Raw genomic sequence first — 57,215 nt, 5'->3', positions numbered from 1 at the left:
TTCGTGTTCCCGTTCGCCGGGCGCCTCGCCAACGAGGGGCTCGCTGCGCTCGTATCACTGCGCTGGGGACGCCTCGCGCCCAATACCTTCGGTTATGCCGCGAACGACTACGGCTTCGTGCTCAAGCCCTCCAACACGGTTTCGCCTGAGCCCGGACTCCTCCATGCGCTGATGTCGCCCGAGCGGCTGTTCGAGGACCTGCGCGAAAGCCTCAATCTCGGCGAACTCGCGCGGCGGCAGTTCCGCGAGATAGCGCGTATCGCGGGCCTGCTTCCGCCGACCGTGCCCGGCCGCCCACAGAAGAGCATGCGGCAGCTGCAGGCCTCCAGCGGGCTCCTGTACGACGTGCTGCAGCGCTACGACCCGGACCACATGTTGCTGGAGCTCGCCGAGCGTGAGGTTTTCGCGGGTCAGCTCGAGGTGCAGCGTCTGCAGCGCGTCCTCGACGACTGCGCGCGCCGCGAGGTGATGCTGCTGCGTCCTCGCGGGCTTACTCCGCTGTCGTTTCCGCTGTGGGCGGAGGGCCTGCGGGGGCAGCTCAGCACCGAGGACTGGAAGACGCGCGTACAGCGCGCCGCCTCGCAACTGGAGAAGCGCCATGGCCGCTGACGACCACGGCCACTGGGTGGAGGCCACGATCGCCGGTGAGGCGATGCACCTCCTCGCCGCGCGCGCGCTGTACTGGCCGCGCATGCGCAGGCTGTTCCTGTCGGACCTTCACCTCGGCAAGGCCGACGTCTTCCGCCGCGCGGGCATCGGCCTGCCGCGCGGCGGCACCCACGGGGATCTGCAACGCCTGGCCGACGCCGTGGCGATAAGTGGTGCGACCTCGGTCTGGATCCTCGGCGACGTCGTTCACGGCGCCGTCAACGACAGCGCGTGGCGACACGACTGGGCCGAGTGGCGTGACGCGCACCCTCATGTGGACGCGGCGGCGCTGTCGGGCAATCACGACCGGGCACTGGCCGGCGCTGGTCTGGATGTTGAACTGCTGGGCGAGGCCTTCGACGTCGGTCCGTTCGCATTGCGCCACGAGCCCTGCGTCGTCGAAGGCCTGCATGTGCTCAGCGGCCACCTGCATCCCTGCGTCGGCGTACCGGGCCTGGGGCCGCGGCGCTGGCCCGTGTTCTGGCTGCAGCCGCGCACGACGGTGCTGCCGGCGTTCTCCGAATTCACCGGCGGTTGCCAGGTCGAGGCCTCGCGCTCGGACGGGCTGGTGGTCTGCGCGGCCGGCACCGCCGCGTGGATCCGTCGGCCGCCGGCATCCACGCGCGATGAACCCGCGCCCAGCCGCCGCCGACGCGGCGCTTGAGTACGGGGGATTGCCCCCTATACTGGCTGCGTCAGCGATACATGCTGTCCCCGGGGGTGCACTGGCTTCGACGGGGGTTGCGAAATCGCCTGGCGCATGCCGAGGGGGTAGCTTTCCTCGTAAATCCAGCTGCAAACACTTAGTTGCCAACGACGACAACTACGCTCTCGCCGCTTAAGGCGTAAGCCCCGAAACAGCTTGTGTCCGTGCTCGCTGCGTAGGGTCATTATCACGGAATCGCCGGAGGGGGCCGCCTGCCCGCCGCCGGCTAAGAGTTCGCAGGCTGGTCTCCTGATGCGCTTTGCGCGCCGTGCTGTCAGGGGACGAGATCCAACGGCGAGCTAAGCATGTAGTGCCGGGGATGGAGTGCCTTCGGACGGCGGTTCGACTCCGCCCACCTCCACCAATACGAAAGCCCAGCCTCGAGGCTGGGCTTTTTCTTTGGGCGGCTTTGCGCCTGCTGCCGGTATGCTGTCGGCATGGATCGCGCGGACAAGCCGTCGTCGCCTTCGCTGTGGCCGCGCCTGGTGCCGCGCGGCGGCCACCTGCTCGCCTTCGCGGTACTGCTCGCCTCGCTGCTGCTGGTCTGGATGGCCTGGTCGAGTGCGCGGACGCGGGAGATGCGCGCCGCCGAGCAGCAGTTCGCGAGCTTCTCCGACGAGGTTACCGAGGTCGTGCTGCAGCGGCTCGTGCAGTACGAACTACTGACGCGGGGCGGCGTCTCGCTGTTCGCCTCGGTCGCGCGCCCGACGCCGCGGCAGTGGCAGTCGTACGTCGAAGCCATGGGCGTCCCCGAACGTTATCCGTCCGTGCTCGGGCTGGGCTTCGCCGGGTACGTGCCCAACGCGCGTCTGCCGGCGCTGCAACTGGAATGGCGCGATTCGGGCTACGGCCTGCTGAGCGTGCGTCCGCGCGGCGTCAGGCCCGCCTACGGCCCGGTGCTCTACCTCGAACCGCGCCGGCCCGAGAACGTGGCCTCTATCGGCTACGACATGTACAGCGAGCCGCGCCGCCACGCCGCGATGGAGTCGGCGCTGCTCACGGGTCGCGCGCGGCTGACTGCGCCCGTGCAGCTCGTCCAGGACGGCCCGATCCCGCGCACCAGCCTGCTGCTCTATCTGCCGATCTACCGCGCCGGCGACCAACCGCGCACGCCGGAGGCGCGCCGCGAGTCCATGCAGGGGTGGATCTACGCGCCGTTCCATGCGGCCGAAATGATCGACATGCTGATCGCCCCGCGGCTCGCGTCCAGGCACGCCCGGCTGCGCATCGTCGATGTCACCGACGGCGGCGAGCAGCTGCTCTACGACGGCGGCGAGCATGACGGTACGCCCGCGTTCAAGCGCAGCTTCACGCGCGCGGTCTACGGGCGCACCTGGCGCTTCGACTTCGCGTCCGCACCCGTCGACCAGGCCGTGCCGGGCCTGCACGCACTCACCGGCATCCTCGGGCTGGGCCTGGTGGCCGCGCTGCTGCTCTACGGCGTGGCGTTCGCGCTCGCGCGCACGGGCGACCGTGCCCGGGCCATCGCCGGTCGTCTCACCGAGGAGTACCGCCGCAGCGAACTGCGCTTCCGCGCGGCGATGCAGTACTCGGCGATCGGCAAGGCGCTGCTCGACAGCCGCGAGTGCATCGTCGACGTGAACCCGGCGTTCGCCGCGATGTTCGGACGTTCGCCCGACGCGCTGATCGGCCTTCCGTTCGAATCCCTGTTCGAGCTGCGCGAGGGCGAATCGCTTCTGCGCGACGACGGGGAGGGTGTCTGGCGCGCGATGCGCCGCTTCCAGCGCCCCGACGGCGGCGTGCGCCACGTGCACCTGACCTATTCGCCGGTACCGGGCACGGTGGGCCAGGACGTCGCCGGCCTGCTGCAACTGGAGGACGTCACCGAGCGCCTGCTCGCCGAGGCACGCGTGCACGCGCTCAACCGCACGCTGGAGGCACGCGTGGCACTGCGCACGCGCGAGCTCATGCGCGCCAACCAGGAACTCGAGTCGTTCGCCTACAGCGTGTCGCACGACCTGCGCGCGCCGCTCCGGGCGATCGACGGCTTCAGCCGCATCCTCGCCGAGCGCTACGCCGATCGGCTGGACGAGGCGGGGCAGGGCTATCTCACGCGCGTGCGTCGCGCGGCCGCGCGCATGGGCGAGCTGATCGACGCGATGCTGCAACTGTCGCGGTTGTCGCGGTCGGCACTGAAGGTGGAGACCGTCGACCTCAGCCGGACCGTCGCCGAAGTGATCGAGGACCTGCAGGTCGCCGAGCCCGTGCGGCGCGTCGAGGCCGTCATCGAGCCTGGCCTCGAGGTGGCTGGCGACGCCACGCTGCTGCGCAACCTGCTGCAGAACCTGATCGCGAATGCCTGGAAGTTCACCCGCGACCGCGATCCCGCGCGCATCGAATTCGGGCTGACGGCCGCCGGCGAGTATTTCGTGCGCGACAACGGCGCCGGCTTCCCGCAGGAATACGTCGACAAGCTGTTCCGCCCGTTCCAGCGCCTGCATACCGAGGAGCACTTCGCCGGGCACGGCATCGGCCTGGCGACGGTGAGGCGCATCGTGGAGCGTCACGGAGGCACGATCCGCGCCGAGGGCGCGGTGGGCGAGGGCGCGACCTTCTACTTCACGCTGCCCGGCCCGACCGAGCTCTAGGCGTTCTTGTTATGCGCGCGCATGGCGCGCTGCTTCTCGCGCTGCCAGTCGCGCTCGCGGCTGACGTCGCGCTTGTCGTGTTCCTTCTTGCCCTTGGCGAGCGCGACTTCGGCCTTGACCTTGTTGCCCTTCCAGTACAGCGCCGTCGGCACGACGGTGTAGCCCTCGCGCTGCATGCGCCCGATCAGCCCGTCGATCTCGTTGCGATGCATTAGGAGCTTGCGGGTGCGACGCTCCTCCGGGACGACATGCGTCGACGCGGAGATCAGCGGGGTGATCTGCGCGTTGAACAGGTACATCTCGCCGTTGCGGATCACCGCATACGCCTCGCCGATGTTCGCGCGGCCAGCGCGGATCGCCTTCAGTTCCCAGCCCTGCAGCGCGAGGCCCGCCTCGATGCGGTGCTCGAGGTGGTACTCGAAACGCGCACGCTTGTTCAGCGCGATCGTGCCGCCGGCGGCCTTTGACTTATCCTTGCCGGCCTTAGCCTTCGAATGCTTGCTCATCGGCCCATTGTCCCTGATCGCGGGGCGAACCGGCGAGAAGGACACCCATGACCACCATCCGACGCACGGCTCTCGTCGAGCACTCCGCCGCCCGCATGTTCGGCCTCGTCAACGACGTGCGTGCCTATCCGGCCCGTTTCGACTGGTGCGATAACGCCACGGTGCTGGAGGAAACGCCCGAGCTGATGCGCGCGCGCCTCGACCTGCGCATGGGCGCGCTCAAGACCTGGTTCCTCACCGAGAACCGGCTGGCGCCGCCGCATCACATCGACATGCAGCTGCTGGACGGACCGTTCAAGCGCCTGCGCGGGCGCTGGGAATTCCACGCCATCGACGAATCGGCGTGCCGAGTGACGCTGACGCTGGAGTTCGAGCCCGCGGTGCGCCTGCTCTCGGGCGCGTTTGCGATCGGCTTCCAGGGGCTGGCGGACCGCATGGTCGACGACTTCGTGCGCGCGGCGGACCGCGGCGACGCATGATCCGCGTCGAGCTCATCCGCGCCTGGCCGCGGCATCACGATTCGCTGTGGCTGGACCTGCCGGATGGCGCGACGCTCGCCGACGCCTTCGCGGCCAGCGGTTGGGAGGCGGCGCCGGCCGCGGTGTTCGGGGACCGGGCGCGGCCCGACCGGCCGCTGGAGAACGGCGATCGCGTGGAGGTGCTGCGTCCGCTGATCGCGGATCCAAAGGAAGCGCGTCGTCGGCGCGCGCGAGGCGCCCCGGGCTGAGCTCAGCCGCCGCTGCGGCGCTTCTTCTTGTCCTTGTCCTTCGCGAGGTTCGGACCGAACTGGCGGATCGAGTTGCGCGCCAGTTCCTCGTCCTGCTCGGGGAAGTAATCGCCTTCCCAACGGGCGAGGGTGTTGCCCTCGAAATACAGGGTGAGGTTCTTGGTTTCCGTGCGACCGGCGCGGCCCACGCGCTGCGTGGCCGTGTAGTCCCAGCGATCCTGGTGGTAAGGATCGGCGATCGACGGGGTACCGAGCAGCAGCACGACCTGCTGCCTGTCCATGCCCGCCTGCAGCTGGTCGACCGCGGACTTCTCGAGGAGATTCCCCTGGTAGACAGGCTGGTGATAGACGATGCCGCAGCCGGCGGTGAGCAACGCGGCGACGAGGACGGGGAGCAGCTTTCGCATGGATTGGCAGGCTTCGGCACGACCGGGTCGTGGAGCGCCGGATGATACACTGCCGCCCGCCTGCTGCAGCCCGCGCGGACGTGCGCGTCAGCTGCGGTTGATCGACCCGCAGGCCCTTTTCATGCCAGGCCCGCGCGATCGCGCCGCCGCCCCGGAGCTCCCATGGAATCGCAAGACCTGCGCAACGCCGGCCTGAAGGTCACGCATCCCCGTCTGCGCATCCTCGACGTGCTGGAGAAGACCCAGAGCCGCCACATGACGGCCGAGGACATCTACCGCCGCCTGCTCGAGGACGGCGAGGACATCGGCCTCGCGACGGTCTACCGCGTGCTCACCCAGTTCGAGGCCGCCGGCCTCGTGCTCAAGCACCATTTCGAATCCGGGCAGTCGGTCTACGAGCTGGATCGCGGCGAACACCACGACCACATGGTCGACGTCGACACCGGTAGGATCATCGAGTTCGAGAGCGGCGAGATCGAGGCACTGCAGCACCGCATCGCGGCCGAGCACGGCTACGAGATCGAGGCTCACTCGCTGGTTCTCTACGTACGAAAGGCCAAGCGCTGAGCCAGGTTGGCCGGCGATGCGCCGGCCCCACAGTCACACGACGTCCTGCAGCAGCCTTTTCGCGGCGGCGCGCGCCTCGCGGGTGAGCTCCACGCCGCCGAGCATCCGCGCGAGTTCTTCCTCACGCTCGGCCGGCGCGAGCGCGCGCACTTCGCTCTGCGTGACGCCCTCGCTCTTGGACTTCATCACGCGGTAGTGCGAGTGCCCCTGCGCGGCGACCTGCGGCAAATGGGTGACGCACAGCACCTGGCGATGCACGCCGAGAGCGCGAAGTTTCTGGCCCACGATATGGGCGACCGCGCCGCCGATGCCGGTATCGACCTCGTCGAAGATCATCGTGGGCACGGCATCGAGGCCCAGCGAGGCGACTTCGATCGCCAGCGAGATACGTGCAAGCTCGCCGCCCGACGCGACCTTGCGCAGCGGCCGCGGCGGCTGGCCCGGGTTGGCGCTGACCATGAACTCGACGCGCTCGCCGCCCTGCGGATCGGGGCGGTCCCCGGCATTCGGCTCGAACGCGACGTCGAACGTGCCGCCGCCCATGCCGAGTTCGCCGATCAGTTCCGTGGTCGACGACGCGAGCGACCCGGCGGCGCGCCGGCGCGCCGTGCCCAGAACGTCGGCGGCCTCGCGCCACGCGGCTTGCGCGCGCGCGATCTCGTCGTCCAGCCGTTCCAGACGCTCGCCCGCGCCGCGCAGCTCGTCGAGCTCGACGCGGATCGCGTCGCGACGCGTTGACAGGTGATCGGGCGGCAGGCGGTGCTTGCGCGCGAGCTCGTGCACGCGCGCGAGGCGGCGTTCGAGGCGCTCGAACGTGTCGGGGTCGATGTCGAGATCGCTGCGCACGCGGTCGAGCGCGGCTAGCGCCTCGTCGACCTGGATGGTGGCGAGGTCGAGCATGCCGTCGACCTCGCCCAGGCGCGGCTCGTGCTCGCTCGCGCGCGCGAGTTCGGTGCGGACCTGGCCGAGCACGCGGGAAATGGACGGGCCGTCGTCACCGCCGAGCCGGGCGAAGGCATTGTCGCAGGCCGCGATCAGCGCGGTGGCATGGCCGAAGCGTCGATGGTCGACCTGCAGCGCCTCCAGGCTCTCGGGCTCAAGGTCCTCTCGATCGAGTTCCTCGAGCTGGTGCTGCAGCCAGTCGATGCGGTCGGAGACGTCGCCCTGCGCGGACAGGCGCTCGCGCTCGCGCAGCAGTTCCGACCAGGCCGACGCCGCACGCGCCACGGCCGCGCGCTCGGCGTCGGTACGGCCGAACGCGTCCAGCAGGGCGAGCTGGCTGGTGCGGGAGAGCAGGGCCTGATGCTCGTGCTGGCCGTGGATCTCGACCAGCCGGCCCGCGAGTTCGGTGAGCTGCGCGATGGTCGCCGGTCGCCCGTTGATCCACGCCTTGGAGCCGCCGTCGGCGCGGATCACGCGACGGATGCGGCAGGTTCCGGCCTCGTCCTCGTCGTCGAGCTCGGCCTCGCGCAGCCAGTCGCGTGCGGAGGCGGCGTCGGCGAGGTCGAAGTCGGCCGCGAGCTCGGCGCGCTCGGCGCCATGGCGAACGACGCCGCTGTCGGCGCGCAGGCCGGACAGCAGCCCGAGCGCGTCGACCAGCAACGACTTGCCGGCGCCGGTCTCGCCGGAGATCACCGTCAGGCCGGGGCCGAACTCGAGGTCGGCGCCGGTGACGACCGCGAACTGCTTCAGCGAGAGATGGGTCAGCATGCGCGAATTGTGCCCGGGCCCGCGTCGCACTCATAGCGACGAGGCATTGCCTCGGCGGACGCGGCTTGCACGCCGGGGACGCGCACCGTATAGGTCCGCCATGAGCCGACGCCCCGCCGACCCCAGCCAGGACCCCCGCGCGCGCCAGCTGCTGCGCACGCTGATCGCGCGCTACATCCGCAGCGGCGAGCCGGTGGGCTCGCAGACCCTCGCGCGGCACGCCGGCTTGGACGTGAGCCCGGCCACGATCCGCAACATCCTGTCCGACCTCGAGGACGCCGGCCTGCTCAGCGCACCTCATACCTCGGCCGGGCGCGTGCCGACGGCGCAGGGCTATCGCCTGTTCGTGGACTCGCTGCTGCAGGTGAAGCCGCTGGCCGACGGCGACATGGCGCGGCTGCGCGGCGAATTGCCGCCCGGTACGGGCACCCAGGCATTGCTGGGCAGCGCGTCGGAGCTGCTGAGCGCGATGACGCATTTCGTCGGCGTGGTGAGCGTGCCGCGCCGCGAGCAGTTCGCATTCCGCCGCATCGACTTCGTCCAGATCGACGAGCAACGCGTGCTGGCGATCCTCGTGTTCGGGGATGGCGACGTGCAGAACCGCATCATCCAGGCGCGGCGACCGTTCGACGCTGGCGAGCTGGAACGCGCAGCGAACTATCTCAACCAGCACTTCGCAGGACGCACGCTGGCCGACATCCGCACCGTGCTGCTGCACGAGATGCGCAGCGCGCAGGACGAGTTGCACCGGCTGATGGGCCGCTCCATCGAGCTGGCAGAGCAGGTGCTCGCGCCGGGCGACGACGACATGCTGGTCGCGGGGCAGACCCGCCTGATGACGGTGCAGGAGCTGGCCGACATCGAGCGCCTGCGCGAGCTGTTCGAGGCCTTCTCGCGCAAGCGCGAGATCCTGCAGCTGCTTGAGCGTACCGCGCGCGCGCCGGGCGTCCGCATCTTCATCGGCGAGGAAACCGGGCTGGCGCCCTTCGACGGCGTCTCGCTGGTGACCGCGCCGTATGTGGCCGGCGGCCAGGTACTGGGCGTGCTGGGCGTCATCGGCCCGACGCGCATGGATTACGACCGCGTGATTCCCGTGGTGCAGGCGGCCGCGGACATCCTGGGCGACGCGCTGCAGACCGATCGCAGTGGCTGAGACTTGAAAGCCTTCCCGACGGCCCCATAGCTGGCCCCGGCGCGCGCAAGGCGCGAAGGAGAAGGCCTGCAATGACGATCGAACAGACCCCGCCACCGGCCGGGACGGCTCCCGCCGCGGACGAGACGCAGAAGGACTGCTGCGCCACGCTGCAGGCCGAGCTGGACACCGCCAATGCCGAGCTGGCGAAGCTCCGCGAGGACATGCTGCGCGAGCGAGCGGACCTCGAGAACCAACGCCGCCGCGTGGCGCGCGACATCGACGTCGCCCGCAAGTTCGCCAACGAGCGCGTGCTGGGCGACCTGCTGCCGGTGATCGACAGCCTCGAGGCGGGTCTCGCGCAGGCGGGCGACGATGCCGGCCCGCTGCGCGAGGGCATGGAACTGACGCTGCGTCAGTTGCTCAAGGTCGCCGCCGATCATGGGCTGGCGGTGGTCGATCCCAAGGGCCAGCCGTTCAACCCCGAGCACCACCAGGCGATGAGCATGGTTCCGGGCGGCGAGACGCCCGACAACCACGTCGTGCAGGTCTACCAGAAGGGCTGGCTGCTGAACGAGCGGCTGCTGCGTCCGGCGCTGGTGGTCGTCGCGCAGTCCTCCTGACCGCGGGGGCGCCTTGAACCGGCGCCGGCGGTCCATAGATACGGCTTATCGGCGCACGGCGCCCCACGATTCCAGAGATAGCAGGAGCACCCCATGGGCAAGATCATCGGTATCGACCTCGGCACGACCAACTCGTGCGTCGCGGTCATGGAAGGCGGCAAGGCGAAGGTCATCGAGAACGCGGAGGGCGACCGCACCACGCCATCGATCGTCGCGTACACGAAGGACGGCGAAGTCCTGGTCGGCGCCCCGGCCAAGCGCCAGGCGGTCACGAACCCCAAGAACACGTTCTACGCGGTGAAGCGCCTGATCGGCCGCAAGTTCACCGACGCGGAAGTCCAGAAGGACATCGGCCTGGTTCCCTACAAGATCACGCAGCACGAAAACGGCGATGCGTGGGTCGAGACTGCGGACGGCAAGAAGATGGCGCCGCAGCAGATCTCGGCCGAAGTGCTGGCCAAGATGAAGAAGACGGCCGAGGCATACCTCGGCGAGACCGTCACCGAAGCGGTGATCACGGTGCCGGCCTACTTCAACGACTCGCAGCGCCAGGCGACCAAGGACGCCGGTCGCATCGCGGGCCTGGAGGTCAAGCGCATCATCAACGAGCCGACCGCGGCCGCGCTGGCCTACGGCCTCGACAAGTCGGGCGCCGACCGCAAGATCGCCGTGTACGACCTCGGCGGCGGCACGTTCGACGTGTCGATCATCGAGATCGCGGAAGTCGACGGCGAGAAGCAGTTCGAAGTGCTCGCCACCAACGGCGACACGTTCCTCGGCGGCGAGGATTTCGACAAGCGCGTCATCGACTACCTCGTCGACGAGTTCAACAAGGACCAGGGCATCGACCTGCGCAAGGATCCGCTCGCGCTGCAGCGCCTGAAGGACGCCGCCGAGCGCGCGAAGATCGAGCTGTCGTCCGCGCAGCAGACCGAAGTGAACCTGCCGTACGTGACGGCGGATGCGTCGGGCCCGAAGCACCTCAACATCAAGCTGACGCGCGCCAAGCTCGAAGCGCTCGTCGACGACCTCGTCAAGAAGACGATCGAACCCTGCCGCGTCGCGCTGAACGATGCCGGCCTGCGCGCTTCCGACATCACCGAGGTCATCCTCGTCGGCGGCCAGACCCGCATGCCGAAGGTGCAGCAGGCTGTTGCCGAGTTCTTCGGCAAGGAGCCGCGCAAGGACGTCAACCCGGACGAAGCTGTCGCCATCGGCGCGGCGGTGCAGGGCGGCGTGCTCAAGGGCGACGTCAAGGACGTGCTGCTGCTCGACGTGACCCCGCTGAGCCTCGGCATCGAGACGCTGGGCGGCGTGTTCACCAAGATCATCGAGAAGAACACCACGATCCCCACCAAGGCGTCGCAGACGTTCTCGACCGCCGAGGACAACCAGTCCGCCGTCACCGTGCACGTGCTGCAGGGCGAGCGCGAGCAGGCCCGCTACAACAAGTCGCTGGCGCGCTTCGACCTGACCGGCATCGAGCCGGCGCCGCGCGGCATGCCGCAGGTCGAGGTGTCGTTCGACATCGACGCGAACGGCATCGTGCACGTCACCGCGAAGGACAAGAAGACCGGCAAGGAGCAGAAGGTCGAGATCAAGGCCGGCTCGGGCCTGTCCGAGGACGAGATCAAGCGGATGGTCGAGGACGCGGAGGCGAACCGCGAGGAGGACAAGAAGTTCCATGAGCTGGTCGCCGCCCGCAACCACGCCGACGGCCTGATCCACATGACCCGCGGCGCGATCAAGGAGCACGGCGAGAAGGTGCCGGGCGATGCCATCGGTCGCGCCGAAACCGCGATTGCGGACCTCGAAACGGCCATGAAGGGCGACGACAAGGGCCAGATCGAAGCGAAGAGCCGTGCGCTGGAAGAAGCCGCGCAGTCGCTGCTGGCGGTGGCTTCCGCCGGTGCGCAGGACGGCAGCGACCCCGGCCAGGGCGGTGCGAATCCGGGCGCTGCGTCGCGCAACGACGATGTCGTGGATGCCGAATTCACCGAAGTGAAGGGCGACGAGTCGAAGTAAGCTGTACCCGGACGGGAGCCTTTGGGCTCCCGTCCTTCATCGGGGATACGACGGGCCGCGTGGACATCGATCCGCGGCACCGGACTGGAGCAGGACGAGCAGGGCATGAGCAAGCGCGATTACTACGAAATCCTCGGCGTCGCACGCGATGCGAGCGAGGACGACCTCAAGAAGGCCTATCGCCGCTGTGCCATGAAATTCCACCCGGACCGCAATCCGGGCGACAAGGCCGCCGAAGAGGCCTTCAAGGAGTGCAAGGAGGCCTACGAGACGCTGTCCGATGCCTCCAAGCGCCGCATGTACGACGCGCACGGCCACGCCGCCTTCGAGCACGGCATGGGCGGCGGCGGTGGCGCCGGCTATGCCGACATGGGCGACATCTTCGGCGACATCTTCGGGAACATCTTCGGTGGCGGCGGCGGCGCGCGTGGTCCGCGTCGCGGCGCCGACATCGGCTACGTGATGGAACTCGATCTCGAGGAAGCCGTGCGCGGCATCGAGAAGACCATCGAAATCCCCACGCTCGACGAATGCGAGACCTGCGACGGCAGCGGCTCGAAGGACGGCAAGCTCGACACCTGCGCGACCTGCCAGGGCCGCGGCCAGGTGCGTTTCCAGCGCGGCATCTTCTCGATGCAGCAGGGCTGCCCGCACTGTGGCGGGCGTGGCCGCATCGTGGCCAATCCGTGCGACGACTGCGCCGGCCAGGGCCGAGTGGAGCGCACCAAGACCCTGCAGGTGAAGATTCCGGCCGGCGTCGACAACGGCGATCGGATCCGTCTCGCGGGCGAGGGCGAAGCCGGTCCACCGGGCACAGCGCCGGGCGACCTCTACGTCGATATCCGCGTGCGCGAGCACGAGATCTTCCAGCGCGACGGGGACGACCTGCACTGCGAGGTGCCGATCCGCATCTCGCAGGCGGCGCTCGGCGATTCGGTGCGTGTACCGACGCTGGAAGGCGACGTCGAGCTGCGCATTCCGGCGGAAACTCAGACCGGCAAGATGTTCCGCCTGCGCGGCAAGGGCGTGCGCTCGGTGCGCAGCCGCAGCGAGGGCGATCTCTACTGCCGGGTCGTCGTCGAGACGCCGGTCAACCTGACCAACGAGCAGCGCGAACTGCTCGAGCAATTCGAGGCGACGTTCGTGGGGGAGGGCGCGCGCCGGCATTCGCCGCGGGCCTCGACGTTCCTGGACGGCGTCAGAGGTTTCTGGGAACGAATGACGGGGTGAGCCGCAGCGCCGAGGATGCATCGCGTCCTGCTGCGGCGAACGCCATCGCGACTAGCGATGGCCGGGGTGCCGCTTGCGGGGCGAACCTTCCGAAGCCAGTCCGCGGCACGGTCACGCTCGATGCGCGGCCGTTTCGTTTTGCGGCGCTCAGTCGCGATGCGACGCGTGGCGATCGCGACCCGCGCCGAAGCGGCGGTCCAATGCACCCAGCAGCCGCTTCAGGCCGCGAGAGAAGCGTCCGCGGCGCGTCTTGCGCCGCTTCTCGTCCTCGCTCGTCAGCCACGCGACCTGTATGACGCGTCGCTCGCCCTCGAACGGAAGGTGACCGTGGAAGGAGTTGTCGGCGCGCCGGAACGCCGCGAGCGTTCCGTAGACCGGCCGCACCTCGGGCGCGACCAGCGCATCGACGTCGTCGATGCGGGCGAGAAAGCGCAGGCAGCCTTCGCTCGTGTCCGGCCAGTCCTCGTTGAGGTAGAGCAGAGCGGTGACGATCTTGGAACGGCTGTCGGTATGGATGGTGCCGTGCCGACGGTTGAGCAGCCGGCAGAGCGTGGCTAGCGTGGGCTTCGAGCCGAGGTCGTCGACGCCCAGATGGCGGCCGACGGCATCGCCGAATTCGCGCGAGGTCATCTGCTCGACGATGAGGCGTACCGACGGGCCGCAGTCCTCCTCCGCGTAGGGAAAGAAGCCCGCGTTCGGATACCGCGGGAAGTCCGCGGCGAGCGAGGCCTTTGCGTGCGCCGGCAGCAGCCCTTCGAGCACGAACAACGGAAACGGCGTTTCGGCGCGATCGGGAATCGGCGCCTCGAGGCGCTGCAGGTCGAGCAATGCATCCATCGCGGCTCCCTCCATGTCGGTCGATTCTAGCCAGCGCCGCGCTTGTCGCGTGCCGGCCGCGTCGCTAGCCTCGCGCGATGACCGAACCGACTCGACTCCTCATACACGGCGCCAGCGGGCGCATGGGCCAGGCGTTGCTGCGCCTCGCCGCCGATCGCGACGATCTCCGGGTGGTCGCGGCCGCTTCGCGGCACCGCCTCGACGCCCTGCCCGAAGGCGCCCGCTGGATCGCGGCGGATTCGTTGAGCGACGCACCGGAATTCGATGTCGCGATCGATTTCAGCCTGCCCGAGGCATTCGATGCCCCACTCGCGCTCTGCGTCGAACGCCGCGTCCCGTTGGTGACGGGCACCACCGGCCTGTCGGACGCGCAGCGGCATGCGCTCGAACGCGCTGCCACGTCCATACCGACGGTGTGGGCGGCCAATTTCAGCCTCGGCGTGGCGGTGCTGGGCGACCTCGTCGAGCGCGCGGCGCGCGCGCTCGCCGGCTGGGACTGCGACATCGTCGAGTCGCATCACGTGCACAAGAAGGACGCACCCTCGGGCACCGCACTGGCGCTCGGCGCGCGGGCCGAAGCAGGCGGCGCCGGGCCTCGCTATGCATCGCTGCGCGCCGGCGACATCGTCGGCGAGCACCTGGTGCAGTTCGCGACGGCCGGCGAGCGCATCGAGCTCGTCCATCGCGCCACCAGCCGCGACATCTTCGCCAGCGGCGCGCTGCATGTCGCACGACGCCTGCACGGCCGCCCGGCGGGCGCCTACCGCGTCGCCGATCTGCTGGACTGAGCAGCCATTCACGAGCGGCCGTAGCCACGGCGCTGGCACGCGGGGCGTCATGGGTCTAGAATTCCCGCTCGCCTGAAGCCCTATCGTCGGACCGGTCACGCACCGCGTCCGCGATTTTCTGCAGCCGCGATCCGGCGCATGCAGGGCTCGGCGTCCCGTGGCAGCACAGGCGATCCCCCGTGACCCAACCCGCAATCCTCGCGCTCGAAGACGGCACCATCTTCGAGGGCGTTTCGGTCGGCGCGCCCGGCCTGTCGGTCGGCGAAGTCGTGTTCAACACCGCGATGACCGGCTACCAGGAAGTGGTGACCGATCCGTCGTACGCGCGGCAGATCGTCACACTGACGTATCCGCACATCGGCAACACCGGCACCACGCCGAAGGACGACGAGGCCAAGCAGGTATGGCCGGCCGGCCTGATCGTGCGCCACGTGCCCAAGCGCCCCAGCAACTGGCGCTCGCAGCTCTCGCTGCCGGGCTGGCTGGCGGAGAAGGGCGTGGTCGCGATCTCCGACATCGACACGCGCAAGCTCACGCGCCTGCTGCGCGACCGCGGCGCGCAGAACGGCGCGCTCATGGCGGGCGACATCGACGTCGACGCCGCGATCGAGGCCGCGCGCAAGTTCCCGGGCCTCAAAGGCATGGACCTCGCGAAGGAGGTCTGCACCCGCGAGACCTACACCTGGACCGAAACCGAGCTCGACCTCGACAGCGACGCGTTCCAGCAGGCCGACGGCCGCTTCCACGTCGTCTGCTACGACTTCGGCGTCAAGCTCAACATCCTGCGCATGCTGGCCTCGCGCGGCTGCCGCGTGACGGTGGTGCCCGCGCAAACGCCGGCGGCCGACGTGCTCGCGCTGAATGCCGACGGCGTGGTGCTTTCCAACGGCCCCGGCGATCCGGAGCCCTGCACCTACGCCATCGACGCCACGCGCGAGTTCATCGCGCGCAGGCTGCCTGTCTACGGCATCTGCCTCGGCCACCAGCTGCTTGCGCTCGCCGCCGGCGCGCGCACGCTGAAGATGAAGTTCGGCCATCACGGCGCGAACCATCCGGTGCAGGACGTCGACAGCGGCCGCGTGCTGATCACCAGCCAGAACCACGGCTTCGCGGTCGACGAGTCGACGCTGCCGGCGAACGTGCGGGTCACGCACCGCTCGCTGTTCGACGGTTCGAACCAGGGCATCGCCCTGACCGACGCGCCGGCCTTTAGCTTCCAGGGCCATCCGGAAGCGAGCCCGGGCCCGCACGACGTGGCACCGCTGTTCGACCGGTTCATCGCAGCCATGGAGGCCGCGCGTTGAACAGCGCCGGCGGCGCCGACGGCCGCTCGCGTCGCGGTCGCTGGCGTCGCGGAGTGGTGATGGCGCTGCTGGCCGGCGCCTATCCGGCCTTCGTGCTGGGCGCCACCTACGTGCAGTTCTTCCGCGCGGAGCTGCCGGGCGGTCGCAACGGCCCCGCGGATGCCTACCGGCACTCGCTGGCCAGCGCGATCGTCGCCTACACGCTGTCGCCGCGCTTCGTGGACTGGGTCACCGACGTCATGGAACGCGGCGGCAACGGCAACGCGGCACGCGCCATGGATGCGCACAACAACCTGATCGGCGCGCGCATCGGCGCGGCGGCCCGCAGCTGGGCCGGCATGCAGGAGGCCGTGCGCGAAGCCGTGCGCAACGGCGACATCGATGCCACCGATCCGGACCGAATCACCTGGCTGCCGCCCGAGCGGTGGCAGAACCGACTGTACTGAGGACACGATGCCCAAGCGCACCGACATCAAGACCGTGCTGATCATCGGCGCGGGCCCGATCGTGATCGGCCAGGCCTGCGAGTTCGACTACTCCGGCGCACAGGCCTGCAAGGCATTGCGCGACGAGGGCTACCGCGTGGTGCTGGTCAACAGCAATCCCGCGACGATCATGACCGACCCGAACATGGCGGACGCGGTCTACATCGAGCCGATCAACTGGCAGACGGTCGAGAAGATCATCGCCAAGGAAAAGCCCGACGCGCTGCTGCCGACCATGGGCGGCCAGACCGCGCTCAACTGCGCGCTCGACCTCGCGGACAACGGTGTGCTCGAGAAGTACGGCGTCGAACTGATCGGCGCCTCGCGCGATGCCATCCGCATGGCCGAGGACCGCGAACTCTTCCGCGTCGCGATGGCCGAGATCGGGCTCGAGTGCCCGAAGGCCGCGGTGGCACGCAGCTTCGAGGAAGCGGTGCAGATCCAGGCGACCGTCGGCTTCCCGACCATCATCCGCCCGAGTTTCACGCTCGGTGGCACCGGCGGCGGCATCGCCTATAACAAGGAGGAGTTCGAGGAGATCGCCAAGCGCGGCCTCGAGCTCTCGCCGGTGCACGAGATCCTCGTCGAGGAGTCGGTGCTGGGCTGGAAGGAGTTCGAGATGGAGGTGGTCCGCGACAAGGCGGACAACTGCATCATCGTGTGCTCCATCGAGAACTTCGACGCGATGGGCGTGCACACCGGCGACAGCATCACCGTCGCACCGGCGCAGACGCTGACCGACAAGGAATACCAGCGCCTGCGCGATGCGTCGATCGCCGTGCTGCGCAAGATCGGCGTCGACACCGGCGGCTCGAACGTGCAGTTCGGCGTGAATGCGCAGAACGGGCGTGTCGTCGTGATCGAAATGAACCCGCGCGTGTCGCGCTCGTCGGCGCTGGCGTCGAAGGCGACCGGCTTCCCGATCGCGAAGGTCGCGGCGAAGCTCGCGGTGGGCTACACGCTGGACGAGCTGCGCAACGAGATCACCGGCGGTCAGACGCCGGCGTCGTTCGAGCCGTCGATCGACTACGTCGTCACCAAGATCCCGCGTTTCGCATTCGAGAAGTTCCCGCAGGCCGATGCGCGCCTGACCACGCAGATGAAGTCGGTGGGCGAGGTGATGGCCATGGGCCGCACCTTCCAGGAATCGCTGCAGAAGGCGCTGCGTGGGCTCGAGACGGGCAAGGTCGGCCTCGACCCCACGGGGCTGGACCTCTCGAACGACGAGGACCTCGCCACCCTGCGCCGTGAGCTAAGGGAGCCGGGCCCGGAGCGCATGTTCCACATCGGCGACGCGTTCCGCGCCGGCATGAGCGTCGAGGACGTGCACGCGCTGTCGTCCGTCGACCGCTGGTTCCTCGACCAGATCGAGGAGATCGTCGAAGCAGAGACGACGCTCGCCGAGGCCGGCCTCGCCTCGCTCGACGCGCGCCGCATGCGCGAGCTCAAGCGCCTCGGTTTCTCCGACGCGCGCATCGCGCAGGTCACCGGCACCGACGAGGCCGCCGTGCGCGTGCTGCGCCGTGCGCTCGGCGTGCGCCCCGTCTACAAGCGCATCGACTCCTGTGCGGGCGAATTCGCCACCGAGACGGCCTACATGTACTCGACCTACGAGGACGAGTGCGAGGCGAATCCGAGCGACCGCCGGAAGATCATGGTGCTCGGCGGCGGCCCCAACCGCATCGGCCAGGGCATCGAGTTCGATTACTGCTGCGTGCACGCGGCGCTCGCGCTGCGCGAGGACGGGTTCGAGACCATCATGGTCAACTGCAACCCGGAAACCGTTTCGACCGACTACGACACCTCCGACCGCCTGTACTTCGAGCCGCTCACGCTCGAGGACGTGCTGGAGATCGTCGAGCTCGAGAAGCCCTTCGGCGTGATCGTGCAGTACGGCGGCCAGACGCCGCTCAAGCTCGCGCGCGCGCTGGAAGCCAACGGCGTGCCGGTGATCGGAACTTCGCCCGACAGCATCGACCTGGCCGAAGATCGCGAGCGCTTCCAGAAGCTGGTCGATGAACTCGGCCTCAAGCAGCCGCCGAACCGCACCGCGCGCAGCGCCGAGGAAGCGCTGACGCTCGCACGCGAGATCGGTTACCCGCTGGTGGTGCGCCCGAGCTACGTGCTCGGCGGCCGCGCGATGGAAGTCGTGCACGCCGATTCCGACCTCGCGCGCTACATGCGCGACGCGGTGAAGGTGTCGAACGATTCGCCGGTGCTGCTCGACCGCTTCCTCGACCACGCGGTGGAAGTCGACGTCGACATCATCGCGGACCGCGAAGGCAACGTGCTCATCGGCGGCGTCATGGAGCACATCGAGGAAGCCGGCGTGCACTCGGGCGATTCGTCCTGCTCGCTGCCGCCGTACTCGTTGTCGAAGGCTACGCAGGATCGACTGCGCGAGCAGGTGGTCGCGCTGGCGCGTGCGCTGAAGGTCGTCGGCCTGATGAACACGCAGTTCGCGATCCAGCAAGAGGCCGACGGCAGCGACACTATCTTCCTGCTGGAAGTGAACCCGCGTGCTTCGCGCACCGTGCCGTTCGTGTCGAAGGCGATCGGCATGCCGCTGGCGAAGATCGCCGCGCGCTGCATGGCCGGCATGACGCTGGCGGAGCAGGGCGCGACGAAGGAGATCGTGCCGGACTACTTCTCGGTGAAGGAGGCGATCTTCCCGTTCGCCAAATTCCAGGGCGTGGACCCGATCCTCGGGCCGGAGATGCGCTCGACGGGCGAGGTGATGGGCGTGGGCCGCAACTTCGGCGCCGCGATCGCGCGTGCGCACGAGGCGGCGGGCATCAAGGTGCTGCCGCCCGCGGGCAAGGTGTTCGTCTCGGTGCGCGACCCCGACAAGACGCGCGTGCTGCCGGTGGCGCAGCAGCTCGTCGCGCTCGGCTACTCGGTCGTGGCGACCCAGGGCACCGGCGCCTTCCTGCGCGAGAACGGCGTGGCCTGCGATATCGTCAACAAGGTGATCGAGGGCCGCCCGCACGTTGTCGACCTGATCAAGAACGGCGAAATCGTCTACATCGTCAACACCACGGAAGGCCGCCAGGCGATCGCCGACTCGTTCTCGATCCGCCGCGAGGCGCTGCAGCACCGCCTGACGTACTCGACGACGGTGTCGGGCGCGCGCGCGCTGCTGCAGTCGCTCGAATACCGTGGCACCGGCCCGGTGTGGTCGCTGCAGGAACTGCACGCCAGCATCGGCTGACCGTCACGGAAACCGCCGCCGGCCGCCGCGCGCGGCCGGTCGCGTTTCCGGGCTGCGCATCCGGCGCGGGACACGGCACAATCGACCCATCACGACGCGCCGGCACCGCTGCCGGCCGCCACGAGGAACATCATGAGAGCTCCCATCACCGCGAAGGGTGCGCAGCGTCTGCGCGCCGAACTCGACCACCTCAAGTCCGTCGAGCGCCCCGCCGTCATCAACGCGATTTCCGAGGCGCGCGCACACGGCGACCTCAAGGAGAACGCGGAATACCACGCCGCGCGCGAGCAGCAGGGCTTCATCGAAGGCCGCATCAAGCAGCTGGAAAGTGAGCTGTCGCATGCCGAGGTCATCGACGTGACCAAGCTCAGCGTGGGCACGCGCATCGTATTCGGCGCGACGGTCGAGCTGGCCGACGTCGACACCGACGAGCAGAAGACCTACCAGATCGTCGGGGACCTCGAAGCCGACATCAAGCAGGGCCTGATCGCGATCTCGTCGCCGGTGGCACGCGCGCTGATCGGCAAGAACGAGGGCGATTCGATCTCCATCGATGCGCCGGGCGGCACGCGCGAGTACGAGGTCGTGAGCGTCCGCTACGTCGGCTGACGCGATGAGCCGCGCCTGCCTCGTGCTGCCGCCGCGAAGCCGGTTCGCCGGCGAGTCGCTGCCTGTCGTCGTGGCCCGCGCGCTCGGCCGCGCCGACGCATCGCAGGGCCAGGCCGGCGTCGAAAGCCTGTTCGACGTGCTGCCGCGCGGCTGGCCGGCCGCCGCCGTCACGCGCCAGGTGGATGCGGGCGACGCGGCGAACGCGCTGTGGCTCCGCGCCGACCCGGCCTACGTGCGCCCCGACATCAACGGCGCGCGACTGCTGGCCGTCGGCGAGATGCTTGCGCTCGACGCGGCGGAGGCCGACGCGCTGCTTCGCCCGCTGCGCCCGTTGTTCGGCGATTCGGGCATGCCGATCGACGCGGGGCGGCCGTCCGCTTGGTATCTCCGGCTGCCTATCGGCGCGCCGGTACCGACACTCGCGTCGCCCGACGAGGCGCTCGGCGCCGATCTGTTCGATCTCCTGCCGTCAGGCGCGGAGGGCCGTCGCTGGCGAGCGCTGCTGTCGGAGGCGCAGGTACTGCTTCACCAGAATCCGCTGAACGCGGAGCGGCAGGCGCGCGGACTGGCGCCGATCAATTCCGTCTGGTTCTGGGGCGCCGGCACCTTGCCTGACCGCATCGGGAGCGAGTGGCGCGTGGTCCTCTCGCCCGATGAAACGGTGCACGCGTTCGCGAAGGCCGCCGGCGCGAATGCGCTCGCACTCGACGCGTGGAACACGCCGACCGACGCGGCCGCCTACGACCTGCGGCACGAGCGGCGCCTCGATCGCCTCGGCCAGCGCTGGCTCGAACCCGCGCTCGCGGACCTGGCGGCGGGGAAGATCGCCGCGCTGCGGCTCGTATGGGGCGATGGCCACATCCACGAACTGCGCAAGTCGCAGTCGCTGAGATTCTGGAGGCGCCCACTGCGCGCCCTGGCCGAGCGCGACGACGGATGAGCCGTTACAAAGCCCGACTCGTGCGCCGCCCGTTCGCCGCTCCCGGCGACTGGGCGCGCGGCCTGCACCCGGTGCTCGCACGGGTGTACGCGATGCGCGGCGCGCAGTCGCTCGAGCACGCGCGACCGAAACTCGCGAACCTTCATCCGCCGGAAACGATGGGCGGCCTCGACGCCGCGACCCGCCTGCTCGCCGATGCGATCGCCGCCGACGCGCACATCGTGGTGGTCGGCGATTTCGACTGCGATGGCGCCACCGCCTGCGCCGTCGGCGTGCGCGGCCTGCGCATGCTGGGCGGTCGTCGCGTGTCCTACGCCGTCCCGAACCGCATGGTGCACGGCTACGGCCTGACGCCCGCGATGGTCGACGAGATCGCGCCGATGGCACCGGACCTCGTCGTCACGGTGGACCACGGCATCGCCTGTCACGCCGGTGTCAGCGCCGCGAAAGGACGCGGCTGGAAGGTGCTGGTCACCGACCACCATCTTCCGGGCGAGGCATTGCCGCCGGCTGACGCCATCGTCGACCCGAACGTGCGCGGCGACGGTTTCGCCAGCAAGGCCCTGGCCGGCGTGGGCGTGATCTTCTACGTGCTGATGGCGCTGCGCCGCCGACTGCGGGAGCAGGGCGCCTTCGCGTCGGAGGAGCCCGATCTGTCGCAACTGCTCGATCTCGTCGCCGTAGGCACCGTCGCCGACCTCGTGCCGCTCGACGCCAACAACCGTGCGCTGGTCGCGGCCGGCCTGCGCCGCATGCGTTCCGGGCAGGTCTGCGCGGGCCTGCGTGCGCTGGCCGAGGTATCGCAGCGCGATCTCGCGCGCCTGAGCACGGCCGACATCGGCTACGCCATCGGCCCCCGCATCAATGCCGCCGGGCGGCTCGAAGACATGTCGCTCGGCATCGAATGCCTGCTGAGCGACGATCTCTCCCGCGCACGCGAGATCGCGAACGCGCTCAACGAGATCAACGGCGAGCGCCGCGCGGTGCAGCAGCAGATGGTCGACGAGGCGGAGCGCGCGCTAGCGCGCGTCGAGCTTCCCGACGGCGACCTGCCGTCGACGATCTGCCTGTTCGATCCCGAATGGCATCCGGGCGTGGTCGGCCTGGTTGCCTCGAAGATCAAGGAGCGCCTGCACCGGCCCGTGGTCGCGTTCGCGCCCGCCGGCCCGGGTTCGGCGATGCTGCGCGGATCCGCAAGGTCGATTCCGGGCTTCCACATCCGCGACGCGCTGGCGACGGTGGCCTCGCGCCGCCCAGCGCTGGTGGAACGCTTCGGCGGCCACGCGATGGCCGCCGGGCTCAGCCTGCGCGAGGACGCTTTCGCCGAGTTCTCGCAGACGCTGCAGGACGTCGCCGGCGGTGCGCTCACGCCCGACGTGCTGCAGGCCGAAATCTTGAGCGACGGTGAGCTCGACGTCGCCGAGTTGAGCCGCGGTTGCGCCGAAGCGATCCGGGACGGCGGCCCGTGGGGGCAGGCGTTCCCGGAGCCGCATTTCGACGGCGTGTTCGACGTGCTGTCCACACGCATCGTCGGCCAGCGCCACCTGCGCATGGAACTCGGGCTCGGCGGCGCACGCCTGAACGCGATCGAGTTCGGCGGTGCGAACGAGGCGCCGCCGCCGCGCGTGCGCGTCGCCTACCGATTGGAGCCCGACGACTACCGTGGCGGCGACGCGTTCCAGCTGGTCGTCGTTCATCGCGAGCCTGCGTGACGCAGGGCCCTGGCCCGCGCGGCTGCTAGAATGCAGCCTCTTTTTTCGATGCGACGACGGACATGATCGAGCTGAATCCCGTCCGCCAGCGAATCGCCGACCTCCGCGGTCGGCTGGATTCGCTCAGGGGGTATCTTTGACTTCGACCAGAAGGTCGAACGTCTCGAGGAAGTAAACCGGGAGCTCGAGAGCCCCGACGTCTGGAACGACCCGGAGCGCGCACAGGCGCTCGGCCGCGAGCGCGCCTCGCTGGACAAGGTCGTCAACGGCATCCGCAGCCTCACCGAGAGCCTCACCGGCGCGCTCGAGCTGCTGGAACTCGCGGAAATGGAAGACGACGAAGACACCGCCAACGCGGTGGTCGGGGACGTCGAGCGCTCGGCGAAGGAAGTCGAGGCGCTGGAATTCCGTCGCATGTTCTCCGGCAAGATGGACAGCGCGAACGCGTTCGTCGACATCCAGGCCGGCGCGGGCGGCACCGAGGCGCAGGACTGGGCCGAAATCCTCTTGCGCATGTACCTGCGCTGGTGCGAATCACGCGGCTGGAAGACCGAGCTGATGGAAGTCAGTGGCGGCGACGTGGCGGGCGTGAAATCCGCGACGCTGCGCGTCGAGGGCGAGTTCGCCTACGGCTGGCTCAAGACCGAGACGGGCGTGCATCGTCTGGTGCGCAAGTCGCCGTTCGACTCCGACAACCGCCGGCACACCAGCTTCACCTCGGTGTTCGTGTCGCCGGAAGTCGACGACAACATCGACATCGAGATCAATCCGGCCGACCTCAAGACCGACGTGTACCGGTCGTCGGGCGCGGGTGGCCAGCACGTCAACAAGACCGAATCGGCGGTGCGCATCACGCACGTGCCGACCGGCATCGTCGTGGCCTGCCAGACCGGCCGCAGCCAGCACCAGAACCGCGACAACGCGATGAAGATGCTGGCCGCGAAGCTGTACGAGCTCGAGATCCAGAAGCGCAACGCCGAGCGCGATGCGGTGGAAGCCACCAAGTCCGACATCGGCTGGGGCAGCCAGATCCGCAACTACGTGCTCGACCAGAGCCGCATCAAGGACCTGCGCACCGGCATCGAGCGCAGCGACACGCAGAAGGTGCTCGACGGCGACCTCGACGAATTCGTCGAGGCGAGCCTGAAGGCCGGCCTCGAGGCCGGCTCGAAACGCGTCGACGCAGCCTGATCGGGCGGCCCCTGCACGAGCGGGGGCCGCGCCGCATTTCCCGACATTCCCGCGCCGCCGCACGGCGCATCTCCCAGCGATCCCCATGAACGACACCGCCGCCACGCCGCCCACCGACGAGAACTTCCTGATCGCCGAGCGCCGCGGGAAACTCGCGCAGTTGCGCGAAGGCGGCATCGCGTTCCCGAACGACTTCAAGCGCACGCACTTCGCCGGTGACCTGCAGGCCGAGTTCGCCGACGCCGAGCGTTGGAATGCCGAGGCGCTGGAAGGCGAGGGCCGCCGTGTCGCGGTCGCCGGCCGCATCCTGCTCAAGCGCGTGATGGGCAAGGCCAGCTTCGTGCAGATCCAGGACGAATCCGGCCGCCTGCAGCTGTTCCTGCAGGCCAACGTGCTGGGCGAGGTCTACGACGCGTTCAAGGGCTGGGACGTCGGCGATATCGTCGGCGCCGAGGGCGTGCTGACGCGCACCAAGACCGGCGAGCTGTCGGTGCGCGCCGACGTGCTGCGGCTGCTGACCAAGTCGCTGCGCCCGCTGCCGGACAAGTTCCACGGCCTCGCCGACATCGAGCAGCGTTACCGCCAGCGCTACGTCGACCTGATCGTGACGCCGGAATCGCGCGACGTGTTCGTCAAGCGCAGCAAGATCATCCGCGCGATGCGCGCGTGGCTCGATGCGAGGCGCTTCCTCGAAGTCGAGACGCCGATGATGCATTACATCCCCGGCGGCGCGACGGCCAAGCCTTTCGTCACGCACCATAACGCGCTGGACCTCGAGCTGTACCTGCGCGTCGCGCCGGAGCTCTACCTCAAGCGGCTGGTCGTCGGTGGCCTTGAGCGCGTGTACGAGATCAACCGCAACTTCCGCAACGAGGGCGTGTCCACGCGGCACAACCCCGAGTTCACGATGCTCGAGCTGTACGAGGCCTATGTCACGTACACGGAGATCATGGACCTGACCGAAGAGGTGATCCGCCATGCCGCGGAGCAGGTGCTGGGCACCACACAGCTGCAGTGGGAAGGGCAGGCGATCGATGTCGGCCCGCGTTTCCGCCGCTGGTCGATGACCGACGCCGTGCTAGAGCACAACCCGGAGATCGCGCGCGAGGACCTGCGCGACGTCGAGAAGATGCGTGCCCATTGCGCGCGCCTGCGCATTCCGCTGAAGGCGTCCTACGGCTGGGGCAAGCTGCTGCTCGAGATCTTCGAGAAGACCGTCGAACACACGCTGATCCAGCCGACCTTCATCACGGACCACCCGGTCGAGGTCAGCCCGCTCGCGCGTGCAAACGACGCCGACCCCGAGCTCACCGACCGTTTCGAGCTGTTCGTCGGTGGCAAGGAACTGGCCAATGGCTTTTCCGAACTCAACGACCCCGAGGACCAGGCCGCGCGCTTCCAGGCCCAGGTCGAGGCCAAGGCCGGCGGCGACGACGAAGCCATGCATTTCGACGCGGACTACATCCGCGCGCTCGAAGTGGGCATGCCGCCCACCGGTGGCCTCGGCATCGGCATCGACCGCCTCGTGATGCTTCTCACGGATCGCGCATCGATCCGCGACGTGCTGCTCTTCCCGTATATGCGGCCTGAACAGACCGGCTGACCATGCGCTCAAGTACGGGATGGAAGCGGCCGATAGAGGGTAGGGAAGCCCAGTGCCGCGATCCTGCGGGCACGCTATCCTCGGCCTACAGCCGCCGTACAGGTGATTGCCAACGGATGGTCCAATGAACGTCGTCATCGTCGATGACCAGACCAGCGCACGTACGATGCTGCGCCACATCATCGAGGACATCGGTGCCGAGCTGAGCGTCCACGACTTCGGCGAGCCCCAGGCTGCGCTGGACTGGTGCGCCGCCCACGACCCGGACCTGCTGCTGCTGGACTACCGCATGCCGGGCATCGACGGGCTTGAATTCGCGCGGCGCTTCCGGCGCCTGCCGCAACACCGCGACATTCCGATCATCCTCGTTACGGTCGTCGGCGACGAGCCGATCCGTCAGGCCGCACTCGACGCCGGCGTCATCGACTTCCTGGTCAAGCCCGTCCGACCGCGCGAGCTGCGTGCGCGCTGTCGCAACCTGCTCCAGCTGCGCCAGCAGTCGGAGACGGTGAAGCAGCGGGCGCTCTCGCTCGAGCACCGCCTGCAGACCACGCTGCACCAGATCGCCGATCGCGAGCGCCAGATGCTGACCCGCCTGGCGCGCGCGATCGAATATCGCGACGGCGCCACGCACCCGAACCTGCAGCGTATGGCCGCGGTGGTCGGCCTGATCGCGCGCGGCGTCGGCATGTTCGAGGACGAGGCCGCGCTGCTCGAGCAGGCGACGCCGCTGCATGACATCGGCAAGATCGCGCTGCCCGACACCGTGCTGCACAAGCCGGGCCCGCTATCCGATGAGGAACGTGCGCTGGTCCGGCGGCATCCCGAGATCGGGCACGAGCTGCTTTCCGGGAGCGGCACGCAGTTCCTCGAGCTGGCCGCACGCGTCGCTCTGGGGCACCACGAGCGTTGGGACGGCAGCGGCTATCCGAACGGGCTGGCGGGCGAGGAGATTCCGCTGGAGGCGCGCATCGTCGCGGTGGCGGACGTATTCGACGCGCTCATCTCCGAGCAGCCCTACAAGCACGCCTGGGAGATCGACGCCGCACTCGCGCATCTCTATGCGCAGCGCGGCCGTCTGTTCGATCCGCAGTGCGTGCAGGCGCTGGTATCGGCGCGCCGGCAGCTCGAGGCGCTCTGCGAGAACTTCCGCGAGGTCGGGAGCCGACGCGCGTGAGCGCGCTGCTGCGACGCGTCCGCGGGCGCTTCGCGGCACGCGGTGACACCGAACACGGGCAGGCACTGGTACGCATAGGCGTGCTTGGCGTGGTGCTCGTCTACCTGCTGTCCGGTCCATCCGGGATGGGCCGGGATGGTTATGCGAACGCCGTGCCCATGGTGCTCGCCGGGTTGCTTTCCGGCGCGCTGATCCTCGGCTGGCTGTTCGTGGCCCCCGCGCGCAGCGACGTCCGACGCGCGGCCGGCATGGTGGCCGACTACGGCCTCATGGCCGCGGTAATGATCCGTGCGGGCGAGCCGCTGGCGTGGGTCTACGTACTCGTAATGTGGGTGACGATCGGTAACGGGCTGCGATTCGGCCGCCGGTACCTCGCTGCCGCGATCGCGGCGGCGCTCGTGTCGTTCGGCCTGGTGCTCGCGCTCTCGCCGTACTGGCGCGCCAATCTTCCGCTGGGACTCGGACTTCTCGCAGCACTCGCGGCCATCCCGCTGTACCTGATGGGCCTGGCGGAAGAACTCAGGCGGACCAGCATCGAGACGCATCGCGAGAGCGAGGCGAAGAGCCGCCTTCTCGCAGGCATCGCGCAAGAGTTCGGCGCACCGCTCAAGCGGCTGGCTGGCAGTGTCGAGGACCTGTGCAAGACTTCGATGGACGCCGCCCAGCGAGAGCGGCTTGACGCGATCCGGGGCACCACGCGTGCGCTTCAGGCCCTCGTCAACGAGGTGGGCGATATCGCCACGCCAGTCGCCGACTCGACAGGTGCGTCACGCGCCAAGGCGCGTGACAGCGAGAGTGTTCCGGGGTCGCTGGGCGAGCAGGGCGGATGCGATTCGCGCGGCGCTTCGTCGGGGAACGCGCGCGACCCTGCGCCGCTGATCGGGACCGGCGCCGCGGCGCCCCGGTCGGGAGTGCTCGGCGCCAACGTCATCGCGTTCGGCAATCCCTTCCTGCGCCACCGTTCGCGCGTACGCAGCCTGCACGTGCTCATTGCGGATCGGGACACCGCGCACAGGGCGACAATCCAGCGATTGCTGGAGAAGGCCGGGCATCGTGCCGCGTGCGTGGCCGAGGATGACGACATCGCCGCGACACTCGCTCGCACGCCTTTCGACCTGGTGATTGCGGACGTCACCACCGCGGCTGCGTTCGATCGGGAATGTGACGCTGCAGGCGTGCGCACGCCGTTGCTGGTTTTCGCGGACGTCCCGGAGTCGGAGGCGTTTCCCCCGGGCGAGGCCGCGGCTGTCTGGCGCGTACTCGCCAAACCCGCGTCCACGACACGCCTGCTGGACGCGCTGGCCGAGATCGGCAGTGGCGGGCGGCACGGCAGCGCACCACACTCGAATATGCCGGGACGCGTCGACGACATCGAGTTCGATCCGGCCGTCCTCGACGAGCTGGCGTCGATCGGAATGGGCGAGGCGTTCGAGCGCGAATTCATTGCCGAGTGCCTCGCGGATGCCAGCCGCAGCCTGGGTCTGCTGGCTGAATCCGCCTCGCGCAGCGACTGGACGCAGGTCCGAGAGCACGCGAACGCCATCGGCGGCGTCGCCGGCAACGTCGGCCTCACGAAGCTTTCGCGGCTGGCCGGCGAGGTCGTGCGCGCGCCGGACTGGCAACTCGCGGGCGAATGGCGCCACCACATCGCGACGCTTCGCGATCGGCTCGAGGACGGACGCCGCGCGCTCGATGCGCGCCTCGATCGATACGGCGTTGGCGATCCGGCCTCGCGCTCGGATTGAATCAAACGGCGGGCACCGCTGCCGGTGGTGCGCAAGTCGGGCCTCACCGCGACAGTGGCGATTGCGCGGCTTCCCCGCACCGTACGCAGGAACGGATGCCGACGGTCGCGACCGACTGATCGAGCTGCTTCGTATGCGCCTGCACAGGGTCCGTGCGCGTTCGGCCTACGGACGAGCGTCCTACGCATTCCGTCGCAGTCCTGGAGGACGATTTGCCAAGCACGACCGAGCCGAAGGCACGCCTCGTATCGGCAACAGGCAGCCGCAGGCGCGACGAAAAAGGGCCCGCCGAAGCGGGCCCTTTTCATTTGGGTGCGACGATGTTCAGGCGGTCGCGCTCTCGCGCAGCTCGCGACGAAGGATCTTGCCGACGTTGGTCTTCGGCAGTTCCTTGCGGAACTCCACGTAATGCGGGCGCTTGTACCCGGTGAGGTTCGCGCGCGCGTGCGCGATCACCTGCTCGGCGGTCAGCGACGGATCCTTCGGCACGATCACGACCTTCACCGCCTCGCCCGACTTCTCGTCCGGAACGCCGACGGCGGCCACTTCGAGCACCTGCGGCATCATCGCGATGACGTCCTCGATCTCGTTGGGATACACGTTGAACCCCGACACGAGGATCATGTCCTTCTTGCGATCGACGATGTAGAAGAAACCGCGCTCGTCCATGCGCGCCATGTCGCCGGTATGCAACCAGCCGTCCGCATCCATCACCGCGGCGGTTTCGTCGGGACGGTTCCAGTAACCGCGCATCACCTGCGGGCCGCGGATGCACAGCTCGCCGATCTCGCCGACGGGCAGTACGTTGCCGTCCTCGTCCTTCACGCAGGCGTCCGTGGACGGGATCGGCAGGCCGATCGAGCCGTTGTAGTCCTTGAGATCCATCGGGTTGATGCAGGCCGCGGGCGACGTCTCCGTCAGCCCATAGGCCTCCACCAGCGTGCAACCGGTCACCTGCTTCCAGCGCTCGGCGACGGCGCGCTGCACCGCCATGCCGCCCCCCAACGTGAGGCGGAGCTTCGAGAAATCGACGCGGTCGAAGCCGGGCGTATTGAGCAAGCCGTTGAACAGCGTGTTGACGCCGGTGATCGCGGTGAACCGGGTCTTCTGCAGTTCCTTCACGAAGCCCTTCATGTCGCGCGGGTTCGTGATCATGTAGTTGAGTCCACCCATCTTCATGAAGACGAGCCCGTTCGCCGTCAACGCGAAGATGTGATACAGCGGCAGCGCGGTGATGATCGTTTCCTCGCCGGCGCGCACGTTGTCGCCGAGCCAGGCCGACGCCTGCTGCATGTTGGCGACGAGGTTGCGGTGCGTGAGCATCGCGCCCTTGGCGATGCCGGTGGTGCCGCCGGTGTACTGCAGGAACGCGATGTCCCCGGACTCGATCTGCACGTCGGCATCGGAGAACGGCAGCTTCGCGCCGGCAGCCATGACGTCGTTGAAGCGAACCGCATGCGGAATGTCGTAGTCCGGCACCATCTTCTTGATGTTGCGCACCACGAAGTTGACGATCGCACGCTTCGGGAAATCGAGGCGGTCGCCGAGCGCAGTGGTGATGACGTGCTTCACCGGCGTCTCGTGCAGTACTTCCTGCACGGTGTGCGCGAAGTTGTCCATCACCAGGATGACGGTCGCGCCCGCGTCGTCGAGCTGGTGGCGCAGCTCGCGCGCGGTGTACATCGGGTTGACGTTGACGACCGTCAGGCCCGCACGCAGGACGCCGAACAGCGCGATCGGGTACTGCAGGCAGTTCGGCATCATGATCGCGACGCGGTCGCCGCGCTTGAGCTTGAGCTCGCCGAGCAGGTAGGCCGCGAAGCTGGCGCTCAGCCTGTCGACCTCGGCGTAGGTGATCGTCTTGCCGAGGCTGGAAAAGGCCGGTCGATCGCGGTACTTGGCGAGCGCGGCCTGCAGGACGGACACGATCGACGGGTACTCATCCACGTCGACTTCGGCCGGTACACCGGCGGGATAGCTCGCCAGCCAGGGCCGGTCATGCGTCATGCGATTTCCCCTTGTTTTTAGCGGCTTTTCGACGCGCCGCGAGGTGCGGCAGCGTACGGTCGCTGGATTGGAGCATGGCCATGCGGGTGTCGCAAGGCGCACTGCAACGTAAATGGCACCGCGGATCGGGGACGTCCGTGAGCCCGCCGGCATAGCGACGCGCGGGCATCGGAACGCACCGGCGGCTCAGCCTGACGGCCACGGCAGTGATTGCTTCGCCGCGTTATGCGGCCTCGCGCGCGGCGATTCGCCGCGTCGCGTCGTGCGGAACACTCCCCACGCGGATCTTCTCCGCGCGGGGAATGGCCATGCCCGCCGTCACCGGCGGGCGTCGCCTCAGGCCGCCTTCTTGGCGGCGAGCTGGCGCAGCACGTAGTGCAGGATGCCACCGTGGCGGAAGTACTCCACTTCCTTCGGCGTCAGCAGCAGCACGCGCACTTCGAAGCGCTTCTCGAAGCCATCGGCGCGCTTGGCAACGACGGTGGCGGTCTTGCTCGCACCGTCCTGCAGGCCTTCGATCGCGATGGTCTCGGAGCCGTCGAGGCCCAGCACCTTCGCGTTCTCGCCCGGCATGAACTGCAGCGGCAGCACGCCCATGCCGACCAGGTTCGAGCGATGGATGCGTTCGAAGCTCTCGGCGACGACCGCCTTGATGCCCAGCAGGTTGGTGCCCTTGGCCGCCCAGTCGCGCGACGAACCGGTGCCGTATTCCTTGCCCGCGAACACGACCAGCGGCACGCCGTCGGCCTTGTACTTCATGGCCGCGTCGTAGATCGCCAGCTTCTCCGGCTGCGTCGAGCCGTCGTTCGAGAAGTACAGCGTGTTGCCGCCTTCCTCGCCGCCGAGCATCAGGTTCTTGATGCGGATGTTGGCGAAGGTGCCGCGCACCATCACGTCGTCATTGCCGCGACGGCTGCCGTAGCTGTTGAAGTCGGCCGGCTGCACGCCGCGCTCCATCAGGTAGCGGCCGGCTGGCGAGTCCTTCTTGATGTTGCCGGCCGGCGAGATGTGGTCGGTGGTGATCGAGTCGCCGAACAGGCCGAGCACGCGGGCGCCGGCGATGTCGTCGATCGAGCCGACCTGCATGGACATGCCGTCGAAGTAGGGCGGGTTCTTGATGTAGGTCGACCCCGCGTCCCAGGCAAACGACTCGCCTTCCGGCGAGGCGATCTGGTTCCAGCGCGCATCGCCCTTGAAGACGTCGGCGTAGTTCTGCTTGAACAGCTCCGGCCCGATGGTCGCCGCGATCGTGTCGCCGATCTCCTTGTTCGACGGCCAGATGTCGCGCAGGTACACCGCCTTCCCGTCGTCGGTGTGCCCGATCGGATCGTTCGTCAGGTCGATCTCGACCGTGCCGGCCAGCGCGTAGGCGACCACCAGCGGCGGCGAGGCGAGGTAGTTCATCTTCACTTCGGGGTGCACGCGGCCCTCGAAGTTGCGGTTGCCCGAGAGCACCGACGTCACCACGAGGTCGTTCTCGGCGATGCCGCGCGAGACTTCCTCGGGCAGCGGGCCGGAGTTGCCGATGCAGGTGGTGCAGCCGTAGCCGACTACGTCGAAGCCGAGCTTCGCGAGATCGTCGAGCACGCCGGCCTTGCGCAGGTAATCGGTCACGACCAGCGAGCCCGGGCCGAGCGATGTCTTCACCCACGGCTTGCTCTTCAGGCCGAGGCGAGCCGCGTTACGGGCGAGCAGGCCGGCGCCGAGCATCACTGCCGGGTTGGACGTGTTGGTGCACGAGGTGATCGCGGCGATGACGACCGCGCCGTCGACGAGCTCGACGTCCTGGTCCTTCATGCGGATCTTCGAGCGCGGCGACGCGGCGAGCGTGTCGGCCTGCGGCTGGTCGCCGCCTTCTGCGTCGAAACGCTTGAGCTCGGACTTCTTCGCCTCGCGGTTGGCGGTCAGGCCGCCGAGGTTGGCGTGGAAGTTGTCCTTGACCTTTTCCAGCAGCACGCGGTCCTGCGGACGCTTCGGGCCGGCGAGCGACGGCTTGACGTCGCCCAGGTCCAGCTCGAGCACGGCCGAGTACTGCGCCTCCGGCGTGGAGGCGTCGTGCCACAGGCCCTGCGCCTTGGCGTAGGTCTCGACCAGCGCGATCTGCTCGTCGCTGCGGCCCGACAGACGCAGGTAATTGATGGCCTCGGCATCGATCGGGAAGATGCCGCAGGTGGCGCCGTACTCCGGCGCCATGTTCGCGATCGTCGCGCGGTCGGCCAGCGGAAGGTGCTGCAGGCCCGGGCCGAAGAACTCGACGAACTTGCCGACCACGCCAAGCGCACGGAGCATCTGGGTGACGGTCAGCACCAGGTCGGTGGCAGTGGTGCCTTCGGGCAGCGCGCCGGTGAGCTTGAAGCCGACGACCTGCGGGATCAGCATCGACGACGGCTGGCCGAGCATCGCGGCCTCGGCCTCGATACCGCCCACGCCCCAGCCCAGCACGCCGATGCCGTTGATCATCGTGGTGTGCGAGTCGGTGCCGAACACGGTGTCCGGGAACGCCTGCAGCTCGCCCTCGACCTCGCGCTCCACGACCACGCGGGCGAGGTTCTCGAGGTTCACCTGGTGCACGATGCCGGTGTTCGGCGGCACGACCTTGAAGTTGTCGAAAGCCTTCTGGCCCCAGCGCAGGAAGCCGTAGCGCTCGGCGTTGCGCTGGAACTCGATCTGGCCGTTGATGTCGACCGCGTCCGGGCGGCCATAGACGTCCACCTGCACCGAGTGGTCGATGACGAGCTCGGACGGGATCAGCGGATTGATCTGCTTCGGCGACCCGCCCAGCTTGGTGACGGCGTCGCGCATCGCGGCGAGGTCCACCACGCAGGGCACGCCGGTGAAGTCCTGCAGCACCACGCGCGCCGGCATGAAGGCGATCTCGGTCTCGGACTCCGTCTTCGGATCCCAGCTCGCCACGGCCTCGATGTGCTCTGGCAGCACGGTCACGCCGTCCTCGTGCCGGAGCAGGTTCTCCAGCAGGATCTTCATCGAGTAGGGCAGGTGCGCGAGGTTGAAGCGCTGGCCCAGCGTCGGAAGGCTGAAGTAGGAATACGACTTGCCGTTGACGGCAAGCTGCGCGCGGGTGGCGAAGGAGTCGGCCATGAGGGCTCCGTGGAGGCTGCGGCGGCAGGGGACGCGGCGGTCTGCATCGGCGGCATGCGCCAGCCGGAACGAATCGCTGCGGGAAAACCGGCTAATTATGCCGCAAACGGGGTCGTACGGACATCACCGGCCGAGGTGCGCGTCCACCGCCGAGAGCATCGCGCGACGCTGGAACGCAAAGTCCCACAGGCTGCCACCGCGCTGCCGCCAGAGCACGGCCGAGCGCACGGCCGCCAGCAGCACCGCGCGCACCTCGGCGACGACTCGGGCTTGGCCGAGGTAGTGCGGATTGCCCTGCACCAGCACGCGCGGGCGCAGCGTGCTCAGCGTCTGCGAATACAGCTGCCCGATCGGCGCGATCAGGTCAGGGTGGGTCGGCCCGTAGAGGTCGGTCCGGTGCGCGATCTGCTCGAGCCCCTGCCGCACGCGCGACACCATGCCGCTGTCGCGCACGAAGCGGCGCTCCAGCTGCAGTACCGACATCGCCAGCCGCGGCAGTACCGCGTCGTCCAGCCCACCCGCCAGGTACGAGCGCAGCAGTTCCAGGCCGGGGCGAACCTTGTCCAGCCCGCCGTAGACGTCTGCAGTGGTGCGCGCGTCGAAGCGGAACAGCGTTTCGATGCTGGTGGCGAGGATCTCTTCGTTGGCCTCGCCGGTGTCGGCGATGCGACGCACCTGCGCGAGCGCCTGCAGCAGGCCCGCGAGCGCGAGCACGCGGTCATAGATCGGTTCGACGCCGGCCAGGGAGGCGGCGATTTCGGACGTGGTGCGCGTCATGCTGCGTCCATCCGTGCAGTTTCGAGGGGGGCGTCGGTGGATTCGATCACGGCGCCGCCGAGGCATTCGTCGCCCGCGTACAGCACCAGCGACTGGCCGGGCGTCACCGCCCGCTGAGGGCGCTGGAAGACGACGTCGAGGCGTCCGTCGCCGCCGACGCGGACCGTGCAGGCCTCGTCATTCTGACGGTAACGGGTCTGCGCCGTGCATCCGAAGGCGGCGGCGGGCGGCGCGCCGGCGATCCAGTGCGCGGCCTCGCTGCGCAACCGGGTCGACATCAGCCACGGGTTGTCGATGCCCTGCTCGACGTAGAGCACGTTGCGGGCGACATCCTTGCCGACCACATACCAGGGCGCGGCGTCGCGGCCGCGCACGCCGCCGATCGCGAGGCCCTCGCGCTGGCCGAGGGTGTAGAAGAAGACGCCCTGATGTCGGCCCAGCGACAGGCCGTCCGGCGTGCGGATCTCGCCTTCGCGGGCGGGGAGGTAGCGGCCGAGGAACTCGCGGAAGTCGCGCTCGCCGATGAAGCAGATGCCGGTCGAATCCTTCTTCGCGGCCGTGGGCAGCCCGGCGTCGGCGGCCATGCGGCGCACCTCGGTCTTCGGCAGGTCGCCGAGCGGGAACACCGTGGCCGCGAGCTGCAGCTGGCCCAGCTGGTGCAGGAAGTAGGTCTGGTCCTTCGACCGGTCCAGCGCGCGCAGCAGCCGCCAGCGGCCGTCGAGACGGTCGACGCGTGCGTAATGCCCGGTCGCGATCCGCTCGGCGCCGAGTTCGCGCGCGGCGTCCAGGAAGTGCTTGAACTTGACCTCGCGGTTGCACAGAACGTCGGGATTCGGCGTGCGGCCGGCGGCGTACTCGGCGATGAAGTGCTCGAACACGCCCGCCCAGTATTCGCGCGAGAAATCGCGGAAGTGGATCGGCAGCCCGAGCCGGCCGCAGACCGCGACCGCATCGCGGCGGTCGTCCTCGGCGCGGCAGTCGCCCGAGCCGTCGTCGGCCCAGTTCGACATGAAGAGCCCGGCCACCGGCTCGCCGGCGTCGCGCAGGCGCAGCGCGGCCACCGACGAATCGACGCCGCCGGACATGCCGATGATGGTGCGCGCGCCGGTCATCCGCCCAGCGACTGCACGACGTCGAGCGGGAAGCGCCGGCCCGCGAGCGCGTCGGCCGCCACGCGCCAGACCAGCGGGCTGCGGTGGCGCGGGTACTCCGCCTGGAGTTCGGCGGGCGTCATCCAGACGGCGCGCACGATGCCGTGATCGAGCGGACGTCGCGGGTCGTGTTGCAGCGGCTCGGCGAGGAAGGCAAAGCGGACATAGGTGCGCTCCTCGCCGCCGAGGCTCACCGACGGCGCCGTCCAGCGATAGGCGCCGACGAACGCCCTCGGCCGGACGTCCCAGCCGGTTTCCTCGAGCGTTTCGCGGATCGCCGCGTCGACGATGCTTTCGCCCGGCTCGAGGTGGCCGGCCGGCTGATTGATCACCACGCGCCCGGCGACGTCCTCCTCGACCATCAGCAGGCGGCCGCCGTCGATGACGATCGTGGCGACGGTGACGTCGGGCTGGAACACGCGTTCGCCTCCGGTCACCGGCGCGACCCGGCGAAGCGGACGGTCGCATCGCGCGCGACGCGCGGGATGCACAGTGCCGTGCCCGGAACGGTGCGGATCGGCGAGGGCAGCATGATCATTCCCATGAATCCAAAGCGGCATTCTGCCGGCGCCGCGCCGCGGACGTCCACGTCACGCGACTTATACTGGACGCATGCCGAATCACTCCCCGCACGAACAGGATCATCACGGCCAGCACGGGCTCGCCGTGGAAACCGGCCGGCCGGAAGTCGCGCCACCGCCGATGTATTCGGTGCTTTTGCTGAACGACGATTACACGCCGATGGATTTCGTCGTGGACGTTCTGATGCGGTTTTTCGCCTTGAATATCGAAAACGCCACCCAGGTGATGCTCCACGTGCACACCCGCGGCCGTGGCGTTTGCGGGGTTTTCACGCGCGAGATTGCCGAATCGAAAGTGTCGCAGGTGAACGAATACGCAAGGCTCAACCAGCATCCCTTGTTGTGCACGATGGAAAAGGCCTAAAAGCGGTTTAAACCGCGGTGCCGGACCCCATCTTGCATCGCAGACGCTTCGGAGGCTTCCAAATGTTTAGCAAGGATCTCGAGTACAGCATCGGGCAGTGCTACAAGCGCGCCCGCGAGGCTCGCCACGAATTCATGACGGTCGAGCACCTGCTGCTGGCGCTGCTCGACAATCCCTCGGCCGAGGGCGTGCTGCGGGCCTGCGAGGCCGACATGCCGCGCCTGCGCCGCGAGCTTGACGAGGCCATCTCCACTTCGGTGGCCGTGCTGCCGGAAGAGAGCGACCGCGACACGCAGCCGACGCTGGGCTTCCAGCGCGTGCTGCAGCGCGCGGTCTACCACGTGCAGTCGTCCGGCAAGAAGGAGGTCACCGGCGCCAATGTGCTGGTGGCGATCTTCGGCGAAAAGGACTCGCACGCGGTGTATTTCCTGAACCAACAGGACATCGCGCGGCTCGACGTCGTCAACTACCTCTCGCATGGCATCAGCAAGCAGGGCGGCGAGGAGTCGGGGCGCGAGGAGAATCAGGGCGGCGGCGAGGGCGGCGAGAGCGAGGGCAAGTCGGACGCGCTCACCGAGTTCGCGACCAACCTCAACCAGCAGGCCCGCGACGGCAAGATCGATCCGCTGGTGGGTCGTGCGGACGAGGTCGAGCGCACCATCCAGGTGCTCTGCCGGCGCCGCAAGAACAATCCGCTCTACGTCGGCGAGGCCGGCGTGGGCAAGACGGCGATCGCCGAAGGCCTGGCCAAGCGCATCGTCGATGGCGACGTGCCCGAGGTGCTGCAGGACGCCACGATCTTCTCGCTCGACCTGGGCGCGCTGGTCGCAGGCACCAAGTACCGCGGCGATTTCGAGAAGCGCCTTAAGTCGGTGCTGCAGCAGTTGCGCAAGATCCCCGGCGCGGTGCTCTTCATCGACGAGATCCACACCATCATCGGCGCCGGCTCGGCGTCGGGCGGCACGATGGACGCGTCCAACCTCATCAAGCCGGCGCTGTCGTCGGGCGAGCTGCGCTGCATCGGCTCGACCACGTTCCAGGAATACCGCGGCATCTTCGAGAAGGACCGCGCGCTGGCACGTCGCTTCCAGAAGATCGACATCGTCGAGCCGACCGTGAGCGAGGCCGTGGAGATCCTCAAGGGCCTCAAGCCCAAGTACGAGGCGCATCACGGCGTGTCCTACGCGGACGATGCCATCCAGGCCGCAGTCGATCTGTCGGTCAAGCACATCGGCGACCGCCTGCTGCCCGACAAGGCCATCGACGTCATCGACGAGGCCGGCGCCCGCCAGCGCCTGCTGCCCGAGGACCAGCGCAAGCAGGTCATCGACGTCGAGGAAGTCGAGACCATCATCGCGAAGATGGCGCGCATCCCGGCCAAGCAGGTCACGGCGACCGACAAGGACGTGCTCCGCAACCTCGAGCGCAACCTCAAGATGGTGATCTTCGGCCAGGACCAGGCCGTGGACTCGCTGACCTCGGCGATCAAGCTGGCGCGCTCGGGCCTGGGCAATCCGGACAAGCCGATCGCGAACTTCCTGTTCGCCGGTCCCACCGGCGTCGGCAAGACGGAGGTGACCAAGCAGATCGCGATGCAGCTAGGCATCGAGCTGGTGCGCTTCGACATGTCCGAATATATGGAAGCGCATTCGGTGAGCCGCCTGATCGGCGCGCCGCCGGGCTATGTCGGGTTCGACCAGGGCGGCCTGCTGACGGAAAAGATCGTCAAGACGCCGCACTGCGTGCTTCTGCTCGACGAGATCGAGAAGGCGCATCCGGACATCTTCAACATCTTGTTGCAGGTGATGGACCGCGGCATGCTGACCGATACCAACGGTCGCGAGGCGAACTTCCGCAACGTGATCCTGGTGATGACGACCAACGCCGGTGCCGCCCAGGCGTCCCGCCGTTCGATCGGCTTCACGCGACAGGACCATGCCTCGGATGCGATGGAGGTGATCCGCCGCAGCTTCTCGCCGGAGTTCCGCAATCGCCTGGATGCGATCGTGCAGTTCCAGCCGCTGGGCATGGATCACATCCTCCGCGTGGTCGACAAGTTCCTTATCGAGCTGGAGGCCCAGCTGCACGAGAAGAACGTCACGCTCAACGCCACGCCGGAGGCCCGCGACTGGCTCGCCAAGCACGGCTTCGATCCGCAGATGGGTGCGCGCCCGATGGCCCGCATCATCCAGGAGAACATCAAGCGCCCGCTCGCGGACGAACTGCTGTTCGGCAAGCTGGTGAACGGTGGCCGCGTGTCGGTGGACGTGCAGGACGACAAGCTCGTCGTGGACGCCAAGGCCGAGCCGGAGAAGCTGCTGCCGGCGACCGTCGAGAACTGACGGCGTCGCCAGCCTGAAACGCAAAAAGGCGGCCGAGAGGCCGCCTTTTTCGTGTCCGCACCGCAGCGCTTACTTCATACGGTAGGTAATGCGGCCCTTGGTGAGATCGTAGGGCGTCATCTCGACCTTGACCCGGTCGCCGGTGAGGATGCGGATGTAGTTCTTGCGCATGCGACCGGAGATATGGGCGATGATCTCGTGGCCGTTTTCGAGGCGAACGCGGAACATCGTGTTCGGAAGCGTTTCCGACACGGTGCCTTCGAATTCGATCACGTCGTCTTTTGCCATTGGTGTCCTGGATGGTCGCGGAAAGCGGCTCGGGAAGCCGTGGATTGTGCCACGGGGCCGGCGGGCGGCGCAAAACGGCCGTTCAGGCAGGTGGACGGGCGAGGGCGGAGGCCGGCAGGGAGCCGAAGGCCGAGGTCCAGGAACCCTCGAGTCCCGGCTGGTCGACGAGGCGGGACACCGCAGCCAGAAACTCGCCGCGGGGCCATGCTTCCGCGCCCAGCGAGAGCAGGTGGGGGTTGCCGACCTGGGCGTCGATCAGCGGCCAACCCCAGTCGTGCAGACGTGTAGCCAGGCCCGCCAGGGCGACCTTCGAGCCGTCGGGCACCAGGCTGAACATGCTTTCGCCGAAGAAGGCGCGGCCGATCGCGACGCCGTAGATGCCACCAACGAGCCGCTCGCCGTCCCAGGCCTCGACCGAGTGCGCATGGCCGAGGCGGTGCAGGCGTACGTAGGCGTCCTGCATCTCCCCGGTGATCCAGGTGCCGTGCTGGCCCCGGCGGCGCACCGCGGCGCAGTGCGCGATCACCGTTTCGAAAGCGGTGTCGGCCCGGACCGTCCACATGGAGGTTCGCAGGCTGCGGCGGAAGCGTCTCGAGGTGGCGACCCGGTCCGTGCGGAAGACCACACGGGGGTCCGGCGACCACCACAGCGGCGGCTCGCCGTCGGAGAACCAGGGGAAGATGCCGGCGCGGTAGGCCGCGAGCAGGCGCAGGGGCTGGAGGTCGCCCCCGGCCGCGAGCAGGCCGTCGGGTTCGCGCAGCGCGGTCGACGGGTCCGGAAATGGCGCATCCGGTCGATCGTCGAGCCACGGCAGCCGCAGCGGACTCACGCCGGGGTTTCGCGGAACGGCGTGCTGTTGCGAAGACCCGCTGCGTAGCCGGCGATCGCCTCGCGCTCCTCTGCGCACCAGTCCCCTAGCGCCTCGCGGAAGGCAGCCTCGGCGATCCAGTGCCGGCTTCGGACGAGAGTCGGCAGGAAGCCGCGCGCGAGCTTGTGCTCGCCCTGCGCGCCCGGCTCGAAGCGGCGCAGGCCTTCGCGGAGGCAGTAATCGATGCCCTGGTAGTAGCAGGTCTCGAAATGCAGGCCGCGGTGCTGTTCGGTGCTGCCCCAATAGCGCCCGTAGAGCGTGTCGCCGCCGCGAAGGCAGAGCGCGCCCGCGATGGGCGCGCCGTCGCGCTCGGCCAGCACGATCACCAGCGAGCGCGGCATCGTCGTGGCGAGGTGGCGCAGGAATTCGACCGTCAGCGCGGGCCGGTTGCCGTACTCGGCGAACGTCTGCAGGTAGAAGCCATGCATCGCGCGCAGGTCGTCGTCGCTGGCCTCGTCGCCGTGGACGATGCGGCAGGCGATGCCGGCGCGCGCGACCTTCGCGCGCTCCTGGCGGATGTTCTTGCGGTGCTTGTGGTCCATCGCGCCGAGGAAGGCGTCGAAATCGGTCCAGCCGGCGTCGTTGCGCCAGTGGTACTGGACGTCGACACGCGATAGCCACGCCTCGTTGAACGCGGCGTCTTCGGCCTCGGTGTGGAAATTGACGTGGACGGACGAGTAGCCGGCGTCCTGCCGGCGCAGCACGTCGAGCAGGGCGCGACGCGACGCGTCGTCGCGCGCGAGCAGCCGCGGACCGGTGACGGGTGAGTAGGGCACCGCGCAGAGCAGCTTCGGGAAGTAGTCGAGCCCATAGCGCGCGTAGGCGTGGGCCCAGGCGTGATCGAAGACGAACTCGCCGTGGGAGTTGGTCTTGACGTAGCAGGGGGCGGCGGCGACCAGCGCATCGCCGTGCCAGAGCGTGAGGTGGCGCGGCGTCCAGCCCATGCGCGGCTGGACGCAGCCGGTGGCCTCAAGCCCGGACAGGAACGCGTGGCGGACGAATGGATTCGCCTCGCCGGCGAGTGCATCCCAGGCGGCGGCATCGACCTCGTCGAGCCGCCCGAGCCAGCGGGCGCGCAGCGTCATCGCGGCGCGCCTCCGGCCTCAGCCGCCCTTGTCGAGCCAGCGCTCGGCATCGAGGGCGGCCATGCAGCCCGAACCCGCCGAGGTGATCGCCTGGCGGTAGTGCTGGTCGGCGACGTCGCCGGCGGCGAACACACCCGCGACCGACGTGGCCGTCGCATTGCCCTCGATGCCCGACTGCACGGTGATGTAGCCGTTCGACATCGCCAGCTGGCCCTCGAACAGCGCGGTGTTCGGCGTATGGCCGATGGCGACGAAGAAGCCGTGAACGGGGATCTCGCGAATGGAGTCGTCCTGCACCGAGCGCACGCGCAGGCCGGTCACGCCCGCCTCGTTGCCGACCACCTCGTCGACCACGTGGTGCCACACCGGCTCGATCTTGCCGGCCTGGATCTTCGCGAACAGCTTGTCCTGCATGATCTTCTCGGCGCGCAGCGTGTCGCGGCGATGCACCAGGTAGACCTTGCGGGCGATGTTCGAGAGATAGAGCGCTTCCTCGACCGCCGTGTTGCCGCCGCCGACCACGGCAACGTCCTGGTCCTTGTAGAAGAAGCCGTCGCAGGTGGCGCAGGCGGAGACGCCGCGGCCCTTGTAGGCCTCCTCGGACGGCAGGCCGAGATACTTGGCGGTGGCGCCGGTCGCGATGATCAGCGCATCGCAGGTGTACTCGCCGCTGTCGCCGACCAGCCGGAACGGGCGGGCCGAGAGGTCGGCCGTGTGGATGTGGTCGAAGATGACCTCGGTATTGAAGCGCTCGGCATGTGCCTGCATGCGGGCCATGAGGTCCGGGCCCATCAGGCCGTGCGGGTCGCCCGGCCAGTTGTCGACCTCGGTCGTGGTCATCAGCTGGCCGCCCATCTGCAGGCCGGTGACGACGACGGGCTTGAGGTTCGCACGGGCCGCGTAGACGGCGGCGGACCAGCCGGCAGGACCGGAACCGAGGATGAGCAGCCGCGAATGCTTCGAAAGGGTCATGGATATAATGGCGCGCTATGTGATGCGTGCATTCCGGCATATGGAACGAAGCCCTTCGAGGCGCATCATTCCGCCGCCGTAACGGCACGACAGGAAGCGCCATAGCTTGGCGGTCGCATGACGGCAGCACAAGGCGCGGTGTGCAACACCGCGGCCCATCCCACGCAGTTCGCGCCTTCGCCGCCGCCCGCGGCTGCGGGCGTCACGGAGACAGCAATGCGCATCGGTGTACCGAAGGAAACCAAGACCCTCGAAGGGCGCGTCGCGCTCGTCCCGGCCGCCGCGGGCGACCTCGTCAAGCGTGGCCACGAGGTGTGGCTGGAGCAGGGCGCCGGCCTGAAGAGCGGTTTCAAGGACGAGGAATACACCCGCCTCGGCGTCAACATCGCGCCGGACGCCGCCGCCCTTTACGAGAAGGGCGAGATGATCGTGAAGGTGAAGGAGCCAATCGCCGGCGACCTGCAGCACCTGCGCAAGGATCACCTGTTGTTCTGCTACCTCCACCTCGCGGCCGAGCCGGTGCTGACGAAGCAGTTGCTCGACATCGGCCTGACCGGCGTTGCGTTCGAGACCGTCGAGCTGCCCAACGGCGACCTGCCCCTGCTGGCGCCGATGTCGGTCATCGCCGGCAAGATCGGCGTGCAGGTGGGCACGCACCTGCTGCACCAGCCCATGGGCGGCAAGGGCAAGCTGCTTGGCGGCCTGTCGGCCACCGAGCGGGGCAAGGTCGTGGTGTTCGGTGCGGGCCGTGCGGGCGGCGCCTCCGCGGCGCTCGCGGCGGCCGGCGGCGCGAACGTCACCGTCTTCGAAATGCGCGAAGACCGAATGGACGAGATGATGCGCCTGGGCAACAACGTCACCGCACTGTACCCCTACCATGACGTGGTGGCGCGCGAAGTCGCCTCGGCCGACCTCGTGATCGGCGCGGTGCTGGTCACCGGCGCCAAGGCACCTCACGTGATGACGCGCGAAATGCTCGCGGGCATGGAGCCGGGCTCGGTGGTCGTCGACATCGCGATCGACCAGGGCGGCTGCTTCGAGACCTCGCGCCCGACCACGTGGAAGGAGCCGACCTACGTGGAGGAGGGCGTGACCCACTTCTGCGTGACCAACATGCCGGGCGCCGTGCCGCAGACCTCGTCGCAGGCGATCTGCGCGGCGATCCTGCCGTGGGTCAACAAGCTGGCGGGCGGCGACTGGTGCGGCAACGAGGCGCTCGTGCGCGGCATCAACGTCGAGGGCGGCCGCATCGTCCATCCGGCGCTGCAGGGCATGCCGCTCTGACCGACTGAGACGGCGATCGGCAAAATCCGCGGTACCGGTCGCGCCCGTGCGACCCGAGGAGACCGGCGCCGGCCGTATGCGGCGCCGGTTTTCACGTATATTCAACGACTAAGACGCACCAGCTGAGGCGAACTCTCACGTGGCGCAGGCACCCGCCGCAACCCGCAAGAAGGCCGCGAGCGCGGCCCGCAGTTCCTCGCCGCGACCGGCGCCTTCGCCGGGTCGGCAGCGCATGGCGCGCGACATCGCGCTGATCTTCATCGCGCCCGCGCTGCTGTACCTCGTCGCGACGCTCTTCACCTATTCGCCGCAGGACCCGGGCTGGACCAGCTCCGGCGCCGTGACCGCACCCGTGCAGAACCTCGGCGGCGCGGTCGGTGCGATGGTCGCGGACATCCTGTTCAACCTGTTCGGGTACACGGCCTACCTGCTGCCGGTGATCCTCGGCTCGATCGTCTGGATCGCGATGTTCCAGAAGGAGGCCGAGGGCGATAAGGGCGACCTCACGCCCGCACTGCGCCTGACCGGCCTGGTCGCGTTCCTTATCGCCATGACCGGCCTGCTGCACCTGCGCCTGGGGGGCAGCGAGGACCTGACGCGCGCCGGCGGCATCCTCGGCAAGCTGGTCGGCCGCTCGCTGGGCCGCGGCTTCGGCCAGCTCGGCGGCAACCTGTTCCTTCTGGCGCTGCTGCTCACCTCGGTGACTCTGGCGACCGGTCTGTCCTGGCTCGCGGTCATGGATCGCCTCGGCGGCATGCTGATGACCGCCGGGCCCCTCGTCTCCGGCCTGTTCCGCCGCGGTGCCCGCGAGGTCGAGCAGCGCCGCGAGGTGCAGGTGCTCCGCGAGGAGCGCGAGAAGGTGCGCAAGGTCGAGACCGAGAAGCGCGAGAAGCGCGAGCCGGTCAGGATCGAGCCGCCGCCGGCGCCGGTGGTCGAAAAGAGCGAGCGCGCCAAGCGCGAGCAGCAGATCCCGCTGTTCCATGTGCCCGACGGCACAGGTATCCCGCCGCTGGCGCTGCTCGATGACCCCAAGCCTCAGCCCAAGGGCTACGACACCGACACGCTCGAGACGCTGTCCCGTCAGATCGAGTTCAAGCTCAAGGACTTCCGGATCGACGCGAACGTTGTCGGGGCCTATCCGGGCCCGGTCATCACGCGCTTCGAGATCGAGCCCGCGCCGGGCATCAAGGTCAGCCAGATTTCAAGTCTCGACAAGGACATAGCGCGCGGACTTTCAGTAAAGTCTGTGCGCGTGGTGGATGTGATCCCGGGCAAGTCGGTGATCGGGCTGGAAATCCCGAACGTGAACCGGGAGATGATCTATCTGTCCGAGCTCCTGCGGTCGAAGGAGTACGACAAGTCCGCGAGCCCGCTGACGCTGGCGCTGGGCAAGGACATCGCGGGCCGCCCCACGGTCGCCGACCTCGCTCGCATGCCGCACCTACTCGTGGCCGGTACCACGGGCTCGGGCAAGTCGGTCGCAGTCAACGCGATGGTGCTGTCGCTGCTCTACAAGGCCTCCGCCAAGGACGTGCGGATGCTGATGATCGACCCGAAGATGCTGGAGCTCAGCGTCTACCAGGGCATCCCGCACCTGCTCGCGCCGGTCGTCACCGACATGAAGGAGGCCGCGAACGGCCTGCGCTGGTGCGTGGCCGAGATGGAGCGCCGCTACAAGCTGATGTCGGCCGTAGGCGTGCGCAACCTGTCGGGCTTCAACAAGAAGGTGACGGACGCAATCAACGCGGGCCAGCCGCTGATGGACCCGCTGTTCCGGCCGAACGCCGAGGCCGGCGAGGTGCCGCGCGAGCTCGAGCCGCTGCCGTACATCGTCGTCTTCATCGACGAGTTCGCCGACATGATGATGATCGTCGGCAAGAAGGTGGAGGAGTTGATCGCCCGGCTCGCGCAGAAGGCGCGCGCGGCGGGCATCCACCTGATCCTGGCGACCCAGCGCCCCTCGGTCGACGTGATCACCGGCCTGATCAAGGCCAACATCCCGACGCGCATCGCGTTCCAGGTGTCCTCCAAGATCGACTCGCGCACGATTCTCGACCAGTCCGGTGCGGAAACGCTGCTCGGCCACGGTGACATGCTCTACATGCCGCCCGGCACGTCGATGCCCGAGCGCGTGCACGGCGCGTTCGTCAGCGACGAGGAAGTGCATCGCGTCGTGGAGCACCTCAAGCAGATCGGCGGCGGCCCCGATTACATCGAGGGCGTGCTCGAGGAAGTGCAGACCATGGGCGACGGCGTGGTCGTCGGCCCGACCGGCCTGCCGGAGTCGAGCGGCGGTGGCGGGGACGAGTCGGACCCGCTTTACGACGAGGCGGTACGGATCGTCACCGAGAGCCGTCGCGCGTCGATCTCGGGCGTCCAGCGCCGACTCAAGATCGGCTACAACCGCGCCGCGCGCCTGATCGAGGCGATGGAGGCCGCGGGCGTGGTCAGCCCGCCGGAACACAACGGCGACCGCAGCGTACTGGCGCCGCCGCCGCCGAAACACTGATCCCGGCGCCGCGCTGAAGGGCGTGGCGCTGTCCGGGCGATACTCGCGCCCTGTTCATGGAAGGCCGCCCACACTCGCGGCTGACCTTTATCTGGAGATCGCCATGCGTTCGATGACGACCTTCGTCGCGGCCGGCCTGATGCTGTTCGCCGGCGCCGCTTCGGCCGGGGCCCGCGACCAGCTCGACAGTTTCACCAAGGGCCTCAAGACCCTGGACGGCCGCTTCACCCAGCAGGTGTTCGACGCCAAGGGCAAGCTCAAGGAGTCGAGCAGCGGCCGCGTGGCGCTGTCCGCACCGCGCCAGTTCCGCTGGGAGTACGCCAAGCCGTATCCGCAGCAGATCGTGGCCGACGGGAAGACCGTCTGGATCTACGAGCCGGACCTGCAGCAGGTCACCAAGCGTGCGCAGGGCGCCGAGGAACGCAGCAGCCCGCTGACCGCGCTCATCGACCCGTCCAAGCTCGACGCACAGTTCGCCGTGCAGGAGTCCGGGACCTCCAATGGCCTCGAGTGGGTCACGCTGACGCCGAAGGGCGACGCGTCGTCTGCCGGCTTCCGCACCGCCAAGCTCGGCTTCGGGCCGCAGGGGCTGTCGCGGATGCAGGTAGTCGACCAGCTCGGCCAGCGCACCGACATCTCGTTTTCGGCTTGGAAGCGCAATGGCGCGATGCCCGCGGCGACGTTCCGCTTCACGCCACCCAAGGGCGTGGACGTGATCGGCGGCTGAGCCGAATAGACATCGGCAGTGGAAGGGGCGGGCGACCGCCCCTTCGTCGTTTCCCGCCTCGCCGACTGCAGCCTTAACCGTTAGGCGAATCAGGGACTTAACGGCGCGGGATATCACGAGCCCTGCACGTTCACGCCTCGACAGTGGTCTTCACATGCCACGTCTGCGTCGCAGGACCGCTCCAATGCCTCTCCGCACCGCTCTCCTCACCGTCGGTACGTTTTCCGCCCTGGCCGCGACCTCGCTCGTGGCGGGCAATCGCACGCCGCCGGCACCGCTCGTGGCCAAGCCTGTCCTGCCTGCAGCCGAGGCACGCCTGGAAGCACGCGAGCAGGTCGACGACGCCGTCGCCGCTGCGGTGATCGGCAGCATCTCGCGGCAGTTCGATGCCGGCGACGTGATGGTGCAGCTGGACCGTGTCGCGATCCTGCCGGCCAGCATCCAGGACCGGCAGGTCAGCGGTGACGGCCGCCTGCAGATCGGCGGTGACGGCGAGTGGATCCCGTTCCGCTTCGACGCGACGTTCGACACCGAGAGCGCCGAAGTCACCTATCCGCAACTGACGCTCGGCGGCGCCGAGGCGCAGTCCGTGGCGAAGGGCTCGACGCTCGCCGCGTCGCTCGATCGCCAGGTCGAGACCGCGTTGCGCAGCGAGTTCCAGAGCCAGCCGGTGCGCTGGACGTCGGGTGACGTGCAGGCCGCGCCGCTCGGCCGCTTCGTGCGCGTGCAGGGGCAGGGCATCGCCGACTTCGGCAGCGACGGCGCCACGCCGGCGCAGGTGCAGGGCCTCTACGACAGCGTGGCCAAGCGCTGGATCCGTGTGCACTATGAACTGGGGCCGACGGCCACCGACGCCGTCGCCACGCTGTGACGCACGGCTGGTAAGGTGCGGGCCCGCTCCCGCAGCTCGCCACCGTGGCACGTCGCGACACCCCGGCCCTCTTCGAAGACGATCCCGCGCTCAACGCGATGCGCCCGCTCGCCGAGCGCATGCGCCCACGCACGCTCGACGAGATGGTCGGCCAGAAGCGCCTGCTCGCGCCGAATTCCGCGCTGCGCCGCGCCGTCGAGGCCGGGCGCGTCCACTCGATGGTGCTGTGGGGGCCGCCGGGCTGCGGCAAGACCACGTTGGCACTGCTGCTGGCGCGCTACGCCGACGCCGAGTTCCGCGCGATTTCGGCTGTCCTCTCCGGCCTGCCGGACGTGCGACAGGTGCTCGCGGAAGCCGCCGAGCGCTTCGCCGGCGGTCGCCGCACGGTGCTCTTCGTCGACGAGGTCCACCGCTTCAACAAGGCGCAGCAGGATGCATTCCTGCCCGCGATCGAGCGCGGCACGATCGTGTTCGTGGGCGCGACCACCGAGAACCCATCGTTCGAGCTGAACTCCGCACTGCTGTCGCGCTGCCGCGTGCACGTGATGGAGGCGGTCGGGGTCGACGACCTTGTCGAAGCCCTGCAGCGTGCGCTCGACGACGCCGAACGCGGCCTTGGCGGGGAGCAACTGCGCATCGAAGCCGACTTGCTGCGCCAGATCGCGCAGGCCGCCGACGGCGACGTGCGGCGCGCGCTGACGCTGCTGGAAATCGCCGCCGAGCTCGCGGCGGGCGAGGGCGGCGCGATCGCCGAGGCCACGCTTGCGCAGGTGCTGGCCGACCGCACGCGCCGCTTCGACAAGGGCGGCGAGCAGTTCTACGACCAGATCTCCGCGTTGCACAAGTCGGTGCGCAGCTCCAATCCGGATGCCGCGATCTACTGGCTGGCCCGCATGCTCGACGGCGGCGCGGACCCGAACTACCTCGCACGCCGGATCACGCGCATGGCGGTGGAGGACATCGGCCTCGCCGACCCGCGCGCGCTCGACATGGCGATCGATGCGTGGGAGACCTTCGACCGGCTCGGCAGCCCTGAAGGCGAGCTGGCACTCGCGCAGGTCGTTATCTACCTCGCGACGACCGCGAAATCCAACGCCGGCTACGTCGCCTGGGGCGAAGCGCGCGGCGACGTACGCAAGTACGGCACCCAGGACGTGCCCATGCACTTCCGCAACGCGCCGACCAAGCTGATGAAGTCGCTGGGCTATTCGAAGGGCTACCAGTACGACCACGACGCCGCGGGCGGCATCGCGCTCGACCAGACGGGCTTTCCGGACGCCATGGGCGAGCGCGTCTACTACCGGCCGGTCGAGCGGGGGCTCGAAATCAAGCTTGGCGAGAAGCTCGCGCGGCTGCGCGAGATGCGGGCGCACGCACGCGGCGAAGCGCCGCCGGACGATCAGACGCCGTAGTAGTCCCGATACCAGCCCACGAACTTCGCCACGCCTTCCTCCACGGGCGTCGACGGCGCGTAGCTGGTGTCGCGGCGCAGGGCTTCCACGTCCGCGTAGGTATCCGGTACGTCGCCCGGCTGCATCGGCAGCAGCCGCCGCTGGACGCGCCGTCCGAAGCATTCCTCCAGCACTTCGATATAGCGCAGCAACTCGACCGGCCGGTGGCTGCCGATGTTGTAGACGCGATAGGGCGCCGTCGACGTCGCGGGAGACGCGAGCAGCGCCGGATCGTCCTGCGCGGTGGGCGGGCGATCGAGCGTGCGTACGACGCCTTCGACGATGTCGTCGATGTAGGTGAAGTCGCGGCTGTGCCGGCCATGGTTGAACACGTCGATCGGCTCGCCCGCGGCGATGCGCTTGGCGAACAGGAACGGTGACATGTCCGGGCGGCCCCACGGGCCGTAGACGGTGAAGAACCGCAGGCCCGTCGTCGGCAGCGCATACAGATGGCTGTACGTATGCGCCATCAGCTCGTTCGCCTTCTTCGTCGCGGCGTACAGGCTGACCGGGTGGTCGACGGGATGCTCGACCGAGAACGGCAGCTCGCGGTTGGCGCCGTAGACCGAACTCGACGACGCGTACACGAGGTGCTCGACGGCGCTGGCGCGGCAGGCTTCGAGCACGTTGATGAAACCGACGAGATTGCTGTCGACGTAGGCGCGCGGGTTCTCCAGCGAATAGCGCACGCCCGCCTGCGCGGCCAGGTTCACCACGCGCTGGGGGCGGAAATCTGCGAACGCGCGGTCGAGCGCATCGCGGTCTTCCAGCCGCGCGTGCACGAAGCGGAAGCCGTCGGCCGGCACCAGCTTTTCGAGCCGGTCGCGCTTGAGCTGCGGGTCGTAATACGGATTCAGATCGTCGTAGCCGAGCACCTCGTCGCCGCGCTCGATCAGCCGGCGTGCGAGGTGCGCACCGATAAAGCCTGCTGCGCCGGTGACCAGTACGCGCATCTCAGAGCCTCCCGTCGACCGCGTCGCGGGGCAGGGCACCCTTGACGTCGTAGATCACCGCCCCCTCGCGCCCGTACGCGCGGAGGGCTTCGATGCCTGCATCGAGGAACTCGCGATGCGGCACCGCCAGCACTACCGCGTCGTATGCGCCCCGCTCCGGAGTCTCGAGCAGGTCCTGCGCGAATTCCCGATGCGCCTCGCGCGGATCCACGCGCGGGTCGTGCACGTCCACCTCGGCACCGAACGCGCGCATCTCCGCGATGATGTCCACCACGCGCGTGTTGCGCAGGTCGCCGCAGTTCTCCTTGAACGCCAGGCCCAGCACCAGGATCCGCGGATGCGCCGCGCCACGCGCCGCGGCGAGCTTCAGCACGCGGTGCGCGACGTGCACGCCCATGCCGTCGTTGATCCGCCGGCTCGCCGAGATCAGTTCCGCGTGATAGCCCACTTCCTGCGCCCTGTGCGCGAGGTAGTAAGGGTCGACGCCGATGCAATGCCCGCCGACGAGCCCCGGCCGGAACGGGAGGAAGTTCCACTTGGTGCCGGCGGCTTCGAGCACTTCGACGGTATCGATGCCTAGGCGGTCGAGGATCAGCGCGAGTTCGTTCATCAGCGCGATGTTGACGTCGCGCTGGATGTTCTCGACGACCTTCGCGGCCTCCGCGACGCGGATGCTGGACGCGCGATGCGTGCCCGCCGGCACGACCGAGCGGTACAGCGCGTCGACGAATTCCGCGGCCGCGTCGGACGACCCGGAGGTCACCTTCATGATGTCCGGTAGCCGCCGGCCGTGGTCGCCCGGGTTGATGCGCTCGGGGCTGTAGCCGACGTGGAAGTCCCGGCGGTACACGAGCCCGGACACGCGCTCGATAATCGGCACGCAACGCTCCTCGGTGGCGCCCGGGTACACGGTCGATTCGAAGATGACCACGCCGCCCCGACGCAGCGCGCGGCCGACGGTCGCGCTTGCGGCCTCCAGCGGCGAGAAATCCGGCCGCTTGGACGCATCGACCGGCGTGGGCACCGTCACGACAAACACCTCGCAGCCGCCCAGCGAAGACGGGTCGCATTCGAAGCGGAGGCCGGGCACCTGCAGCGACGTCGCGTCCATCTCGCCGGTGCGGTCGACGCCGCCGCGCAGTTCCGTGATGCGCTCGGGATCGATGTCGAAACCGAGCGTGTCGTAGCGCGCGCCGAAGGCTGCGGCGAGCGGCAGCCCGACGTAGCCGAGTCCGACGACAGCGAGGCGGAGCTGGTCCGGCGCGGGCAGGGGAGCGTCGTGCATGCGGGTATCCCGTGAGCGGCCGCCTATGATGCCGCGCCGCGGCGCGGGCGTCTCGGATTAATCGGACGTGGCGACGCGGTTCGCTCCGACGTCGCCGGCGGTGCGTACGCGCGATGCTGGGCTTCGAGGGAGGAGCCTGCGATGAATCGTTACCTTTCGATTGTCGTACTCGCCGCTGCCGTATTGGCCGCCGGGTCCGCATGCGCGCAGACGGTGCAGAAATGCGTGTCGCCCGGCGGACGCGCGCGCTACCAGAGCGCGCCCTGCGCGGCGCATGAGCGCGTGGCCGGCACATGGGATGCGGCGCCGGACCCGCCGCTCGAGCCCGCGCCCGCCGCACGTTCGCGACCGCTCGATCGGCCAAGGATCGCGAGGCCACGGTCGACGCGAGGCCCCGCCCGTACGGCGCGCCAGGTATCGCCACCCGACGCCTGCGCGCAGGCGCGCCGCGAGCGCGACGAAGGCGAACGTCGCGCGGGGCTCAAGCGCACGTACGCGTTGCTGTCCTCGCTGCAGGCGCGCGTGTTCGAGGCATGCCGATAGCCATCCGCCGCGCACCCCGGCGACGGCTGCCGCCGCATGCCGACTGCGGGCCGCGCGATCGCATGCCATTCGTCCCGGCTCCGGACACCGCCGGACAGGCCGGAGGATCGAAATCGAGGCTTTTTCCGACGAAAAACGGCGAAACCCTCTTGCAAGCCGGCCGTTCTCGCGCGATAACGCGCATTCCTTCCACCCGGAACCTGCAAACCATGGCGACGAAGAAAGCGAGCGGTGCCTCCAAGATCAAGCCTGTGACCGAGCCCCTGGGCAAGAGCGGCCTCGTCAACTACATCTCCGAGCGCACCGAACTCGCCCCGCGCGACATCCGCGCTGTGCTGGGCGCCCTCGAGGAAGCCGCCCACGGCTCGCTGCACAAGAAGGGCTGCGGCACGTTCACCTTCCCGGGCATGCTCAAGGTGACCAAGGTCGACGTCCCGGCCAAGCCGAAGCGCAAGGGCATCAACCCGTTCACGAAGGAAGAGCAGTGGTTCGCCGCCAAGCCGGCGTCCGTCAAGCTCAAGGCGCGCCCGCTGAAGAAGCTCAAGGACGCGGCGGTCTGATTCCGCTTCGAGCCGCCGGCCTTCGGGCCGGCGGTTTTTTTTCGCCCGCTCACCGGCAAACGCGCATGACGTCGAACGGATACACCGCCCTGAAGGATGCAGTGCTAGCGCTGTGCACCGACACCGGCCTCGTCGCTAGGCTCGAACATGCGCACATCGCACTGGCCCGCATCGACGCTGAAGCGGACCTGCCCGAATCACTGCGTTTCCGCTTCGAGGAACTGCTGGCCGATATCGCCTACGGCGCCGACGCAGTCGCCGATGCGCTGGTGCGCATGAGCGCGCCCGATCGCGAGCGCCTGGCATCGCGGGTGGTGGGACTGTTCGACGAAGCCCTAAGGCTGATGCCGACGGATGCCTGAGCGCGTGTCGGCAAGCGGCGCCTCGAGGTGGCAGCCCCGGGCGGGGAACGCGACACCTGCGAGCTGCCCCGGGCGGACGGTAAGCCGCTATCGCCACGGTACGGCCGGGGCGCACCGGACATCGGCGCGCCATTCGTCGTCGACAAATGAACGCCAAGCGGCCGACCATCAGACCGCGGGGCGCGGAGCGGGACTAAACTCTCAGGCCGCAGGGCCGATATTCGCCTCGACGAGATCGACGATCTCGCCCATCGTGGGGTTGCTTCCCAGCGCAACATCCTCGAGGGTGATGCCGAACTCCGCTTCCAGGCCGACCAGCAGCGTGGCCATCTCGAGTGATTCGATGCCGAGCTCGTCCTTGGTGGTCGCTTCGCTGATACGCGACTCGTCGACCTTGACCTCCTCGGCCACGAGCGATCGCACTACGCTGAAAATGTTTTCGCGTTCCATCTGAGGGGCCTCCGTCTCCGCGTCATCGTACAAGGATCAGGACAGAAACAGCATGGATGACGTCAGTCCCGAGGTGATTCGACGCGCCGTACAGGCGCAGGCAGGCGTCCGCGTCAAGGTCGGCCTTCCAGTCGCGGTGGTGGCGATCGTGCTCGCGCTGTACCAGTCGCGGCCGGGGCACGAGGCCGCGGCGGTCATCGCCGTCATCGCGACGTACATCGTCTACACGATCCTGACCTACTACGCCTCGCGCCGACCGACTCGGCGCTCCAGCCGCGGCATCGCGCTGGCGACGGCCGTGCTCGATCCGTTGATCTATTCGGCCTGGCTCGCCGCCGGCGGCGAATCGTCGATCCTGATCATCGGCTTCTACATATTCACGACGCTCGGCTTCGGCTTCCGCATCGGTCCGCGGGCGATGCGGATCTGCCAGAGCGTGTCGATCATCGGCTTCGCCGGCGTGCTGGTGCTGTCGCCGTTCTGGAAGAGCCATCCATTCTTCGGTCTATCCCATTTCATCCTGCTCGTGGCGGTGCCCATGTACGCGGGTACGCTCATGCGCGAGCTGCGCGACGCCAAGGCGCGCGCCGAGCACGAGAGCCGCGCCAAGAACCAGTTGCTCGCCAACGTCAGCCACGAGCTGCGCACGCCGCTGACGGGCATCGTCTCCGCGGCGGAACTGCTGGAGGCGGGCAGCCGCACGCGCGAATCGGACCGCCTGATCGCCACGATCCTCAAGCTGTCCGCGTCGCTCGGCAGCGAAATCGACCAGTTGCTGGACCTGTCCCGCCTCGGGGTCCAGACCTCGTCCGGCACGCCGGTGCCGTTCGACGTGCGCACGGTGACATCGCACGTGCAGGCGGCACTGCAGGAAACAGCTGCCGGCAAGGGCATCGATTTCGTGGTCGAGGTCGATCCCGCGATCGATCGCGCGGTGCTCGGTCGGCCTCGCGATCTCGAAAGCGTGCTGATGAACCTCGCCGGCAACGCGGTGAAGTTCACCCCGGAGGGCAGCGTGCGGCTCGAGGTGAAGCTGCTCGGCGCGGAGGAGGGGAGTTACCGGCTGTGGTTCGGCGTCACCGACACCGGCATCGGCATTCCTCTGGAGCACCAGGACAAGCTGTTCGAACCCTTCTATCGCGTGGAGACGGGCGACCGCCGCCAGTACCGCGGCACTGGCCTCGGCACGACCATCGCCAGCGAGCACGTCCGGCGCATGGGCGGCGAGCTGGAGCTGTCCAGCGCACCGGGTCAGGGTTCGATGTTCTGGTTCGAGATCAGCCTGCCGACGGCGCAGATGCCGGCGGCGAACAACGATGCACACGCCGCCGCACGCGTTTCGCCCAAGCGCATCCTGGTGGCCGATGACAACGGCATCAACCTCGAGCTGCTGCAGCAGATGCTGCTGAAGGACGGCCACGAGGTCACCGGCGCGCGCAACGGCACCGAGGCCCTGCAGCATCTCGCGAGTCGCGATTTCGACGCTGTGATGCTCGACTTCAACATGGGCGACATCGACGGCCTGACCGTCTACCAGACCTATGCGTTCGGCCGCATCGACCCTGCGCCGACCTTCTTCGTCACCGCTGATACGTCCAGCGCGACCGCGGCCCGCCTCAACCAGGCGGGCACGGCCGGCATCGTCTACAAGCCGCTGACCTTCGACAAGCTGCGCCAGGCGCTGCTGTCGGTCTTCCCGGACGAGGCCGCGGGCCTCGCACCCGCGGCCGTGGCGGAGCCCGCGCCGCCGCCCGTGCGCCTCGCCGCCGTCCCCGTCGAATACGTCGACCCGTCCGTGGTGCAGACGCTGCGCGAGATCAAGGACCAGCCGGCCTTCGTCCACGCCATGCTCGGAGACGGCATGGACGACATCAGGTCGCTGCTGCCCCAGCTGTCGGCCGCGATCGCGGCGGAGGACCTCTCGGGCATGCACCTGCAGGCGCATGCCATGAAGGGCGTCGCGCTGAGCATCGGCGCCGTACGACTCGCCAACCTCTGCGAGCGACTGATGAAGACCACGCCCGCGCATCTGGCGTCGTCGCGCGAGCGCCTGCTCGACGAGCTGACGGCCACGGTCGACGCCAGCCTTGCGGCGCTCGAGCAGCTTCGAGCCCCGTTCGCCGGCGGGGCTTCGAAGTCGGCCTAGGCCGCCGGGCGCCGCTTCGCCGCCGGGTCGGACTTCTGCAGCAGCACCAGCATCTCCATGTGGCGCAGTTCGTCCGGCGTCAGCGCCATCGCCAGCTCCACCCAGTCGTCGACGACCTGCACGCCTTCCTCGTAATCGAAGCGCGAATGGCGCGCGCGGCTTTCCTGGATCTTGAACAGCGCGCGCTGGCGCTTCTTGTGCTCGCGGATGTAACGGCTGACCGCGAGCTCGCCGCCGCCGTTCTCGCAGATCTCGTCGATCAGGCCCATATCCAGCAGTTCGCGCGCGGTGTAGATCTTCTTGTTGGTCATCATGCGCTCCGCCGCGCGTGCGCCGATGCGATGCGCGAGCAGGCCCATGGCGCCGGTGCAGGGGAACAGGCCGAACATGATCTCGGGGAAGCCGAACGAACTGCGCTCCTCCGCGATCACGTAGTCGGTGCTCAGCACCATCTCGAAGCCGCCGCCAAGCGCGCGTCCCTGCACCAGCGCGATCGACGTGGTGCGCGACTTGAGCCGGGTCGACCACGCGTACATCAAGTCGAGGCAGCGCATGGAGTAGGCGCGCAACGTCTCCGCGTCGCCATTCGCGATGCAGGTACGGAAGAAGGACAGATCGCCGCCCACGCTGAAGTATTCGGGATGCGCCGACTGCACGACGGTATAAGCGGGCGGCTCGACGGCGGCGGGGCGCATCATCGAGTCGACCAGGTTCTGAAATTCAGCGACCAGGCCGGAGGTGAAGTTCTGCAGGCCGGTCTCGGGATCGGGCTCGAATCGCACCCACTGGGTGCTCGGGTCGATGCTGCGTCGCTCGGCCACCACGCGGCGGCTGAAACGCGGGGCGGCGGCGATGGATGTGGCGGAGTAGTCGGGGTAGGTGGGCAGGGCGCTCATGGCTTCGGATCCTCAGGGGTTGGCGGTGATTTCGGGGCTGCGGCGGCTGCCGACGACGAGCGCGGCATTGGTGCCGCCGAAGCCGCAGGAAAAGCTGACGGCGACGTCGAACGGGTGATCGGTGCGCGGTCGCTCGCCCACGTGGTTCAGGCGGCAGCGTTCGTCGACGACGCCCAGGTGTGCGCTGGCCGGCAGGACGGACTCGTTCATCGCGACGACCGTCAGCACGCATTCCAGCGCGCTGGTCGCGCCGAGCAGGTGCCCGTGGACGGACTTGGTCGAACTGACGAATGCCGCGTCGGGCCCTTCCCCAAACACTTCTCGAATGGCGGCGGACTCGATCACGTCGCCGCCGATGGTGGCCGTCGCATGTGCGTTGACGTATTGCACCTGCGACGCGTCGATGCCCGCATTGGACAGCGCCTGCCTCAGGCATTCGACCTGGCCTTTCGTTTCCGGCATGCCGATGTGGTGCGCGTCGCTGTTGACGCCGTAGCCCAGCAGGTAGCCGTGAATGGTCGCGCCACGGCTCAGCGCGACGTCCTCCGCCTCCAGCACCAGAAACGCCGCGCCTTCGCCGAGCACGAGGCCTGTGCGGTCGCGCGAGAACGGCTTGCAACTGCGCGACGGATCCTCGGGATCCACGGGCGACAGCGCTCGCGTACCGTCGAACACGCCGATCAGCGCCGCGGTAAGCGGAGCTTCGGCGCCGCCCGCGACGGCGACGTCGAGGTAGCCATCGGCGATCGCCCGCATGGCTTCGCCGATGCCGACGCCGGACGAACCACAGGCGCTGGCGTGGGTGACCACCGGTCCGCGGATCCTGTGGCGGATCGAGATCTGCGCGGCGCCGCTGTTGGACATGATGGACATCGCGGTGAACGGGCGCGCCTTCTGCTTGCCGTTGACCAGCACTTCCTCGCACCAGTTCTGCACGGATACGGCGCCGCCGTTGACGTTGCCGTAGTAGACGCCCGCACGCGGCCCATAGGCGTCGAAATCGTCGAGCCCCGCGTCCTCGATGGCCTGCCGCGCGGCGACGATTGCCATCTCGTGCGTGCGGTCGAGGAACGGCCGCTCGAGGCGGGTGAAGCGATCCGAAAACTGCCCTTGGACCACCCCCGCGGGGTACTGGCCGGTGAGCTTCGGCAC

Annotated in this window: 49 protein-coding genes and 1 other RNA gene (2 of these 50 only partly in view); 32 read left to right on the top strand and 18 right to left on the bottom strand. The window is 68.7% G+C overall.

The window, feature by feature from the left end; all coding sequences use genetic code 11:
* From IE066_RS04775 to IE066_RS04760, 4 genes are all read left to right on the top strand, one after another.
* Positions 1–609, top strand: the 3' end of a protein-coding gene (locus IE066_RS04775) for a ligase-associated DNA damage response DEXH box helicase (RefSeq protein ID WP_189447306.1). Its footprint begins 2,139 nt before the window's first position; the window shows 609 of its 2,748 coding nt (coding positions 2,140–2,748); its start codon lies off the left edge, out of view; its stop codon occupies positions 607–609.
* On the top strand, positions 599–1,312 hold the full coding sequence (gene pdeM / locus IE066_RS04770; RefSeq protein ID WP_189447304.1) for a ligase-associated DNA damage response endonuclease PdeM: 714 nt from the start codon (positions 599–601) through the stop codon (positions 1,310–1,312). Before IE066_RS04775 ends, pdeM begins: the two co-directional genes overlap by 11 nt.
* Positions 1,313–1,364: 52 nt before the next feature.
* Positions 1,365–1,718, top strand: a transfer-messenger RNA (tmRNA) gene (gene ssrA, locus IE066_RS04765).
* Between the two features lie 73 nt (positions 1,719–1,791).
* Entirely contained in the window at positions 1,792–3,963 is a 2,172-nt protein-coding gene (locus tag IE066_RS04760; protein WP_189447301.1) for a CHASE domain-containing protein, read from the top strand.
* On the opposite strand, the gene smpB is transcribed toward IE066_RS04760, so the two are convergent.
* Positions 3,960–4,469, bottom strand: a complete 510-nt coding sequence (gene smpB / locus IE066_RS04755; RefSeq protein ID WP_189447299.1) for an SsrA-binding protein SmpB — start codon at positions 4,467–4,469, stop codon at positions 3,960–3,962. The genes IE066_RS04760 and smpB overlap by 4 nt on opposite strands.
* Before the next feature lie 47 nt (positions 4,470–4,516).
* Between smpB and IE066_RS04750 the strand changes: the two genes are divergently transcribed.
* On the top strand, positions 4,517–4,948 hold the full coding sequence (locus tag IE066_RS04750) for a type II toxin-antitoxin system RatA family toxin (RefSeq protein ID WP_189447297.1): 432 nt from the start codon (positions 4,517–4,519) through the stop codon (positions 4,946–4,948).
* Positions 4,948–5,196 carry an RnfH family protein gene (locus IE066_RS04745; RefSeq protein ID WP_189448825.1) on the top strand — a complete coding sequence of 83 codons (249 nt, stop codon included), beginning with the start codon at positions 4,948–4,950 and terminating at the stop codon, positions 5,194–5,196. Before IE066_RS04750 ends, IE066_RS04745 begins: the two co-directional genes overlap by 1 nt.
* A gap of 2 nt (positions 5,197–5,198) precedes the next feature.
* Here the strand turns inward: IE066_RS04745 and IE066_RS04740 are convergent, their stop codons facing one another.
* The gene (locus tag IE066_RS04740) at positions 5,199–5,603 is read right to left on the bottom strand and encodes an outer membrane protein assembly factor BamE (RefSeq protein WP_189447295.1); all 405 of its coding nucleotides are present in this window, start codon (positions 5,601–5,603) and stop codon (positions 5,199–5,201) included.
* A gap of 162 nt (positions 5,604–5,765) precedes the next feature.
* Between IE066_RS04740 and fur the strand changes: the two genes are divergently transcribed.
* Positions 5,766–6,170 carry a ferric iron uptake transcriptional regulator gene (gene fur, locus IE066_RS04735; protein ID WP_189447292.1) on the top strand — a complete coding sequence of 135 codons (405 nt, stop codon included), beginning with the start codon at positions 5,766–5,768 and terminating at the stop codon, positions 6,168–6,170.
* A 33-nt stretch (positions 6,171–6,203) separates the two neighbouring features.
* On the opposite strand, the gene recN is transcribed toward fur, so the two are convergent.
* Complete coding sequence (gene recN / locus IE066_RS04730; protein WP_189447290.1) at positions 6,204–7,880, bottom strand: DNA repair protein RecN; 1,677 nt, start codon at positions 7,878–7,880, stop codon at positions 6,204–6,206.
* A 100-nt stretch (positions 7,881–7,980) separates the two neighbouring features.
* Between recN and hrcA the strand changes: the two genes are divergently transcribed.
* The 4 genes from hrcA (at position 7,981) to dnaJ (ending at position 12,890) form a co-directional block, all read left to right on the top strand.
* Positions 7,981–9,033 carry a heat-inducible transcriptional repressor HrcA gene (gene hrcA / locus IE066_RS04725; RefSeq protein ID WP_189447288.1) on the top strand — a complete coding sequence of 351 codons (1,053 nt, stop codon included), beginning with the start codon at positions 7,981–7,983 and terminating at the stop codon, positions 9,031–9,033.
* Between the two features lie 71 nt (positions 9,034–9,104).
* Positions 9,105–9,635, top strand: a complete 531-nt coding sequence (gene grpE / locus IE066_RS04720) for a nucleotide exchange factor GrpE (RefSeq protein WP_189447287.1) — start codon at positions 9,105–9,107, stop codon at positions 9,633–9,635.
* Between the two features lie 93 nt (positions 9,636–9,728).
* Positions 9,729–11,660: a molecular chaperone DnaK gene (gene dnaK, locus IE066_RS04715; RefSeq protein WP_189447284.1), complete on the top strand. Its 1,932-nt coding sequence runs from the start codon at positions 9,729–9,731 to the stop codon at positions 11,658–11,660.
* Positions 11,661–11,765: 105 nt separating this feature from the next.
* Positions 11,766–12,890 (top strand): molecular chaperone DnaJ, encoded by a 1,125-nt coding sequence (gene dnaJ / locus IE066_RS04710; protein ID WP_189447282.1) that lies wholly within the window; start codon positions 11,766–11,768, stop codon positions 12,888–12,890.
* A gap of 147 nt (positions 12,891–13,037) precedes the next feature.
* Here the strand turns inward: dnaJ and IE066_RS04705 are convergent, their stop codons facing one another.
* Entirely contained in the window at positions 13,038–13,727 is a 690-nt protein-coding gene (locus IE066_RS04705) for a 2OG-Fe(II) oxygenase family protein (RefSeq protein WP_189447280.1), read from the bottom strand.
* Positions 13,728–13,804: 77 nt separating this feature from the next.
* Between IE066_RS04705 and dapB the strand changes: the two genes are divergently transcribed.
* The 11 genes from dapB to IE066_RS04650 all read left to right on the top strand — a co-directional run bounded on the left by dapB (position 13,805) and on the right by IE066_RS04650 (position 28,492).
* Positions 13,805–14,515, top strand: a complete 711-nt coding sequence (gene dapB, locus IE066_RS04700; RefSeq protein ID WP_189447277.1) for a 4-hydroxy-tetrahydrodipicolinate reductase — start codon at positions 13,805–13,807, stop codon at positions 14,513–14,515.
* Positions 14,516–14,694: 179 nt separating this feature from the next.
* On the top strand, positions 14,695–15,819 hold the full coding sequence (carA, locus tag IE066_RS04695) for a glutamine-hydrolyzing carbamoyl-phosphate synthase small subunit (protein ID WP_189447275.1): 1,125 nt from the start codon (positions 14,695–14,697) through the stop codon (positions 15,817–15,819).
* Positions 15,820–15,878: 59 nt separating this feature from the next.
* Positions 15,879–16,265, top strand: coding sequence for a DUF6973 domain-containing protein (locus IE066_RS04690; RefSeq protein ID WP_229790731.1), 387 nt, complete (start codon positions 15,879–15,881; stop codon positions 16,263–16,265).
* A gap of 7 nt (positions 16,266–16,272) precedes the next feature.
* Positions 16,273–19,515: a carbamoyl-phosphate synthase large subunit gene (carB, locus tag IE066_RS04685; RefSeq protein WP_189447273.1), complete on the top strand. Its 3,243-nt coding sequence runs from the start codon at positions 16,273–16,275 to the stop codon at positions 19,513–19,515.
* 144 nt (positions 19,516–19,659) lie between these two features.
* Positions 19,660–20,124 carry a transcription elongation factor GreA gene (greA, locus tag IE066_RS04680; RefSeq protein WP_189448824.1) on the top strand — a complete coding sequence of 155 codons (465 nt, stop codon included), beginning with the start codon at positions 19,660–19,662 and terminating at the stop codon, positions 20,122–20,124.
* A gap of 4 nt (positions 20,125–20,128) precedes the next feature.
* Positions 20,129–21,064 carry a phosphoglycerate mutase gene (locus tag IE066_RS04675; RefSeq protein WP_189447266.1) on the top strand — a complete coding sequence of 312 codons (936 nt, stop codon included), beginning with the start codon at positions 20,129–20,131 and terminating at the stop codon, positions 21,062–21,064.
* Positions 21,061–22,776 carry a single-stranded-DNA-specific exonuclease RecJ gene (gene recJ / locus IE066_RS04670; protein WP_189447264.1) on the top strand — a complete coding sequence of 572 codons (1,716 nt, stop codon included), beginning with the start codon at positions 21,061–21,063 and terminating at the stop codon, positions 22,774–22,776. Before IE066_RS04675 ends, recJ begins: the two co-directional genes overlap by 4 nt.
* 62 nt (positions 22,777–22,838) lie before the next feature.
* A protein-coding gene (gene prfB / locus IE066_RS04665) for a peptide chain release factor 2 (RefSeq protein WP_189447262.1) occupies positions 22,839–23,967 on the top strand; the annotation gives its coding sequence in 2 pieces (ribosomal slippage) (positions 22,839–22,913 and positions 22,915–23,967; 1,128 coding nt in all).
* An 85-nt stretch (positions 23,968–24,052) separates the two neighbouring features.
* Complete coding sequence (lysS, locus tag IE066_RS04660) at positions 24,053–25,570, top strand: lysine--tRNA ligase (protein ID WP_189447260.1); 1,518 nt, start codon at positions 24,053–24,055, stop codon at positions 25,568–25,570.
* Between the two features lie 124 nt (positions 25,571–25,694).
* The gene (locus IE066_RS04655) at positions 25,695–26,747 is read left to right on the top strand and encodes an HD domain-containing phosphohydrolase (RefSeq protein ID WP_189447258.1); all 1,053 of its coding nucleotides are present in this window, start codon (positions 25,695–25,697) and stop codon (positions 26,745–26,747) included.
* Entirely contained in the window at positions 26,744–28,492 is a 1,749-nt protein-coding gene (locus tag IE066_RS04650; RefSeq protein ID WP_189447256.1) for an Hpt domain-containing protein, read from the top strand. The genes IE066_RS04655 and IE066_RS04650 overlap by 4 nt, the downstream gene beginning before the upstream one ends.
* Positions 28,493–28,816: 324 nt before the next feature.
* Here the strand turns inward: IE066_RS04650 and IE066_RS04645 are convergent, their stop codons facing one another.
* The 5 genes from IE066_RS04645 to IE066_RS04625 form a co-directional block, all read right to left on the bottom strand.
* Entirely contained in the window at positions 28,817–30,499 is a 1,683-nt protein-coding gene (locus IE066_RS04645) for a long-chain fatty acid--CoA ligase (protein WP_189447254.1), read from the bottom strand.
* Positions 30,500–30,835: 336 nt separating this feature from the next.
* A complete protein-coding gene (gene acnA, locus IE066_RS04640) occupies positions 30,836–33,598 on the bottom strand; it encodes an aconitate hydratase AcnA (RefSeq protein WP_189447251.1) in 2,763 nt (920 codons plus the stop codon).
* A 123-nt stretch (positions 33,599–33,721) separates the two neighbouring features.
* Positions 33,722–34,375, bottom strand: coding sequence for a high frequency lysogenization protein HflD (hflD, locus tag IE066_RS04635; protein WP_189447249.1), 654 nt, complete (start codon positions 34,373–34,375; stop codon positions 33,722–33,724).
* Entirely contained in the window at positions 34,372–35,487 is a 1,116-nt protein-coding gene (mnmA, locus tag IE066_RS04630; RefSeq protein WP_189447247.1) for a tRNA 2-thiouridine(34) synthase MnmA, read from the bottom strand. Before mnmA ends, hflD begins: the two co-directional genes overlap by 4 nt.
* Positions 35,484–35,963, bottom strand: a complete 480-nt coding sequence (locus IE066_RS04625; protein ID WP_189447245.1) for an NUDIX hydrolase — start codon at positions 35,961–35,963, stop codon at positions 35,484–35,486. The genes mnmA and IE066_RS04625 overlap by 4 nt, the downstream gene beginning before the upstream one ends.
* Positions 35,964–36,138: 175 nt before the next feature.
* Here IE066_RS04625 and clpS point away from each other — a divergent pair, with 175 nt between their 5' ends.
* The gene (gene clpS / locus IE066_RS04620; RefSeq protein WP_189447243.1) at positions 36,139–36,471 is read left to right on the top strand and encodes an ATP-dependent Clp protease adapter ClpS; all 333 of its coding nucleotides are present in this window, start codon (positions 36,139–36,141) and stop codon (positions 36,469–36,471) included.
* 62 nt (positions 36,472–36,533) lie between these two features.
* Positions 36,534–38,813: an ATP-dependent Clp protease ATP-binding subunit ClpA gene (gene clpA / locus IE066_RS04615; RefSeq protein WP_189447240.1), complete on the top strand. Its 2,280-nt coding sequence runs from the start codon at positions 36,534–36,536 to the stop codon at positions 38,811–38,813.
* A gap of 69 nt (positions 38,814–38,882) precedes the next feature.
* Here clpA and infA read toward each other — a convergent pair whose 3' ends face one another.
* From infA to trxB, 4 genes are all read right to left on the bottom strand, one after another.
* Complete coding sequence (infA, locus tag IE066_RS04610; protein ID WP_027083105.1) at positions 38,883–39,101, bottom strand: translation initiation factor IF-1; 219 nt, start codon at positions 39,099–39,101, stop codon at positions 38,883–38,885.
* Between the two features lie 82 nt (positions 39,102–39,183).
* Positions 39,184–39,930 carry a leucyl/phenylalanyl-tRNA--protein transferase gene (aat, locus tag IE066_RS04605; protein WP_425488894.1) on the bottom strand — a complete coding sequence of 249 codons (747 nt, stop codon included), beginning with the start codon at positions 39,928–39,930 and terminating at the stop codon, positions 39,184–39,186.
* Positions 39,927–41,054 carry a GNAT family N-acetyltransferase gene (locus IE066_RS04600; protein WP_189447238.1) on the bottom strand — a complete coding sequence of 376 codons (1,128 nt, stop codon included), beginning with the start codon at positions 41,052–41,054 and terminating at the stop codon, positions 39,927–39,929. Before IE066_RS04600 ends, aat begins: the two co-directional genes overlap by 4 nt.
* 18 nt (positions 41,055–41,072) lie before the next feature.
* On the bottom strand, positions 41,073–42,026 hold the full coding sequence (gene trxB / locus IE066_RS04595) for a thioredoxin-disulfide reductase (protein ID WP_189447236.1): 954 nt from the start codon (positions 42,024–42,026) through the stop codon (positions 41,073–41,075).
* Between the two features lie 216 nt (positions 42,027–42,242).
* Between trxB and IE066_RS04590 the strand changes: the two genes are divergently transcribed.
* The 5 genes from IE066_RS04590 to IE066_RS04570 all read left to right on the top strand — a co-directional run bounded on the left by IE066_RS04590 (position 42,243) and on the right by IE066_RS04570 (position 48,829).
* On the top strand, positions 42,243–43,310 hold the full coding sequence (locus tag IE066_RS04590) for an alanine dehydrogenase (protein WP_189447234.1): 1,068 nt from the start codon (positions 42,243–42,245) through the stop codon (positions 43,308–43,310).
* A gap of 232 nt (positions 43,311–43,542) precedes the next feature.
* On the top strand, positions 43,543–45,819 hold the full coding sequence (locus tag IE066_RS04585) for a DNA translocase FtsK (RefSeq protein WP_189447232.1): 2,277 nt from the start codon (positions 43,543–43,545) through the stop codon (positions 45,817–45,819).
* A 103-nt stretch (positions 45,820–45,922) separates the two neighbouring features.
* Positions 45,923–46,546 carry an outer membrane lipoprotein periplasmic chaperone LolA gene (gene lolA, locus IE066_RS04580; RefSeq protein WP_189447230.1) on the top strand — a complete coding sequence of 208 codons (624 nt, stop codon included), beginning with the start codon at positions 45,923–45,925 and terminating at the stop codon, positions 46,544–46,546.
* A 184-nt stretch (positions 46,547–46,730) separates the two neighbouring features.
* The gene (locus IE066_RS04575) at positions 46,731–47,417 is read left to right on the top strand and encodes a hypothetical protein (protein ID WP_189447227.1); all 687 of its coding nucleotides are present in this window, start codon (positions 46,731–46,733) and stop codon (positions 47,415–47,417) included.
* A 98-nt stretch (positions 47,418–47,515) separates the two neighbouring features.
* Positions 47,516–48,829: a replication-associated recombination protein A gene (locus IE066_RS04570; RefSeq protein WP_189448819.1), complete on the top strand. Its 1,314-nt coding sequence runs from the start codon at positions 47,516–47,518 to the stop codon at positions 48,827–48,829.
* On the opposite strand, the gene IE066_RS04565 is transcribed toward IE066_RS04570, so the two are convergent.
* Together IE066_RS04565 and IE066_RS04560 are read right to left on the bottom strand one after the other, a co-directional pair.
* Positions 48,817–49,821: an NAD-dependent epimerase gene (locus tag IE066_RS04565; RefSeq protein WP_189447225.1), complete on the bottom strand. Its 1,005-nt coding sequence runs from the start codon at positions 49,819–49,821 to the stop codon at positions 48,817–48,819. The two genes, IE066_RS04570 and IE066_RS04565, sit on opposite strands and share 13 nt — an antisense overlap.
* Position 49,822: 1 nt before the next feature.
* Positions 49,823–51,106, bottom strand: a complete 1,284-nt coding sequence (locus IE066_RS04560) for a nucleotide sugar dehydrogenase (RefSeq protein WP_308427422.1) — start codon at positions 51,104–51,106, stop codon at positions 49,823–49,825.
* Positions 51,107–51,858: 752 nt separating this feature from the next.
* Between IE066_RS04560 and IE066_RS04555 the strand changes: the two genes are divergently transcribed.
* Complete coding sequence (locus tag IE066_RS04555; protein WP_189447223.1) at positions 51,859–52,209, top strand: HU family DNA-binding protein; 351 nt, start codon at positions 51,859–51,861, stop codon at positions 52,207–52,209.
* Positions 52,210–52,274: 65 nt separating this feature from the next.
* The gene (locus IE066_RS04550; protein WP_189447221.1) at positions 52,275–52,571 is read left to right on the top strand and encodes a hypothetical protein; all 297 of its coding nucleotides are present in this window, start codon (positions 52,275–52,277) and stop codon (positions 52,569–52,571) included.
* 201 nt (positions 52,572–52,772) lie between these two features.
* Here IE066_RS04550 and IE066_RS04545 read toward each other — a convergent pair whose 3' ends face one another.
* Entirely contained in the window at positions 52,773–53,021 is a 249-nt protein-coding gene (locus IE066_RS04545) for an acyl carrier protein (protein WP_189447219.1), read from the bottom strand.
* A 52-nt stretch (positions 53,022–53,073) separates the two neighbouring features.
* Between IE066_RS04545 and IE066_RS04540 the strand changes: the two genes are divergently transcribed.
* Complete coding sequence (locus IE066_RS04540; protein WP_189447217.1) at positions 53,074–55,167, top strand: ATP-binding protein; 2,094 nt, start codon at positions 53,074–53,076, stop codon at positions 55,165–55,167.
* Here IE066_RS04540 and IE066_RS04535 read toward each other — a convergent pair.
* Both IE066_RS04535 and IE066_RS04530 read right to left on the bottom strand, forming a co-directional pair.
* Positions 55,164–56,063: a crotonase/enoyl-CoA hydratase family protein gene (locus IE066_RS04535; RefSeq protein ID WP_189447215.1), complete on the bottom strand. Its 900-nt coding sequence runs from the start codon at positions 56,061–56,063 to the stop codon at positions 55,164–55,166. The two genes, IE066_RS04540 and IE066_RS04535, sit on opposite strands and share 4 nt — an antisense overlap.
* A 12-nt stretch (positions 56,064–56,075) precedes the next feature.
* Positions 56,076–57,215, bottom strand: partial view of a beta-ketoacyl-[acyl-carrier-protein] synthase family protein gene (locus IE066_RS04530; protein WP_189447213.1) — the 3' portion only. The gene runs 117 nt beyond the window's last position; the window shows 1,140 of its 1,257 coding nt (coding positions 118–1,257); the start codon falls outside the window, past its right edge; it ends in the stop codon at positions 56,076–56,078.

The sequence above is a fragment of the Cognatilysobacter xinjiangensis genome, assembly GCF_014651995.1.
Classification (GTDB): domain Bacteria; phylum Pseudomonadota; class Gammaproteobacteria; order Xanthomonadales; family Xanthomonadaceae; genus Cognatilysobacter; species Cognatilysobacter xinjiangensis.
This window is presented reverse-complemented; position numbering and strand designations above follow the sequence as displayed.

What these genes read in the sequence shown, in the direction of transcription:
- IE066_RS04540 (WP_189447217.1), top strand. Translation starts at nt 53,074, where the DNA reads ATGGATGACGTCAGTCCCGAGGTGATTCGACGCGCCGTACAGGCGCAG.
- lolA (WP_189447230.1), top strand. Translation starts at nt 45,923, where the DNA reads ATGCGTTCGATGACGACCTTCGTCGCGGCCGGCCTGATGCTGTTCGCC.
- IE066_RS04655 (WP_189447258.1), top strand. Translation starts at nt 25,695, where the DNA reads ATGAACGTCGTCATCGTCGATGACCAGACCAGCGCACGTACGATGCTG.
- smpB (WP_189447299.1), bottom strand. Translation starts at nt 4,469, where the DNA reads ATGAGCAAGCATTCGAAGGCTAAGGCCGGCAAGGATAAGTCAAAGGCC.
- infA (WP_027083105.1), bottom strand. Translation starts at nt 39,101, where the DNA reads ATGGCAAAAGACGACGTGATCGAATTCGAAGGCACCGTGTCGGAAACG.
- IE066_RS04555 (WP_189447223.1), top strand. Translation starts at nt 51,859, where the DNA reads ATGGCGACGAAGAAAGCGAGCGGTGCCTCCAAGATCAAGCCTGTGACC.
- hrcA (WP_189447288.1), top strand. Translation starts at nt 7,981, where the DNA reads ATGAGCCGACGCCCCGCCGACCCCAGCCAGGACCCCCGCGCGCGCCAG.
- IE066_RS04645 (WP_189447254.1), bottom strand. Translation starts at nt 30,499, where the DNA reads ATGACGCATGACCGGCCCTGGCTGGCGAGCTATCCCGCCGGTGTACCG.
- lysS (WP_189447260.1), top strand. Translation starts at nt 24,053, where the DNA reads ATGAACGACACCGCCGCCACGCCGCCCACCGACGAGAACTTCCTGATC.
- IE066_RS04535 (WP_189447215.1), bottom strand. Translation starts at nt 56,063, where the DNA reads ATGAGCGCCCTGCCCACCTACCCCGACTACTCCGCCACATCCATCGCC.
- IE066_RS04570 (WP_189448819.1), top strand. Translation starts at nt 47,516, where the DNA reads ATGCGCCCGCTCGCCGAGCGCATGCGCCCACGCACGCTCGACGAGATG.
- IE066_RS04575 (WP_189447227.1), top strand. Translation starts at nt 46,731, where the DNA reads ATGCCTCTCCGCACCGCTCTCCTCACCGTCGGTACGTTTTCCGCCCTG.
- recJ (WP_189447264.1), top strand. Translation starts at nt 21,061, where the DNA reads ATGAGCCGTTACAAAGCCCGACTCGTGCGCCGCCCGTTCGCCGCTCCC.
- acnA (WP_189447251.1), bottom strand. Translation starts at nt 33,598, where the DNA reads ATGGCCGACTCCTTCGCCACCCGCGCGCAGCTTGCCGTCAACGGCAAG.
- IE066_RS04760 (WP_189447301.1), top strand. Translation starts at nt 1,792, where the DNA reads ATGGATCGCGCGGACAAGCCGTCGTCGCCTTCGCTGTGGCCGCGCCTG.
- grpE (WP_189447287.1), top strand. Translation starts at nt 9,105, where the DNA reads ATGACGATCGAACAGACCCCGCCACCGGCCGGGACGGCTCCCGCCGCG.
- IE066_RS04600 (WP_189447238.1), bottom strand. Translation starts at nt 41,054, where the DNA reads ATGACGCTGCGCGCCCGCTGGCTCGGGCGGCTCGACGAGGTCGATGCC.
- IE066_RS04750 (WP_189447297.1), top strand. Translation starts at nt 4,517, where the DNA reads ATGACCACCATCCGACGCACGGCTCTCGTCGAGCACTCCGCCGCCCGC.
- IE066_RS04585 (WP_189447232.1), top strand. Translation starts at nt 43,543, where the DNA reads ATGGCGCGCGACATCGCGCTGATCTTCATCGCGCCCGCGCTGCTGTAC.
- mnmA (WP_189447247.1), bottom strand. Translation starts at nt 35,487, where the DNA reads ATGACCGGCGCGCGCACCATCATCGGCATGTCCGGCGGCGTCGATTCG.
- IE066_RS04705 (WP_189447280.1), bottom strand. Translation starts at nt 13,727, where the DNA reads ATGGATGCATTGCTCGACCTGCAGCGCCTCGAGGCGCCGATTCCCGAT.
- clpA (WP_189447240.1), top strand. Translation starts at nt 36,534, where the DNA reads ATGTTTAGCAAGGATCTCGAGTACAGCATCGGGCAGTGCTACAAGCGC.
- IE066_RS04740 (WP_189447295.1), bottom strand. Translation starts at nt 5,603, where the DNA reads ATGCGAAAGCTGCTCCCCGTCCTCGTCGCCGCGTTGCTCACCGCCGGC.
- dnaK (WP_189447284.1), top strand. Translation starts at nt 9,729, where the DNA reads ATGGGCAAGATCATCGGTATCGACCTCGGCACGACCAACTCGTGCGTC.
- IE066_RS04560 (WP_308427422.1), bottom strand. Translation starts at nt 51,106, where the DNA reads ATGCACGACGCTCCCCTGCCCGCGCCGGACCAGCTCCGCCTCGCTGTC.
- carB (WP_189447273.1), top strand. Translation starts at nt 16,273, where the DNA reads ATGCCCAAGCGCACCGACATCAAGACCGTGCTGATCATCGGCGCGGGC.
- IE066_RS04690 (WP_229790731.1), top strand. Translation starts at nt 15,879, where the DNA reads ATGGCGCTGCTGGCCGGCGCCTATCCGGCCTTCGTGCTGGGCGCCACC.
- IE066_RS04550 (WP_189447221.1), top strand. Translation starts at nt 52,275, where the DNA reads ATGACGTCGAACGGATACACCGCCCTGAAGGATGCAGTGCTAGCGCTG.
- clpS (WP_189447243.1), top strand. Translation starts at nt 36,139, where the DNA reads ATGCCGAATCACTCCCCGCACGAACAGGATCATCACGGCCAGCACGGG.
- pdeM (WP_189447304.1), top strand. Translation starts at nt 599, where the DNA reads ATGGCCGCTGACGACCACGGCCACTGGGTGGAGGCCACGATCGCCGGT.
- IE066_RS04590 (WP_189447234.1), top strand. Translation starts at nt 42,243, where the DNA reads ATGCGCATCGGTGTACCGAAGGAAACCAAGACCCTCGAAGGGCGCGTC.
- hflD (WP_189447249.1), bottom strand. Translation starts at nt 34,375, where the DNA reads ATGACGCGCACCACGTCCGAAATCGCCGCCTCCCTGGCCGGCGTCGAA.
- recN (WP_189447290.1), bottom strand. Translation starts at nt 7,880, where the DNA reads ATGCTGACCCATCTCTCGCTGAAGCAGTTCGCGGTCGTCACCGGCGCC.
- dapB (WP_189447277.1), top strand. Translation starts at nt 13,805, where the DNA reads ATGACCGAACCGACTCGACTCCTCATACACGGCGCCAGCGGGCGCATG.
- IE066_RS04675 (WP_189447266.1), top strand. Translation starts at nt 20,129, where the DNA reads ATGAGCCGCGCCTGCCTCGTGCTGCCGCCGCGAAGCCGGTTCGCCGGC.
- trxB (WP_189447236.1), bottom strand. Translation starts at nt 42,026, where the DNA reads ATGACCCTTTCGAAGCATTCGCGGCTGCTCATCCTCGGTTCCGGTCCT.
- fur (WP_189447292.1), top strand. Translation starts at nt 5,766, where the DNA reads ATGGAATCGCAAGACCTGCGCAACGCCGGCCTGAAGGTCACGCATCCC.
- IE066_RS04565 (WP_189447225.1), bottom strand. Translation starts at nt 49,821, where the DNA reads ATGCGCGTACTGGTCACCGGCGCAGCAGGCTTTATCGGTGCGCACCTC.
- dnaJ (WP_189447282.1), top strand. Translation starts at nt 11,766, where the DNA reads ATGAGCAAGCGCGATTACTACGAAATCCTCGGCGTCGCACGCGATGCG.
- IE066_RS04545 (WP_189447219.1), bottom strand. Translation starts at nt 53,021, where the DNA reads ATGGAACGCGAAAACATTTTCAGCGTAGTGCGATCGCTCGTGGCCGAG.